The sequence below is a fragment of the Streptomyces sp. H51 genome (assembly GCF_035656535.1).
GTDB lineage: Bacteria > Actinomycetota > Actinomycetes > Streptomycetales > Streptomycetaceae > Streptomyces.
The window spans coordinates 287,414-336,325 of the sequence record NZ_JAYMHD010000066.1; the positions used below are offsets into that span (position 1 = coordinate 287,414).

44 protein-coding genes and 3 pseudogenes (1 of these 47 running past the window's edge) are annotated in these 48,912 nt (G+C 74.3%); 26 read left to right on the top strand and 21 right to left on the bottom strand.

Features of this window, described 5'->3' with window-relative positions:
* Both VKA29_RS23210 and VKA29_RS23215 read right to left on the bottom strand, forming a co-directional pair.
* A protein-coding gene (locus tag VKA29_RS23210; protein ID WP_324787874.1) for an ROK family protein crosses the window boundary here: on the bottom strand, window positions 1-843 show its 5' portion. 399 nt of this gene lie to the left of the window's left edge; only the first 843 of its 1,242 coding nucleotides appear in the window; it begins with the start codon at window positions 841-843; the stop codon falls past the left edge of the window.
* Window positions 844-879: 36 nt separating this feature from the next.
* Window positions 880-1,521, bottom strand: coding sequence for an alpha-ketoglutarate-dependent dioxygenase AlkB (locus VKA29_RS23215; RefSeq protein ID WP_324787875.1), 642 nt, complete (start codon window positions 1,519-1,521; stop codon window positions 880-882).
* Window positions 1,522-2,148: 627 nt separating this feature from the next.
* Here VKA29_RS23215 and VKA29_RS23220 point away from each other — a divergent pair.
* A complete protein-coding gene (locus tag VKA29_RS23220) occupies window positions 2,149-3,282 on the top strand; it encodes a methyltransferase (protein ID WP_324787926.1) in 1,134 nt (377 codons plus the stop codon).
* Here VKA29_RS23220 and VKA29_RS23225 read toward each other — a convergent pair whose 3' ends face one another.
* A complete protein-coding gene (locus tag VKA29_RS23225) occupies window positions 3,283-4,137 on the bottom strand; it encodes a ketose-bisphosphate aldolase (protein WP_324787876.1) in 855 nt (284 codons plus the stop codon). It lies immediately after the preceding gene.
* A gap of 201 nt (window positions 4,138-4,338) precedes the next feature.
* Complete coding sequence (locus tag VKA29_RS23230; protein WP_324787877.1) at window positions 4,339-5,220, bottom strand: SIS domain-containing protein; 882 nt, start codon at window positions 5,218-5,220, stop codon at window positions 4,339-4,341.
* A gap of 131 nt (window positions 5,221-5,351) precedes the next feature.
* On the opposite strand from VKA29_RS23230, the gene VKA29_RS23235 reads away from it, so the two are divergent.
* The 4 genes from VKA29_RS23235 (at window position 5,352) to VKA29_RS23250 (ending at window position 10,468) form a co-directional block, all read left to right on the top strand.
* Window positions 5,352-6,131 carry a DeoR/GlpR family DNA-binding transcription regulator gene (locus VKA29_RS23235; RefSeq protein WP_324787878.1) on the top strand — a complete coding sequence of 260 codons (780 nt, stop codon included), beginning with the start codon at window positions 5,352-5,354 and terminating at the stop codon, window positions 6,129-6,131.
* 145 nt (window positions 6,132-6,276) lie between these two features.
* Window positions 6,277-8,115 carry a glycoside hydrolase family 15 protein gene (locus VKA29_RS23240; RefSeq protein WP_324787879.1) on the top strand — a complete coding sequence of 613 codons (1,839 nt, stop codon included), beginning with the start codon at window positions 6,277-6,279 and terminating at the stop codon, window positions 8,113-8,115.
* Window positions 8,116-8,264: 149 nt separating this feature from the next.
* Window positions 8,265-9,827, top strand: coding sequence for an amidohydrolase (locus tag VKA29_RS23245; protein ID WP_324787880.1), 1,563 nt, complete (start codon window positions 8,265-8,267; stop codon window positions 9,825-9,827).
* Between the two features lie 335 nt (window positions 9,828-10,162).
* The gene (locus VKA29_RS23250) at window positions 10,163-10,468 is read left to right on the top strand and encodes a hypothetical protein (protein ID WP_324787881.1); all 306 of its coding nucleotides are present in this window, start codon (window positions 10,163-10,165) and stop codon (window positions 10,466-10,468) included.
* 329 nt (window positions 10,469-10,797) lie between these two features.
* Here the strand turns inward: VKA29_RS23250 and VKA29_RS23255 are convergent, their stop codons facing one another.
* Complete coding sequence (locus VKA29_RS23255) at window positions 10,798-11,610, bottom strand: SAM-dependent methyltransferase (RefSeq protein WP_324787882.1); 813 nt, start codon at window positions 11,608-11,610, stop codon at window positions 10,798-10,800.
* Between the two features lie 233 nt (window positions 11,611-11,843).
* On the opposite strand from VKA29_RS23255, the gene VKA29_RS23260 reads away from it, so the two are divergent.
* The gene (locus VKA29_RS23260) at window positions 11,844-13,097 is read left to right on the top strand and encodes a PP2C family protein-serine/threonine phosphatase (RefSeq protein ID WP_324787883.1); all 1,254 of its coding nucleotides are present in this window, start codon (window positions 11,844-11,846) and stop codon (window positions 13,095-13,097) included.
* 24 nt (window positions 13,098-13,121) lie between these two features.
* Here the strand turns inward: VKA29_RS23260 and VKA29_RS23265 are convergent, their stop codons facing one another.
* The gene (locus VKA29_RS23265; RefSeq protein ID WP_324787884.1) at window positions 13,122-13,562 is read right to left on the bottom strand and encodes an ATP-binding protein; all 441 of its coding nucleotides are present in this window, start codon (window positions 13,560-13,562) and stop codon (window positions 13,122-13,124) included.
* Between the two features lie 270 nt (window positions 13,563-13,832).
* Here VKA29_RS23265 and VKA29_RS23270 point away from each other — a divergent pair, with 270 nt between their 5' ends.
* The 3 genes from VKA29_RS23270 (at window position 13,833) to VKA29_RS23280 (ending at window position 15,848) form a co-directional block, all read left to right on the top strand.
* Window positions 13,833-14,711, top strand: coding sequence for a helix-turn-helix domain-containing protein (locus VKA29_RS23270; RefSeq protein ID WP_324787885.1), 879 nt, complete (start codon window positions 13,833-13,835; stop codon window positions 14,709-14,711).
* Entirely contained in the window at window positions 14,708-14,959 is a 252-nt protein-coding gene (locus VKA29_RS23275) for a DUF397 domain-containing protein (RefSeq protein WP_324787886.1), read from the top strand. Before VKA29_RS23270 ends, VKA29_RS23275 begins: the two co-directional genes overlap by 4 nt.
* A gap of 82 nt (window positions 14,960-15,041) precedes the next feature.
* Window positions 15,042-15,848 carry an SAM-dependent methyltransferase gene (locus VKA29_RS23280; RefSeq protein ID WP_324787887.1) on the top strand — a complete coding sequence of 269 codons (807 nt, stop codon included), beginning with the start codon at window positions 15,042-15,044 and terminating at the stop codon, window positions 15,846-15,848.
* Here the strand turns inward: VKA29_RS23280 and VKA29_RS23285 are convergent.
* From VKA29_RS23285 to VKA29_RS23295, 3 genes and pseudogenes are all read right to left on the bottom strand, one after another.
* Entirely contained in the window at window positions 15,838-16,623 is a 786-nt protein-coding gene (locus VKA29_RS23285; protein WP_324787888.1) for a cupin, read from the bottom strand. The two genes, VKA29_RS23280 and VKA29_RS23285, sit on opposite strands and share 11 nt — an antisense overlap.
* Window positions 16,617-17,541: pseudogene (locus tag VKA29_RS23290) on the bottom strand (PmoA family protein). Before VKA29_RS23290 ends, VKA29_RS23285 begins: the two are co-directional and overlap by 7 nt.
* Window positions 17,538-18,655: pseudogene (locus tag VKA29_RS23295) on the bottom strand (Gfo/Idh/MocA family protein). The pseudogenes VKA29_RS23290 and VKA29_RS23295 overlap by 4 nt, the downstream one beginning before the upstream one ends.
* Window positions 18,656-18,919: 264 nt before the next feature.
* Here VKA29_RS23295 and VKA29_RS23300 point away from each other — a divergent pair.
* A complete protein-coding gene (locus VKA29_RS23300) occupies window positions 18,920-20,710 on the top strand; it encodes a serine/threonine-protein kinase (RefSeq protein WP_324787889.1) in 1,791 nt (596 codons plus the stop codon).
* A 16-nt stretch (window positions 20,711-20,726) separates the two neighbouring features.
* On the opposite strand, the gene VKA29_RS23305 is transcribed toward VKA29_RS23300, so the two are convergent.
* Entirely contained in the window at window positions 20,727-22,355 is a 1,629-nt protein-coding gene (locus tag VKA29_RS23305) for a cellulase family glycosylhydrolase (RefSeq protein WP_324787890.1), read from the bottom strand.
* A gap of 374 nt (window positions 22,356-22,729) precedes the next feature.
* On the opposite strand from VKA29_RS23305, the gene VKA29_RS23310 reads away from it, so the two are divergent.
* The 10 genes from VKA29_RS23310 (at window position 22,730) to VKA29_RS23355 (ending at window position 31,615) form a co-directional block, all read left to right on the top strand.
* Window positions 22,730-24,415: an FAD-dependent monooxygenase gene (locus VKA29_RS23310; RefSeq protein ID WP_324787891.1), complete on the top strand. Its 1,686-nt coding sequence runs from the start codon at window positions 22,730-22,732 to the stop codon at window positions 24,413-24,415.
* 150 nt (window positions 24,416-24,565) lie between these two features.
* Window positions 24,566-25,330, top strand: coding sequence for a hypothetical protein (locus tag VKA29_RS23315; protein WP_324787892.1), 765 nt, complete (start codon window positions 24,566-24,568; stop codon window positions 25,328-25,330).
* A gap of 253 nt (window positions 25,331-25,583) precedes the next feature.
* Window positions 25,584-26,219: a class F sortase gene (locus tag VKA29_RS23320; RefSeq protein ID WP_324787893.1), complete on the top strand. Its 636-nt coding sequence runs from the start codon at window positions 25,584-25,586 to the stop codon at window positions 26,217-26,219.
* A gap of 138 nt (window positions 26,220-26,357) precedes the next feature.
* The gene (locus VKA29_RS23325; protein WP_324787894.1) at window positions 26,358-27,479 is read left to right on the top strand and encodes a SchA/CurD-like domain-containing protein; all 1,122 of its coding nucleotides are present in this window, start codon (window positions 26,358-26,360) and stop codon (window positions 27,477-27,479) included.
* Between the two features lie 67 nt (window positions 27,480-27,546).
* On the top strand, window positions 27,547-27,981 hold the full coding sequence (locus VKA29_RS23330; protein ID WP_324787895.1) for a cupin domain-containing protein: 435 nt from the start codon (window positions 27,547-27,549) through the stop codon (window positions 27,979-27,981).
* Complete coding sequence (locus tag VKA29_RS23335) at window positions 27,978-29,246, top strand: beta-ketoacyl-[acyl-carrier-protein] synthase family protein (RefSeq protein ID WP_324787896.1); 1,269 nt, start codon at window positions 27,978-27,980, stop codon at window positions 29,244-29,246. Before VKA29_RS23330 ends, VKA29_RS23335 begins: the two co-directional genes overlap by 4 nt.
* The gene (locus VKA29_RS23340) at window positions 29,243-30,496 is read left to right on the top strand and encodes a ketosynthase chain-length factor (RefSeq protein ID WP_324787897.1); all 1,254 of its coding nucleotides are present in this window, start codon (window positions 29,243-29,245) and stop codon (window positions 30,494-30,496) included. The genes VKA29_RS23335 and VKA29_RS23340 overlap by 4 nt, the downstream gene beginning before the upstream one ends.
* A 29-nt stretch (window positions 30,497-30,525) precedes the next feature.
* Window positions 30,526-30,783 carry an acyl carrier protein gene (locus VKA29_RS23345; protein ID WP_324787898.1) on the top strand — a complete coding sequence of 86 codons (258 nt, stop codon included), beginning with the start codon at window positions 30,526-30,528 and terminating at the stop codon, window positions 30,781-30,783.
* Window position 30,784: 1 nt separating this feature from the next.
* Window positions 30,785-31,264, top strand: a complete 480-nt coding sequence (locus VKA29_RS23350; protein ID WP_324787899.1) for an SRPBCC family protein — start codon at window positions 30,785-30,787, stop codon at window positions 31,262-31,264.
* Window positions 31,265-31,282: 18 nt separating this feature from the next.
* Window positions 31,283-31,615, top strand: a complete 333-nt coding sequence (locus VKA29_RS23355; RefSeq protein WP_324787900.1) for a TcmI family type II polyketide cyclase — start codon at window positions 31,283-31,285, stop codon at window positions 31,613-31,615.
* 82 nt (window positions 31,616-31,697) lie between these two features.
* Here VKA29_RS23355 and VKA29_RS23360 read toward each other — a convergent pair whose 3' ends face one another.
* Complete coding sequence (locus VKA29_RS23360; RefSeq protein ID WP_324787901.1) at window positions 31,698-32,726, bottom strand: methyltransferase; 1,029 nt, start codon at window positions 32,724-32,726, stop codon at window positions 31,698-31,700.
* A 49-nt stretch (window positions 32,727-32,775) separates the two neighbouring features.
* Window positions 32,776-33,918 carry a right-handed parallel beta-helix repeat-containing protein gene (locus VKA29_RS23365; protein WP_324787902.1) on the bottom strand — a complete coding sequence of 381 codons (1,143 nt, stop codon included), beginning with the start codon at window positions 33,916-33,918 and terminating at the stop codon, window positions 32,776-32,778.
* A 148-nt stretch (window positions 33,919-34,066) separates the two neighbouring features.
* Here VKA29_RS23365 and VKA29_RS23370 point away from each other — a divergent pair, with 148 nt between their 5' ends.
* The gene (locus tag VKA29_RS23370; RefSeq protein WP_324787903.1) at window positions 34,067-34,801 is read left to right on the top strand and encodes a maleylpyruvate isomerase family mycothiol-dependent enzyme; all 735 of its coding nucleotides are present in this window, start codon (window positions 34,067-34,069) and stop codon (window positions 34,799-34,801) included.
* Between the two features lie 99 nt (window positions 34,802-34,900).
* Complete coding sequence (locus VKA29_RS23375) at window positions 34,901-35,185, top strand: DUF6332 family protein (RefSeq protein WP_324787904.1); 285 nt, start codon at window positions 34,901-34,903, stop codon at window positions 35,183-35,185.
* Here the strand turns inward: VKA29_RS23375 and VKA29_RS23380 are convergent.
* From VKA29_RS23380 to VKA29_RS23390, 3 genes are all read right to left on the bottom strand, one after another.
* Entirely contained in the window at window positions 35,146-35,811 is a 666-nt protein-coding gene (locus VKA29_RS23380; protein WP_324787905.1) for a response regulator transcription factor, read from the bottom strand. The two genes, VKA29_RS23375 and VKA29_RS23380, sit on opposite strands and share 40 nt — an antisense overlap.
* The gene (locus VKA29_RS23385; protein ID WP_324787906.1) at window positions 35,808-37,040 is read right to left on the bottom strand and encodes a sensor histidine kinase; all 1,233 of its coding nucleotides are present in this window, start codon (window positions 37,038-37,040) and stop codon (window positions 35,808-35,810) included. Before VKA29_RS23385 ends, VKA29_RS23380 begins: the two co-directional genes overlap by 4 nt.
* Window positions 37,041-37,227: 187 nt before the next feature.
* The gene (locus VKA29_RS23390) at window positions 37,228-37,917 is read right to left on the bottom strand and encodes a TetR/AcrR family transcriptional regulator (protein WP_324787907.1); all 690 of its coding nucleotides are present in this window, start codon (window positions 37,915-37,917) and stop codon (window positions 37,228-37,230) included.
* A gap of 165 nt (window positions 37,918-38,082) precedes the next feature.
* Here VKA29_RS23390 and VKA29_RS23395 point away from each other — a divergent pair, with 165 nt between their 5' ends.
* A complete protein-coding gene (locus VKA29_RS23395; RefSeq protein ID WP_324787927.1) occupies window positions 38,083-38,532 on the top strand; it encodes a nitroreductase family deazaflavin-dependent oxidoreductase in 450 nt (149 codons plus the stop codon).
* Here VKA29_RS23395 and VKA29_RS23400 read toward each other — a convergent pair.
* A complete protein-coding gene (locus VKA29_RS23400) occupies window positions 38,522-39,754 on the bottom strand; it encodes a geranylgeranyl reductase family protein (protein ID WP_324787908.1) in 1,233 nt (410 codons plus the stop codon). The genes VKA29_RS23395 and VKA29_RS23400 overlap by 11 nt on opposite strands.
* 132 nt (window positions 39,755-39,886) lie before the next feature.
* Between VKA29_RS23400 and VKA29_RS23405 the strand changes: the two genes are divergently transcribed.
* Together VKA29_RS23405 and VKA29_RS23410 are read left to right on the top strand one after the other, a co-directional pair.
* The gene (locus VKA29_RS23405; protein WP_324787909.1) at window positions 39,887-41,242 is read left to right on the top strand and encodes a dipeptidase; all 1,356 of its coding nucleotides are present in this window, start codon (window positions 39,887-39,889) and stop codon (window positions 41,240-41,242) included.
* A gap of 60 nt (window positions 41,243-41,302) precedes the next feature.
* Window positions 41,303-42,007 carry an MBL fold metallo-hydrolase gene (locus VKA29_RS23410; RefSeq protein ID WP_324787910.1) on the top strand — a complete coding sequence of 235 codons (705 nt, stop codon included), beginning with the start codon at window positions 41,303-41,305 and terminating at the stop codon, window positions 42,005-42,007.
* Between the two features lie 71 nt (window positions 42,008-42,078).
* On the opposite strand, the gene VKA29_RS23415 is transcribed toward VKA29_RS23410, so the two are convergent.
* The 4 genes and pseudogenes from VKA29_RS23415 to VKA29_RS23430 all read right to left on the bottom strand — a co-directional run.
* On the bottom strand, window positions 42,079-43,119 hold the full coding sequence (locus VKA29_RS23415; RefSeq protein ID WP_324787911.1) for an NUDIX hydrolase: 1,041 nt from the start codon (window positions 43,117-43,119) through the stop codon (window positions 42,079-42,081).
* Window positions 43,120-43,264: 145 nt separating this feature from the next.
* Window positions 43,265-43,459: a hypothetical protein gene (locus tag VKA29_RS23420; RefSeq protein WP_324787912.1), complete on the bottom strand. Its 195-nt coding sequence runs from the start codon at window positions 43,457-43,459 to the stop codon at window positions 43,265-43,267.
* A 44-nt stretch (window positions 43,460-43,503) separates the two neighbouring features.
* Complete coding sequence (locus VKA29_RS23425; RefSeq protein WP_324787913.1) at window positions 43,504-43,953, bottom strand: DUF6098 family protein; 450 nt, start codon at window positions 43,951-43,953, stop codon at window positions 43,504-43,506.
* A gap of 900 nt (window positions 43,954-44,853) precedes the next feature.
* Window positions 44,854-45,792: pseudogene (locus VKA29_RS23430) on the bottom strand (ROK family protein); the annotation flags it as partial.
* A gap of 257 nt (window positions 45,793-46,049) precedes the next feature.
* On the opposite strand from VKA29_RS23430, the gene VKA29_RS23435 reads away from it, so the two are divergent.
* Window positions 46,050-47,099 (top strand): LacI family DNA-binding transcriptional regulator, encoded by a 1,050-nt coding sequence (locus VKA29_RS23435; RefSeq protein WP_420718545.1) that lies wholly within the window; start codon window positions 46,050-46,052, stop codon window positions 47,097-47,099.
* Window positions 47,100-47,323: 224 nt separating this feature from the next.
* On the opposite strand, the gene VKA29_RS23440 is transcribed toward VKA29_RS23435, so the two are convergent.
* On the bottom strand, window positions 47,324-48,643 hold the full coding sequence (locus VKA29_RS23440; RefSeq protein ID WP_324787914.1) for a DUF6986 family protein: 1,320 nt from the start codon (window positions 48,641-48,643) through the stop codon (window positions 47,324-47,326).
* Window positions 48,644-48,912: the final 269 nt, after the last annotated feature.

Below are 48,912 nucleotides of genomic sequence, written 5' to 3' on the forward strand. Positions count from 1 at the left end.
GTCGAGACAGCCGCGGCTGCCGCAGTGGCAGGGGCGGCCCGCGGGGTTGACGGTGAGGTGGCCGACCTCCAGCGCCAGGCCCGAACTCCCGGTGTGCAGGCGCCCGTCCAGCACCAGCGCGCCGCCCACGCCGCGGTGCCCGGTGGCCACGCACAGCAGGTCCCGCGCGCCGCGGCCCGCCCCGTGCCGGTGCTCGGCGAGCGCGGCGAGGTTGACGTCGTTGCCCGCGAAGGCCGGTCCGGTGATCCCGGCCTCGCGCACCCGCTCCGCGAAGATCCGCCGCACCGGCGCGCCCACGGGCCAGGCGAGATGCAGCGGGTTCAGGGCGAGGCCCTCCGGCTCGGCGACCGCGGACGGCACGGCCAGTCCGGCGCCGACGCAGCGCAGGCCGGTCTCCCGCAGCAGCCGCGCGCCGGCGTCGACGACCGAGCCGAGCACCTTCGCCGGATCGGCGTCGACGGTCTCGCAGCCGGGCGCGGTGGCGACGATCCGGCCGCCGAGGCCGACCAGCGCGGCCCGGAACCCGTCGGTGTGCACCTGCGCGGCGAGGGCGACCGGACCCTCCTCGGCGATCTCCAGCCGGTGCGAGGGCCTGCCCTGCGAGCCGGCCGCCGCGCCGGGCCGGGCGTCGACCCGGATCAGCCCGAGCGCCTCCAGCTCGGCGGCGACCGCGCCGGCCGTGGCCCGCGTCACCCCGAGTTCGGCGGTGAGCACGGCCCGGGTGGGCGCCCGTCCGGTGTGCACGAGCTCCAACGCGGGGCCGAGCGCGCCGCGCCCCCGGTCCAGCCGCGTCCTCGAGGTGGTCCCTTCCCCCGCCGGCCGGGGGTCCGCCTTGCCGCTCATGAGGGCGAGTCTCCCATGATCCGCGGGCGCGCCGGGCTACGGGCCGCCGACCCGGAGCGTGACGTTCAGCCGTCCGGCCAGCCCCAACTCCGGTGGCCCGGTGCCCGGATGGACCCGGGGCACGCCGTGATGGGCGAGCCGGGACGGGCCGCCGAAGACGAACAGGTCGCCGCTGCGCAGTTCGACGTCCGTCCAGGGCCTGGTGCGGGTCTCGGCGTTGCCGAAGCGGAAGACGCAACTGTCGCCCAGGCTGAGCGAGACGACCGGCGCGTCGGACCTCTCGTCGCTGTCGCGGTGCATGCCCATGCGGGCGTCGGCGTCGTAGTGGTTGATCAGCGCGATGTCGTAGGGGGGTGTCGTCGTCCCCAGCGTGTCCGCGACGGCGCGGCGGGCCAGGTCGCCGAGCCATGCCGGGAACGGCTTCACCGGGGCGCCGTCGCCGTCGACGGCCGTGGCGGCGTAACCGTACGGGTACCAGTGCCGGCCGAGGCAGACCTGGCGGGCGGACATCGTGCCGCCGCCGGGCGTGCGGACGGTGCGCAGGCCGGCGGGCGGGCGGGCCCACGCGCGGCACGCCCGCAGCAGCTCCCGCTGACCCGCCGCGTCCAGCCAGTCCGGTACGTGCACCGCGCCGGGCGCGACCTCGGCGCGGAACCGGGGGAACAGTCCGGCATCCATGTCTTCCATCGTGCCCCGTCCCGCTGCGTGCCCTCGCCGGGCGGGGCGGGCCGGGGCCGGACGGGCCGAGGCCCCACGGGCCGGGACCAAGCGAGCCAGGGCCGGACGGGCCGAGGCCCCACGGGCCGGGACCAAGCGAGCCAGGGCCGGACGGGTCGAGGCCCCACGGGCCGGGACCGGGCGAGCCAGGGCCGGACAGGCCGAGGCCCCACGGGCCGGGACCGGGCGAGCCAGGGCCGGACAGGCCGAGGCCCCACGGGCCGGGACCGGGCGAGCCAGGGCCGGACAGGCCGAGGCCCCACGGGCCGGGACCGGGCGGGCCGGGACCGGACAGGCCGAGGCCCCACGGGCCGGGACCGGGCGGGCAGGGACCGGACAGGCCGAGGCCCCACGGGCCGGGACCGGGCGGGCCGGGGCCGGACAGGCCAAGGCCCCACGGGCCGAGGCCCCACGGGCCGAGGCCCCACGGGCCGGGGGCCCGGCGGGCCGGGGCCAGACGGGCCGAGGCCCCACGGGCCGGGACCGGGCGGGCCGGGGCCGGACGGGCCGCGGCGGCGCGGTTCCTCCCGGGCGACGCCGGACGGCCCTCTCCGCAGGCCTTAGCCTTGGGGCACGATGAACGACCGGATGACCACGCCCTGGGGCGAGCTCGCGCTGACCCGTTTCCCGCACGACCCGCGCGAGAGGCTGCGTGCCTGGGACGCCGCCGATGCCTATCTGCTGCGGCATCTGGCCGACGAGGAGGTGCCGCTGTCGGGCACCGTGGTGGTGGTCGGGGACCGGTGGGGCGCCCTGGTCACCGCCCTCGCGGCGCACCGGCCCGTGCAGATCACCGACTCCTTCCTGGCGCAGCGGGCGACCCGGGCGAACCTGGCGCGGGCCGGGGCCGAACCGGGCACCGTGCAGCTGCTGACCACCCAGGACCCGCCGCCCGAGCGGGTCGACGTGCTGCTGGTGCGGGTGCCCAAGAGCCTGGCGCTGCTCGAGGACCAGCTGCTGCGGCTGGCGCCCGCCGTCCATGCGGGCACGGTCGTCGTGGGCGCCGGGATGGTGAAGGAGATCCACACCTCGACGCTGCGGCTGTTCGAGCGGATCCTCGGCCCGACCCGCACCTCGCTCGCGGAGCAGAAGGCCCGCCTGATCCTCTGCACGCCCGACCCGGCGCTTCCCCGGCCCGTCAACCCGTGGCCGTACAGCTACGCCCTGCCCGACGGGATCGGCCCGCTGTCGGGGCGGACCGTCGTCAACCACGCGGGGGTGTTCTGCGCCGACCGGCTCGACATCGGCACCCGTTTCTTCCTGCGGCACCTGCCGGCCGGGCGGGGTGCCCGCCGGGTGGTGGACCTGGGCTGCGGCAACGGTGTCGTCGGCGCGGCGGTGGCGGCCGCCGATCCGGCGGCCGAGGTGCTGTTCGTGGACGAGTCGTTCCAGGCCGTCGCCTCGGCGGAGGCCACGTGGAAGGCCGGCGGGCTGCCGGGACAGGCCGAGTTCCGGGTCGGGGACGGGCTGGCGGGGGTGCCGGACGGCAGCGTCGACCTGGTGCTCAACAACCCGCCGTTCCACTCGCACCAGGCGACGACCGACGCCACCGCGTGGCGGATGTTCACCGGCGCCCGGCGTGCGCTGCGGCCCGGTGGCGAGCTGTGGGTGGTCGGCAACCGGCACCTGGGGTACCACGTCAAGCTGCGGCGGCTGTTCGGCAACAGCGAACTCGTCGCCGGCGACCGGAAGTTCGTGGTGCTGAAGGCCGTGAAGAGGTGATCAGGCGCCGGCGAGCACGCGGGTGATCCGCTCCACCGTACGGGCCATCGCCTCCCGTCCCACGCTCAGGTAGGCGCGGGAGTCCGCCGCCTCGGGATGGGCGGCCAGGAAGGTGCGGATGGCGCCCGTCATGGCGAGGTTGAGGGCCGTGCCGACGTTCACCTTGGCGATGCCGCCCGCGACGGCGGCTACGAGTTCGCCGTCCGGGAGCCCGGAGGAGCCGTGCAGCACGAGGGGCACCTCCAGGGTGGCGAACAGGCGTCCGAGGAGGTCGTGGTCGAGGGTGGCGGTGCGCGTGGTCATCGCGTGCACGCTGCCGACGGCGACGGCGAGGGCGTCCACGCCCGAATCGGCGACGAAGGCGCGGGCCTGGTCGGGGTCGGTGCGGGCGCCGGGGGCGTGGGCGTCCAGCGGCGGCTGGTCGTCCTTGCCCGCGACCTGCCCCAGCTCGGCCTCGATCCAGAGCCCCTGGGCATGCGCCCAGCTCGCCGCCGCGCCGGTCGCGGCGAGGTTGTCCGGGTAGGGCAGGTGGGACGCGTCGTACATCACCGAGCTGAAGCCGGCGTCCGGCGCCTGCCGCAGCAGGCCGTCGCTCCGGACGTGGTCGAGGTGCAGGGCGACCGGTACGGCGGCGCGTTCGGCGGCGGCGACGGCGGCGCGGGCGAGCGGCAGCAGCCGCCCGTAGCGGAACTTGACGGCGTTCTCGCTGACCTGGAGGACGACGGGGGCCCGCGCGGACTCGGCGCCGGCGATGACGGCCTCGACGTGTTCCAGCGTGATGACGTTGAAGGAGGGGACGGCGGAGCGGGCCGCCGCGGCGCGGGCGACGAGCTCGCCGGTGGTCACGAGGGGCACGGCCGGTCCTTTCCGGGACTCCGGGGCTTCAGGGCTCAGGGGTTCAGGGGTTCAGGGGCTCGCGGGCTGAGTGCTCCGGGGTTCAGGGCACTGGGGCTCAGGGCACTGGGGTTCAGGGCACTGGGGCTCAGGGCACTGGGGTTCAGGGCACTGGGGCTCAGGGCACTGGGGCTGAAGGCACTGGTGCTCAGGGCTCAGGGCTCAGGGCGTGAGGATCACCGAGCGGGTGAGGTGGCGCGGGCTGTCCGGGTCGAGGCCGCGGGCGGCGGCCACCGCGACGGCGAGGCGCTGGACGCGGACCAGCCCGGCGAGCGGGTCGAGGTCGTCCGCCACCCACGTCCCGCCGGTGGCGCGCACCTGTCCGGCCAGCCCCTCCGGCGGCTCGCCGAGCATCCAGGTGGCGGTGGAGCGGGTGGTGATGCTGATGGGGCCGTGCCGGTACTCCATCGCCGGGTAGGCCTCGGTCCAGGCGAGCGCGGCCTCGCGCATCTTCAGCCCCGCCTCGTTGGCCAGGCCGACCGTCCAGCCCCGGCCCAGGAAGGTGAACTGCGCGCAGTCGACGAGCCCTTCGGGCAGCGGGGTGGCGAGCGCGGTGCGGGCGTCGGCGACGACGGCGTCGGTGTGCAGGCCGAGGTGGGCACGCAGCAGGGTCAGCGCGCTGGTCGCGAACCGGGTCTGGACGACGGAGCGTTCGTCGGCGAAGCGGAGTACGACGGTGTCGTCGGCGGCGTCCATGACGGGCGTGTCCGGGTCGGCGGTGACGGCGACGGTCCGGGTGCGCCCCTTCAGCCTGCCGAGCAGCTCCAGTACTTCGGTGGTGGTGCCGGAGCGGGTGAGGGCGACGACGCGGTCGTAGGACCGCCCGTGGGGGAACTCGGAGGCGGCGAAGGCGTCCGTCTCGCCCTGGCCCGCGGCCTCGCGCAGGGCCGCGGCCGCCTGCGCCATGAAGTACGACGTGCCGCATCCGGTGAGCGCGACCCGCTCCCCCGGCGCCGGAAGCAGGCCGGCGTGCCGGCCGGCCTCCGCGGCCGCGCGCGTCCAGCACTCGGGCTGGCTGGCCAGTTCGTCCTCGACGTACGTCATGGCGTCCCCTCCTCGTCACCGCACCCCTGATTTTTCCTGCAAGATACAGAGCACTTTCGAGCAACTTCAAGCATCTGGACGCGATCGTGGTGCGCTAGGGTCGCCGGGAGGCCGAGGGACGGAGGGTGCGCATGTCGCGGGACGCCCGCTGGAAGGCGCTGCTGGAACTGCTCGTCGAGCGCGGCCGGCTCGACGTGGAGGAGGCGGCCGCCGATCTGCGGGTGTCGGCCGCGACGATCCGGCGCGACTTCGACCAGCTCGCCGAGCAGCAGATGCTGGTGCGGACCCGGGGCGGCGCGGTCGTGCACGGGGTGTCGTACGAACTGCCGCTGCGGTACAAGACGGCGCGGCACGCCTCCGAGAAGCAGCGCATCGCGAAGGCCGTCGCCGCTCTGGTGTCCCCCGGCGACGCGGTGGGGCTCACCGGCGGCACGACCACCACCGAGGTGGCGCGCGCCCTGGCCGTGCGCGGCGATCTCTCCTCCGGTCCGCCCGCGCTCACCGTGGTCACGAACGCGCTGAACATCGCCAACGAGCTCGCCGTGCGCCCCCAGTTCAAGATCGTGGTGACCGGCGGGGTCGCGCGCCCGCAGTCGTACGAACTCGTCGGGCCGCTCGCCGACGAGGTGCTGGGCCGGCTCACCCTCGATGTGGCGGTGCTCGGCGTGGTCGCCTTCGACGTCACCCACGGCGCCGCCGCGCACGACGAGGCGGAGGCCGCGGTCAACCGGCTGCTGTGCGAACGGGCCGAGCGCGTGGTGGTCGCGGCCGACTCCAGCAAGCTGGGCCGGCGCGCGTTCGCCCGCATCTGCGCGGCCGACGCGGTGGACACCCTCGTCACGGACACGGCGGCGAGCCCGGACGCGGTGCGGCGGTTCGAGGAGGCCGGGGTGCGGGTCGTCGCCGTCTGACCCGACGCCACCCGCGCCTCGACGATTCCCACGGTCGCGCCCTCTCGAACCCCGCGCCCGCGCCCTCGCCTTCATGAACCCCGCGCTCGGGGCGGCGATCCGACCTAAGCTGGAGCGGGGATCCGGTCGGGGCAGGGAGGCTGCGATGGGCGGTAGCGCGACCGACGAGGAGAGGCCGGGGTCCGCCCCGCGCTGTCTGCCGATCGCGGAGCACGGTCTCATCGGTGATCTGCGCAGCGTGGCCCTGGTGGGCACCGACGGCACCATCGACTGGTACTGCTGTCCGTCCTTCGACGCGCCGAGCGTCTTCGCGTCGATCCTCGACGCGAAGCGCGGCGGATGCTTCGAGCTGGCGGCGGCCGTCCCCGCGACGACGAAGCAGTTCTACTTCCCCGACACCAACGTCCTGATCACCCGCTTCTTCACCGAGGACGGTGTCGGCGAGGTGCAGGATTTCATGCCCATCAGCGGCGAGAAGGTCGAGGCCGACCGGCACCGGCTGATCCGGCGCGTGGTGTGCGTGCGCGGCTCGATCCCGTTCAGCGTCCGGGTCGCCCCGCGGTTCGAGTACGGCGCCCGGCCGCACACCCTGCGCATGATCAGTGGGGTGGCGCTGTTCCAGACCGCCGCGCTGTCGCTGGCGCTGACCGCGACCGTGCCGATGGAGGCCGACGGCCCCGACGCGCGGGCCGACTTCAAACTCGCCGAGGGCGAGTCGGCGGTGTTCGCGCTCGACCAGGTCGGCGGGGAGGTGCAGCCGCGCGGGTGCGCGCGGCTGGAGGCCGAGGAGCAGTTCACCACCACGGTGGCGTACTGGCGGCGCTGGCTGTCCGCCTCCAAGTACCGGGGCCGCTGGCGGGAGATGGTGCACCGCTCCGCGCTCACCCTGAAGCTGCTCACCTACGCACCCACCGGCGCGATGGTTGCCGCGCCGACCACGAGCCTGCCCGAGGAACTGGGCGGCGTGCGCAACTGGGACTACCGGTACATGTGGGTGCGCGACGCGGCGTTCTGCGTCTACGCGCTGCTGCGCCTCGGCTTCACCGGGGAGGCCGAGGCGTTCATGGAGTTCGTGACGCGGCACGTCAGTCCCGGCGACGGCAAGCCGTCCGGCCCGCTGCAGATCATGTACGGCATCGACGGCCGCACCGACCTCCCCGAGGCCGAACTCGACCACCTGGAGGGGCATCGAGGGTCGGCGCCGGTGCGGGTCGGCAACGGCGCCGCCGAGCAGTTGCAGCTCGACATCTACGGCGCGCTCATCGACTCGATCTACCTCTACGACAAGTGGGCCAAGCCGATCTCCAGCGACCAGTGGGACGACCTGTGCGCGCTGGTGGACTGGGTGTGCGAGCACTGGGACCAGCCCGACGAGGGGATCTGGGAGACCCGCGGCGGCCGGAAGAACTTCCTGTACTCCCGGCTGATGTGCTGGGTGGCGATCGAGCGGGCCATCCGCATGGCCAACCGGCGCGGCCTGCCCGCCGACCTGCCGCGCTGGCGGCAGTGCCGGGACACCATCTACCGGCGGATCATGAGCCGGGGCTGGTCGGAGTCCCGGCAGGCCTTCGTCCAGCACGAGGACGGCGACGTGCTGGACGCGGCCGTGCTGATGATGCCGCTGACCAAGTTCATCGCCCCGACCGATCCCAAGTGGCTGTCCACGCTCGACGCCCTCACCCACGACCTGGTGTCCGACTCGCTGGTCTACCGCTACGACCCGACGGCGAGCCCCGACGGGCTGCGCGGCGACGAGGGCACCTTCTCCATCTGCTCGTTCTGGTACGTCGAGGCCATGGTGCACGCCGGACGGATCGACGAAGCCCGCCTCGCCTTCGAGAAGATGCTGACCTACGCCAACCATCTCGGCCTGTACGCCGAGGAGATCAGCCACACCGGGGAGCAGCAGGGCAACTTCCCGCAGGCGTTCACCCATCTCTCGCTCATCAGCGCCGCCTTCAACCTGGACCGGGCCCTCGGCTGAGACCGGCGGCCGCCTGCGGTGGGGGGCCGTGTCACCGGTCGGTCACCGGCGCGTAGCCTCGGAGCCGGATCAGCCGGATCAGCCGGCGGGCAGGGCGGCATGTCGCGCGTCCCGGCCCGCGGCATGTCGCGCCGACGACGGGAGCCCTCATGACGAGCCTCGACGGGATGCCCGGTCTCCGGGCCGGTGAACCGGGCGACCCGCCCGCGGTGACGCTCGCCCGCGTGCGGATCGGGCCGGGCGGACCGCTGGGCAGCGTGCGGATCGCCGGCGGGAGGATCGTCGCCGTGGTGGCGGAGGACGGGCGCGAGGACGTCGCGGAGGACACCGCGGGGGAATCCGCACGGGATGCCGCGGGGGACGCGGTGGTCGACCTGGGCGGGCGGACCGTCCTGCCCGGACTGTGGGACGGCCACGTGCACATGGCCCAGTGGGCCGGCAACCGGCACCGGCTCGACCTGTCCGGCCTCGGCTCGGCGCGGGCGGTGGCCGAGGCCGTGCGACGGCACGCGGCCGGCCTGCCCGCCGGGGAGATGCTGACAGGTCACAGTTTCCGGGACGGGCTGTGGTCCGACACGCCGCACCTGTCGCTGCTCGACGCCGTGTGCCCGGACCGGCCGGTCGCGCTGGTCGCCGCGGACCTGCACGCCGCGTGGCTGAACTCGGCGGGACTGGCGCGGGTCGGACGGGGCGGCCATCCGACGGGCCTGCTGCGGGAGCACGAGTGCTTCGAGGTGCTCGACGCGCTGACCGAGGCGCCCGCCGAGGCCCTCGACCGGTGGGTGGCCGAGGCGTGCCGGGACGCGGCCGCGCGGGGCGTCACGGGCATCGTCGACTTCCACTTCGCCGACAACGTCACCGACTGGAGCCGGCGCGCCGCGGCGGCGCCGCTCGCGGTGCGGGTGCGGGCCGCCGTGTATCCGGCGCAACTGGAAGAGGTGATCGAGCGCGGGCTCCGCACCGGCGACGTCCTGCCGGGGACCGGCGGAATGGTCCGGGTCGGCCCGCTCAAGTTGTTCACGGACGGCTCCCTCAACACGCGCACCGCGCTGTGCAGCGACCCCTACCCGGGTCTGGAGGGCACTCCGGAGGCGTACGGGGTGCAGGAGACGCCGCGGGAGGAACTGCTCCGGCTGATGCGGCGGGCCGCCGCGCACGGTCTGGAACCCGCCGTCCACGCGATCGGCGACCGCGCCAACACGCTCGCCCTCGACGCGTTCGAGGCCGTCGGCTGCCGGGGCCGCATCGAGCACGCCCAGTTGCTGACGGCGGCGGACGTGCCGCGGTTCGCGGAGCTGGGCGTCACGGCGAGCGTGCAGCCCGCGCACGCCCCCGACGACCGTGACGTCGCCGACCGGCACTGGGCCGGACGCACCGGACGGGCCTTCGCCTACGCCGACCTGCTGGCGGCCGGCGTACGCCTGGAGTTCGGCTCCGACGCCCCCGTCTCCGCCCTCGACCCGTGGCTGGGCATCGCGGCGGCCGTCAGCCGCACGGCCGACGAGCGGCCCGCCTGGCACCCGGAACAACGCCTGCCGGTACGGGCGGCGCTCTCGGCGTCGGCACTGGGCCGTTCCCGCCCCCGCGCGGGCGCCCCGGCCGACCTGGTGATCGTCGACGTGGACCCGCTGGAGGCGGACGCCCCTGCGCTGCGCGACATGCCGGTGCACGCCACCATGACCGCCGGCCGCTGGACGCACGGCCCCTGCTGAGAACACGCCGCGGCGGTCACGGTCGACGGCCGTCCCGGCGCGCGGCGCCGTAGCCGCCGGGCGGCCCGGCCGCCAGGGCCGGACGGCCCCCGCCCGACCCCGGTGGCCCCTGCGCGCACGGCACCGGCCGCGTTGCACTGGAAACGGAAGCGGCGTCGGCGACCGGGAGGCGAGGACATGGCAGGGGCAACGCCGAAGACCGCCACCGCACGTCCCGTCGGCGCCCCGCATCCCGGCCCACCGTGTCCGGGGGCACACCGGCCGGACGGCCCGTCCGCCTCTCCGGCCGTCGGGCGCCCGGTCCGGGCCGGCCCGCCCTGCTCGGAGCCAGTGTCATGATCGCCGTAGCCGTTCTGCTGCAACTGCTCATCCTCGCCGGTGCGTTGTACGACACCGCCCGTCTGCTGAACCCGGCCACGGGCCACCACACCGTGCGGGTACGACGGCACCGCGCCGCCCTGGAGGCGGCCGAGCGACGACTGGTGGGACAGCGGCTGCGCGGCCGGATCGACGCGGCCGCCTACCGGGAGAGGATGCGGTCGCTCGCCGAGGACCGGCCCCGCCCGGCCGCCGCGTGGCATCGGAGCCGGGAGGCGGGGCCCGGGTCCGCCGACGACGCGACGGGGACGCCCGGTCCCTGACCGCCGCCCGCCGCACGGTCCCTGACCGCCGCCCGCCGCACGGTCCCTGACCGCCGCCCGCCGCACGGGATGACCCGCCCCTGCCGGAGCGGCGCCCGCGCCGGGGGACGGCCGCCCGGAGGGAGGCTCGGTCGCACGCGGGTGGTCCACCGCGCCCCGACCGGCCCGGCCGCCCCGGTTCGTGCGCGGCCCGGTCCTCCGGCCCGCACCGGCGCCCCTGGCCGGGCCCGGGACGCCGGATCCGGGCGGCCATCGCCCCCGCCGCGGGTCCGGTCGCCGCCGGGCCCGTCGCCGCGGGCCCCGTCGCCGCCGTCCGGGCCGCCCCCCCGTCAGCCGCTCTTGCGGCCCACCCCCGCGTACACCCAGTACTCCGACGGGTTGTCGGGGACGCTGTCGTGCGGGTCCGGGCGCCACACGGGGACGTGCACCAGGCCCGGGTCCACCAGGTCGAAGCCCGTGAAGAGGCCGAGGATCTCCTCGTGGGAGCGGGCGGTCACCGGCGACGTGGCCCTGGACCGGTACAGCCGGCCCACCGCGGCGGCCGTGTCCGGGCGGTCCTGGTTGGTGGCGTGGGACAGGGCCAGCCAGCTGTCGCCGGGCAGGGCGTCCCGGAAGCCGGCGACGATGCCGGCCGGGTCCTCCTCCGGCGTGATGAAGTGCAGGATCGCCACCATCAGCACCGCGACCGGCTGCTCGAAGTCGATCAGTTTGCGCAGCTGCGGGGAGGACAGGACCTCGTCCGGGCGCCGGATGTCGGCGTCGACGATGTCCGCGTCCGGATTGTCCGCGAGCAGCGACGCGCTGTGGGCGACGGCGACGGGGTCCTTGTCGACGTAGACCACCCGGGCGCCGGGGCTCGCCGACTGCGCCACCTCGTGCACGTTGCCCTGCGTGGGGATGCCCGAGCCGAGGTCGACGAACTGCCGCACCCCGCTGTCGACCAGGAAACGCACGGCCCGGCCGAGGAAGGCGCGGTTGGCCCGGGCGAGCAAGCGCACCTGGGGGTCGATGGCGGTGAACGCCGCCACCGCCTCCCGGTCGATGGCGAAGTTGTGCTCTCCGCCGAGCATCGCGTCGTACATCCGGGCGACGCTCGCCTTGTCGGGATCGGCTCCCGGCGGCAGAGTTCCACTGTCGGTCACCAGAACTTCCTTCCAGCACAAGGCACTTGACACCTCATCATATAGTTGCCGACGACCCGCGGCGATATCGTTGTCGTCGCCGCGCGCCCCGGTCCCCCACCCGGAAAGGCACCACGACCCTGCGGAACGAACCGCGCAGCCGCACCGAGGACACCCCCACCGCACTGCCCTCCCCCCGCCGTTCGGCCTTCTCCCCCGCGGCCGACGTCATCGGCTCGGAACTCGACCTGCGGATGACCGGCAGCCACGTCGCGCACGCGCTGGCGCCGGGCTTCTGCGACGCGGCGTCCGTCTACCTGCTGGAGCGCTGGCGCCGCGAGGAGACCGCGTACGTCACCGCGGACCCGCCCCAGATAGAGGCGCGCCGCCTGGCCCTGCGGGTGGGCACGGACGCGCCGGAGGCGTGGGAGGGCGTGCTGCCGGTCGGCGAAGTGATCGTCTTCCCCCGCGAGACGCCGTACGCCCGCGCGCTCGCCGACGGACAGGCCCAGCTGCACGACTCCGTCGACGCGCACACGGCCGAACGGCTCACCGCCTCCGGCCCCGGCGACATCCGGATCGGCATGCTGCTGCAGGCGGCGTCCTTCCTGGTGGTGCCGCTGCGGCTGCGGAACACCGCGATCGGCTTCATCGCCTGCACGCGCGGGCCGGACCGGGGGCGGTTCGTGACCGGGGAGGTGGCCGCGGTGGAGTCGCTGGCCGCGCGGGCCTCCATCGCGCTGGACAACGCGCGCCGCTACGAACGCGAGCGGCGCACCGCCCTGGCCATCCGCAACAGCCTGCTTCCCGGCACCGTCCGGGAGGCCGAGGGCTGCCGCATCGCCCACGGCTGCCTGCCGGCCGGGCAGGGCACCGTCATCGGCGGCGACTGGTTCGACGTGCTCAACCGGCCGGGCGGCCGGGTCAGCCTGATCGTCGGGGACGCCATGGGGCACGGTCCGGAGTCCGCCGTCGCGATGATCCAGCTGCGCACCGCGGTCCGTACCCTGGCCGGACTCGACATGCCCGCCGTGGACCTCGTGCGGCAGTTGGACGCGCTCGCCAGCGACACCCCGGACGCCTCCTTCGCGACCTGCATCTACGCCGAGTGGGATCCGCGGCAGGGCACCTGCACCCTGGTCGGGGCGGGGCACCCGCCCCCGCTGCTGCGCGGTCCGGACGGCCGGACCGCCCCGGTGCCGCTCGCCGGGGCCGGCCTGCCCCTCGGCCTGGGCACGGGCGGCTACGAGGCGACCGTGCTGAAGGTGCCGGAACCGGCCCTGCTCGTGCTCTACAGCGACGGACTCGTCGAGTCCCGCGAACACGACATCGACCAGGAGATCGCCCGCCTCGCCCGCACGCTGGACGAGGCCGCCGCCGACCTCCCCGACCCGGACGCCGGCGGCCCGGACCCGCTGCCGGCGCTGTGCCGGCGGCTGCTGCACAGCACGGCCGTCGCCGACGACCGCACCGTGCTGCTCGCCCGGCTGACGCCCACGCGGGACTGAGCCCACCGCCGTCCCGTCCGGAGCTCAGGCCGTCAGGGTCGCCCACACGGCGTTGCCGCCGGTGAGCCGCGAGCGGTCCACGCCCCAGGCCTGGGCCAGTTGCTCCACCAGCAGCAGACCGCGTCCTCCCTCGTCGTCCGGGCCCGGGTCGCACCGGGGCAGGTCGCGGCCCGTGTAGTCGTGGTCGTGCACCTCCAGGCGCACGCATCCGTCGGCGACCAGCCCGATGCCGCACAGGATCCGCGCGCTCAGCGTGTGGCGCACGGCGTTGGTGGCCAGTTCGGACAGCAGCAGCACCGCGTCCGCGCACACCTCCCCGGGCACGCGCCAGCCGGTCAGCCGCGCACCCATGGAGCGGCGGGCGACCCGGACGCTGGAGCGGTGCGCGGGCAGCTCGAGCCAGTGCGCGCGATCCGGGTCGGGGACGTCTAACAGCTGGGAGTACGAGGTCGTCTGGGAGAACACGGTGTTGGCCTTCCGTGGGGGCGGAGCACAGCCGAGGGGGCGGGGGACGTACACCGAACGACTGAGCGCGCCAACTCCATTGGGACTATGGATTGTTGACAGGGAAGCGCTCGCGTTCTGGCGGCACGGATCACCCAAGTAACTATGCTGGTACTGGAGTTCAGGCTGCAACCAGCTCCCTGATAATTTCACACAGCCGGTGTCGGTCTGGCAGCTTCATCAAGTGCCTGTCAGAATCCGGTGGGTGACGGACCATCAGGAGGTAGGGGCGTGAGCGAAGGCCGTTCTGGTGCGGGCAGCGGCGCCAGCGCACCCACCGTGCTCCGCATGATCCTCGGCCGACGGCTGCAGGAGCGGCGGCAGAACGCCGGCGCATCGCTGGAGGACGCGGCGCGGGCGCTGCGGGTGAAGACCCTGACCATCCGGCGCCTGGAGAAGGCGGAGGTCGCTCTCAAGCCGCTCTACGTGGAGAAGCTGCTGGAGACCTACGGGGCGGACCGGCAGGAGATCGACGAGTTCGTCGCCCTCGCCGAGCGGGCCAACGAGCCCGGCTGGTGGCACACGTACCGGGACGTGCTGCCCACCTGGTTCAGCGCGTACGTCAGCCTGGAGACCGGCGCCAAGACCCTGCGCACCTACGAGCCCCACTACGTCACGGGCCTGCTGCAGACCCCCGCGTACGCGCGCGGCGTCCTCGGCGGCGGCTTCCCGAACGACAGCGACGAGGACCTCGAACGGCGCGTGGACCTGCGGCTGCGCCGCGCCGGCCTGCTGGACCGAGCCGACGCGCCCACGCTGTGGGTGGTGATGGAGGAGGCCGTGCTGCACCGGGTGGTCGGCGGTCCCGAGGTCATGCGGGAACAGATCGAACGGCTCCTGGAGGTCTCGGAGCTGGAGCACGTCAGCGTCGACGTCGTGCCGTTCACGGCCGGCGCCCACGTCGGCGCCTGCGCGCCGTTCACGTACTTCCGCTTCGAGGAGCCGGAACTGCCCGACATCGTCTACAGCGAGATCCTCTCCGGCGCGATGTACCTGGACCAGCGTTCGGACGTGGTGGCTCATCTCGAGGCGCACAACCGCATGTCCCTGCTGACCTCGGACGCGGAGAGCAGGGCGCTCCTGGACCGCATGCGCAAGGAGTACTCATGACCACCATCGACGATGACGTCTACAACGGGATGCCCGCCTCGGACCTAGGTGAACACGGCTGGGAGTCTCCGTGGAGCGGCCCGAACGGCGGCCAGTGCGTGCAGACCAAGCAGCTCGCCGACGGCCGGGTGGCCCTGCGGCAGTCGACGGATCCCGCCGGGCCCGCGCTGATCTACACCTCCGAGGAGATCGCCGCGTTCGTCGCGGGGGTCAAACGGGGCCTCGCCGACCACCTGGCGGCCGGCTGAGCCGCCCACCGAACCCGAGCGGGAGCCGGCCCCGGCCCGCGACCTGCCCGAAACCCCCACGAGAACCATTGAGAGGGACAGGATGACCAACTCGCACGCCGCGCGGGACATCGACACCAGCAGGCCCCACTCCGCGCGGATGTACGACTACTACCTCGGCGGCAAGGACCACTTCGACGTCGACACGAAGGCGGCGGAGACCGTGGCGGCGGCCTACCCGGGGATCTTCACCTGCGCCCGCGAGAACCGCGCCTTCATGCACCGGGCCACCCGGGTGCTCGCCCGGGAGCACGGCATCCGCCAGTGGCTGGACATCGGCACCGGCATCCCGACCGAGCCCAACCTGCACCAGGTGGCGCAGTCGGTGGTCCCGGAGGCACGCGTCGTCTACGCCGACAACGACCCCCTCGTCCTGAAGTACGCCGAGCGTCTGATGCGCAGCACGCGGCAGGGCCGCACCACGTACATAGAGGCGGACGTCAACGACCCGGACACGCTGCTGAACGCGCCGGAACTGGCCGAGGTCCTGGACCTCACCCGGCCCGTGGCGCTGTCCCTGAACGCCCTGATGCACTTCGTCACGGACGCGCAGGACCCGTACGGCATCGTCAGCCGTCTGCTGGCGGTGCTCCCGTCGGGCAGCGCGCTGGCGCTGAGCCACTGCACGCCCGACTTCGACCCGGCCACCTGGCAGAAGGTGACCGACATCTACACCGGCGCCGGCACGCCGGTGCAGTTCCGCTCCAAGGACGCGGTGGCCCGCTTCTTCGACGGGCTGGAACTGCTCGAACCGGGCATCGCCGTCGGCCACCGCTGGCGCCCGGACGGCGAGCCCGCCGCGCCGGACGCCGAGGTCAGCCTGTGGACCGGGGTGGGCATCAAGCCGTAGCACGGCCGGGGGCGTCCTCGCCGCCCTGCGGCACGGTCGTCCCGGGCAGCGCGTACTCGTCGCGCCGGCCGCACATGCCGTAGCCGCCGCGCCGGGTGGGCGTCGCCGCGTACGCGGTCGCCCCGGCCAGGTACGCCGGTTCCCCGGCGGCCGGCGCGTCGAGCCGGCCGCCGGTGCGTCCGGCGGCGGCCAGGGCGCCGGCCCGCCACGGCTCGCGCCAGGCCGGGACGTTCCGGCGCACCAGCCGGGCGGCGGCGCGCTGGAACTCCCGGAACGGTCCGTCGTCGCCGGCGGCGAGGGCCTCCCGCAGCGGCAGGCAGCCCCGCACGGCGAGGTCCCGGCGGCGCCGGGCGGCCGCCGCCGCGCCGGGTCCGGTGCCCGGCGGGAGCGTCGCCGCGGCCCGGTACCCCTCGGGGTCGGCGAGCACCTCGGGCGGGAAGGTGAAGACGGCGTCCCCGGCCTCGGGCAGCCCGCTGTTCTGCATCAGGACGGTGACGCGCAGGCCCTCGCGCTGCACCGTGCGGTGCACGGTGCCCGGCGTGAACCAGGCGACGGACCCGGGCTCGAGCGGGATGTCCCGGCAGCCGTCGGGGCTCAGGGTCTGCACGGCGCCCCGGCCGCCGGTGACCACGTACGCCTCCGCGCACACCAGGTGCAGGTGCGGGCTGCCGCCGCACACCCCGTCGGCGGCCGGCCAGTCGTAGGCGCTGAGGTGGGACAGGCCGACGGCGCCGGGCAGCGGGTGCGGCAGGGCGGGTCCGGGCGGGGTCACCACGGCAGGCCCTTCAGGTGCCCGGTGACGCGGTCGCGGTCCCGGGCTCCGTCGGCGACGACGACCCGGTAGCGGCAGGCGAAGGACGCGCCCGGCGGCAGCTCGAACGTCTCGAAGAACGCCCAGGAGAAAGCGACCGTGGGGATCGGCTCGGCGCGCACGAACCAGTGCGACGGGTGGATCGCCGACGTCTCGTCGAGGTTCTCCGGCGCGTGGGCGAAGACGACCGTGGAGTACGCGTCGACCTCGTCGTGCTCGGCGGTGTACGCGAGCCAAGGACCCCGGGTGCCCATCAGTGCCCCGGCGTCGGCGGCGCCTTCCGGTCCGAAGACGGTGCCGCCGGTGACGTCGCGGGGGCCGCGCCACTGCATGCCGGTGTATCCGGCCATTTCGCGGCCCTCGGTGGTGGGCGAGCCGAAGACGAGGGGCACGGCGCGGGCGTTGGTGAGCCGGATCGACCAGTCCAGCGCCCAGGCGCCGGCCTCCTCGTCGACCGAGTGCACGGTCGGCCCGCGTGCCTCGCCCGCCCGCTCCTCGCCGCCGTGCGCGACCCAGGTGAGCCGCTCGGTGAGGGCGAGGCGGCCGTCCTCGACGGTCAGGGCGGTGAAGCCGTCGTGCCGCATGGAGCCGACGCGTCCGGGCAGGACCTGGTAGCGCTGGCCGCGGACGTAGGAGTCGCCGCCCCAGAAGTTCTGCCCGGACAGGTGACTCGCCGTCATCTGCAGGCCCTCGTGGCGACGGTGGTCGCTGGGGCGGTAGCCGGTGACCGTGCGCCCGGCGAGGGTGCGCCGGGTGGGCGTAGGGCTTGCGCGACCCGTACGCCTGCGGGCCGGGCCGGTGGACGTAGCGCGGGATCTCGGTGCCCGCGGCCCTCGTGACCGCGATGTGCTCGCCGTGGACGTGACGGACGCGGATGCTCATGCGCGCCCCCCAGGGGCCCACTGCGGACGGTTCCCGTGCATCGCCGCGTAGTACGGATCGCCGGGGCCGATCTCGCCCGCGTGCACCGGGCGCCCGGTGAAGGCCGACTTGTAGAGGGCGGCGGCGAATTCCAGGGTGGCGCGGGCGTCGGGGCCGCTGCCCGGCGGCCGGGTGCCGGTGTCCCGGGCGTCCAGCAGGGCGCCCGGTTGCGCGGTGCGCGAACTGGGCACGTCCGCCGCGGGGGTGCGCCAGGCGGCGGCACGTCCGGCATCGGCGTGCGGCGCCGGGGTGTAGACCCAGTCCTCGTTGCGGTGCCCGTACAGGTGGGTGAGTTCGACGGTGGCGTCCGCGCAGTCGACGCGGATCCGGCTGACCTCCTGCGGGGGACAACACGCTGTTGACGACCGTGGCGACGGCGCCGTTCGCGAAGCGCACCAGGGCCGTGGAGAGGTCCTCGCTCTCGGTGTCGTGGACCAGGCGCGCCGCCATGCCGCGCACCTCCTGCCACGGGCCGAGCAGGTGCAGCAGCAGGTCGTACTGGTGGATCCCGTGGCCCGTCGTCGGCCCGCCGCCCTCGCTCGCCCAGGTTCCTCGCCACGGCACGGCGTGGTGGGCGGCGTCGCGGCTACCAGGTGGTCTGGCAGTGCGCCACCAGGGGCGCGCCCGGCTCCCCGCTCGCGATCAGCTCCCGGACGTGCGCGGCCCCGGAGCCGTGACGGTGCCGGAAGATCACGGACCCGTACGCCCCCGACGCCTCCTCGGCCGCCGCGATCTCGTCGTACTCGGCCGGCGACGGGCACAGCGGCTTCTCGCACAGCACCCACGCGCCCGCCTTCAGCGCGGCCACCGTCCGCTCGCGGTGCGGGGAGGGCGGTGTGCCGATGAGGACCAGGCCGGGCCGTACGGCGTCCAGCATGGCGCTCGTCGACGTGTATCCGGCGACGTGCTCGCCGGCGAGTTCCCGGAAGGCGTCGAGCCTGCCGCGGTCCACGTCGACGGCGGCGACCAGTTCCACCCGGCCGGCCTGGGCGCGGAGCGCGGGCAGATGGCTGCCCGCGACGATCGCGCCGGTGCCGACGACGGCGACGCGGCGGGGAGCGGGACGTGGGGACATGCGGGTCCTCCTAGGGATGCCGACGACCGATGACGGACAGAAAGCGCTTGCCCCGCGGGGCGACCCTCGGCGCCGGGAGATTGCCAGGACAACCCCTCGCGCGGCGACGGAGCCCGCGTCTCAGGGGCCGGAACAAGCCATCCCGCGCGACGCGCGGCAGCGGAAGACGGGAGAAACCCTCGGCACGCACCGCGGCTGGGCTAGCCTCGTCTTCCCCTCCTGGACAGCGAACTGGCATACGTCGAAGAGAATTTCGGGGGACCCGTGTCACAACAGCGGCCGGTACCGGACCCGGCGGCGGACGAGGCCGCCGTGCTGCGGCAGGCCGGCGCCTCTCCCTTGCGCGCCGGCGACCCGGACGGCATCGGTCCGTACGTGCCGTTGGCCCTGCTCGGCAGCGGCGGCATGGGCCGGGTCTTCCTCGCCCGCCCCGCGGACGGCAGTCCCGTCCTGGCCGCGGTGAAGGTGATCAGGCCCGAGTACGCCGAAGACCCCGGCTTCCGGCGCCGGTTCGAGCGCGAGGCGGCGGTGCACCACCGTGTCCGCACCCCGCACACGCCGAGGCTGTGCGGTACCGGCTTCGGGGACGAGTTGCTGTGGATGGCCACCGAGTACGTGCCGGGGCTCGACCTGGCGGCGGCCGTGCGGGAGGGCGGCGCCCTGGAGACCGCGGCCGTCTGGCGGCTCGTGGCGGACGTCGGACAGGCGCTCGCGGCGCTCGCCGCCGCGGAGATCGTGCACCGCGACCTGAAACCGTCCAACGTCCTGCTCTCCCCCTGGGGCGCGTACGTGATCGACTTCGGCCTGTCGAAGGCGGTGGACTCCAGCGCGCTCACCGGCACCGGCAACCGGGTCGGCACCCCGGCCTACATGTCGCCGGAACACCTGAGGACCGGTCGCTGCGACACGGCGTCGGACGTGTTCTCGCTGGCCGGGACGCTGGCCTACGCGGCCACCGGCCGTGCCCCGTTCGGCGACGGCACCGGAGTCGACGTGATGCACCGGGTGGCGTTCGAGGAGCCGGACCACGACCTGCTCGACGAGGTCCGCGCCCGTGACGCGGACCTCGCCTCCCTGCTGTCCGTGTGCCTGGTGAAGGAACCCGGGCTGCGGCCCGCTCCGCACGAGCTGATCGAGGCGGCCGAGGAGCACATCGGCACGTCGTCCGTGTGGCCCGAGTCGCTGGAGAGCCGGGTGCTGGCCCGGCACCGGGCGTACGAGGTGCTGCGCCGCCTCCCGGCCGGGCGGCCGGCCCGCTCGGAGCCGTCGAGGGCACGGGCGGGCGCGGTGGAGGCACGGGCGGGCGCGGCGGAGGCGCGGGCGGGCGCGGCGGAGGCGCGGGCGGGCGCGGCGGAGGCGCGGGCGGGCGCGGCGGAGGCGCGGGCGGGGGCGGCGGAGGCACCGGCTCCGCCGGCGGCCGAAGCCCGCCCGCGGGTGCGGCGCAGGCCGGTGCCGGCCGTCGCCGCGGGCCTGGCCCTGTGCGCCGTCGCGGGCGGCTTCGTCCTCGCCCATCACCACTCCCCCGCGACCGCGACCGCCCCCTGGACCCGTGCCACGGCGGGCGTGGGCGGCGGCTCGGGCGGCTCCGGCCTGCTGCCGGTGCCCGGCGGCCCGGAGCGCACGCCGGGTGTGTCCGGCAAGAGTGCCGACGGCGCCGCGCTCGCCCACGACGCCGGCCGGCCCCGGGTGTCGGGCTCCGCGACGGCCACCCGCTCGAACGCCGCCCCGGCCGCCGAGACGCCGGCCGCCGAGACGCCGTCGCCGGGCGACTCGCCCACCGCCTCGCCCTCGGGGTCCGCGGACGCGCCGGGGCCCTCGGAGTGCGCGTACTACTCCGGCAGCGGCCGCACCCGCCGGGGGGACAGCGGCCGGCGGGTCCAGGAGGTCCAGTGCCTGCTGGCCGGACGCGGCTACACCGGGGCGGGTGCGGACGCCGAGGGCGAGTTCGGCGCCGGTACGGAGTCCGCCGTGCGCGCCTTCCAGAGCGACCAGGGGCTCCGGCCCGACGGTGAGGTGGGACGCGAGACCTGGGCCGCCCTGCGCGGCGCCGGGTGACGCCGCGCGGAGCGGGTCAGCTCGCGGAGCAGGCGGCGCCGTTCAGCGTGAACGCCGCCGGGGCGGTGTTGGCGGTGCCCTTGGCGGCGGTGAAGCCGACGGTGACCTTGCCGCCGACGGGGACGGTGCTGGTGTAGGAGGCGGCCGCGACGCTGACCGTGCCGCCGCTCCGGGTGGGCGTGCCGCCCCACATGTTGGAGATCGTCTGACCGTCGGCGAAGGCGAAGCCGAGCGTCCAGCCGTCGATGGCGGCGCCGGTGTTGCCGATGGTGATCTCGCCCTGGAAGCCGCCCGGCCACTCCCCCACCACACGGTAGCCGACGGAGCACGACGTCTTGGCGCCCTCGGTCGTGGTGAGGTCCACCGTCGCCGAGCGGGGCGAGCGGTTCCCGGCCGCGTCGCGGGCGCGGACGGCGAAGGTGTACGCGGTGGCGGCGGTCAGGCCGGTCACGGTGGCGGTCCCGGTGGTGGAGGTGGCGACCCTGGTCTCGGCGCCGTCGCCGCCGACGCGCACCACGTCGTAGCCGGCGACGCCGACGTCGTCGGTGGCGGCGGCCCAGGTGAGGGTGACCGACGTGGCCGTCGCCGAGGAGGCGCTCGGGGTGCCGGGGGCGGTCGGCGCCCGGGTGTCGCCGGAGCTCTGCCCGGCGTAGACGCTGGCCTCCTTCGCGGTCCGCGCGATGCCGTCGGGGCCGTTGAAGACCCGCACGCCCCAGGAACTGAGCCGGGTGGCGTCGAAGCCGGTCGCCAGGTCCAGGACCGGGTCGGTGTTGCCGCTCCAGGACCAGGCCAGGTAGCCGAGGTTCAGCCGCTCGGCGGCGGCCATCATCGTGTCCTCGTCCGGATCGCCCCACTGGTCGGCGGGGCCGCCGAACTCGCCTATGAGAATGGGCAGTTCGGCGTCGACGAAGGCGTTCAGGTAGTCGGTGATCTCCTGGGCGGTGTCGAAGACGCTGTACATGTGGATCGAGAAGATCAGGTTGCCGGTGGAGTCGGCGTCGTGGACCGACCGGGCCTGGGCGCGCATGACGCCCTGCCAGTCCTGCCCCCAGTTGGGCGCGTCCACCATGAGGGTGTGCGCGAGTCCGGCGGCCCGCAGCTTCTTGACGGCGGCGACGGTCGGCGCGGTCCAGCCCGCGGGGTCGGTGTTGCCCCAGGGCTCGTTGCCGATGTTGACGACGATGTAGTCCTCCTGGCCGGCGAGCACGTCCTTCAGGCCGATCCAGTAGTCCGCGGCCTGGTCCAGCGTGCCGGCCGCGCTGTCCTCGCCGTAGCCGGTGGTGTCGTGCACCTCCAGGACGCAGATGAGGCGGTTGGCCTTGCACTGCGCGACGACGTCGGCCACGTCCGCGGCGCTGTTCGCGCTCCAGCGGTGGCCGTCGGCCAGGACGACCCGCACCGTGTTGGCGCCCAGCGCCTTGATGTCGGCCAGCGACTGCCGCGTCCGGCCCGGGTACCAGGTGTGGGCGTGGTTGACGCCCCGCATGACGAAGTCGTTGCCGTTGCCCTCGACCAGGCGGCCGTCGCTGATGTGCAGGCCGGCCGCGCGGAGACCGGGCGGCTCGGCGTGCGCGGCGGCGGGGAAGGCCGCGGTGACCAGGACGAGCCCGAGCAGGCTCGCCAGCGCGGTCAGCAGGCCCTCCACAGGGCGCTTCCGAACCGTGCTCCGCGGTGCGGTCGTGGCTCTCGCTGTTCTCGCTGTTCTCGCTGTTCTCGCTGTTCTCGCTGTTCTCACTGCGGCTCCAGGGAGTGAGCGCCGGATGACCCAGGCGTCGGAAGAGGAAGGGGGCTGACGGGGGACTGACGGGGACCGACAGGGACCGACAGGGATGTGGGAGCGCTCCCATGAAGCCATCTTCGCCGAGTACACGTCAACCCTGCGGTGCCGGTTCCGGGCCCGGGCCGACCCGTGTCACGTAAGCGGGTGAAGCCTGAGCCGCCCTCCGCGCCGCGGGGCATTGATGAAGATCCCCGCCGTATCCGGCCGGGACGGCGGACACGACACGCTGGAGGCACGTGATGAACGCAAGAGCCGAACGGGCGGACGGGACGGACCGGCGCGTCCCGGTCCTCATCGTCGGCGGTTCCCTGGTCGGCCTGTCGACCTCGTTGTTCCTCGGCAGGCTGGGGGTGCGGCACACGCTGGTCGAACGGCACGCGGGCACGTCCATCCACCCCCGCGGGCGGGGCAACAACGTGCGCACGATGGAGCTGTACCGGGTGGCCGGGGTCGAACCCGCGATCCACGCGGCCGCGGTCACCCTCGCCGACAACCACGGCATTCTGCAGACCCCCGCGCTCGTCGGCGAGGCGGGCGAGTGGCTGTTCAAGGAGATCGACCCGGGCGGCGGGCTGGCCCGCTTCAGCCCGACCTCCTGGTGCCTGTGCAGCCAGAACGACCTGGAACCGGTCCTGCTCGACCACGCCACGGAGCTCGGCGGCGATCTGCGCTACTCCACCGAACTGATGTCGTTCGACGCCGACTCCGCGGGTGTCACCGCGGTGGTCAAGAGCCGGCGCACGGGCGAGCACACCACGATCCGCGCCGACTACCTGGTCGCCGCCGACGGCCCGCGCAGCCCCGTCCGGGAGCAGCTGGGCATCGGCCACAGCGGACCGGGCGACCTGTTCCACAACGTCAGCGTCACCTTCCGCTCCCGCCGCCTCGCCGAGGTCGTCGGCGACCGGCGGTTCATCGTCTGCTACCTCACCCGTCCGGACGCCGACGGCGCGCTGCTGCCGGTGGACAACCGCGAGAACTGGGTCTTCCACGCCCCCTGGCACCCCGAACACGGCGAGACGCTGGAGGAGTTCACCGACGAGCGGTGCGCCGACCACATCCGCCGGGCGGTCGGCGTCCCGGACCTCGACGTGGAGATCACCGGCCGGGCCCCCTGGCACGCCGCTCAGCGCGTGGCGCGCAGCTACCGGACCGGACGCGTGTTCCTGGCCGGCGACTCGGCCCACGAGATGTCCCCCACGGGCGCCTTCGGTTCCAACACCGGGATCCAGGACGCGCACAACCTCGCCTGGAAGCTGGCCGCGGTGCTCGACGGCTGGGCGGGTGAAGGGCTGCTGGACTCCTACGACGCCGAGCGGCGTCCGGTGGCGGAGGCGACCAGCGCCCGGGCGGCCGCCCGGTCCGCCGAGCACAGCCACCCCGGCTTCGCCCCACCGCCCGGCACCGGCGGCGGGCCCCAGCGCGGACTGCTGAACGTCGCCCTCGGCTACCGCTATCCGCGCGGCGCCGTCGTCGGCGCCGACCCCGCTGCCCCGGTCGTGCCGGAGCGACTGGAGCTGACGGGGGAACCCGGCAGCCGGGCACCCCACCTGTGGGTGGCGCGCCGGGGCCGCCGGATCTCCACCCTCGACCTCTACGAACGCTCCCTCGTCCTGCTCAGCGACGCCGATGTGCCGAACGGATGGCACGAGGCCGCTCTCCGGCTCGCCGAGCGGCTGTCCGTCCCGCTGGCCTCCTACCAGGTGGGGACCGGGCCGGACGCCGACCTGGTGCCCGAGGAGGGCGCGGGCTGGACGGAGCGCCACGGCACGGCGGCCGGGGGCGCCGTACTCGTCCGCCCCGACGGGTTCGTGGCCTGGCGGTCGGCGGGTCCGGCGGCGGATGCCGAAGCGGCGCTGCGCGAGGTACTGACCACGCTGCTGGCTCTCCCCCGATCCGGCCGGGACGATGGGCCGGGCCGGTGAACGCGGAGCCGGAGACGTGCCGGTCGTCACCCGGGTGAGCGCCCCGAGTGGTGAGCGGCGGCCGACTGCCTGACGGTGGTTCATATCGGGGCCGGGTCATTCCAGCTGACGAAGCACCAGCTGCCCGGCCCGCGACGGAAGGAACATCAGATGCGTTCTGCTCGCATGCTCCTGGCCACCGGGGCGGCCTCGGCCGTCCTCGCCCTCGGCGCCCCGGGCGCCTATGCGTACGCCTATGGAGGTGACAGCGGCCACGGGGACTCCGGCCACAGCAGGGAGGACTCGAGCGGCAAGAAGGAGGACGGCGGCAAGGAGGACTTCGACTTCGGCAAGAAGGAGCACGGCAAGGACGGCGGATTCGGCAAGCCGCACGGCGGAATGCACACCGGCGGCGGCGCGCTGACCGCGGTCGGCGGCGACTGGGGCGGCAAGGACGACTCCGGCCACGGCAAGAAGGAGGACGGCGGCAAGGAGGACGGCTTCGGCAAGCCCCACGGCGGAATGCACACCGGCGGCGGCGCGCTGACCGCGGTCAACGGCGACTGGGGCGGCAAGGAGGACGGCGGCAAGGAAGACGACTTCGGCAAGAAGGAGCACGGCAAGGAGGACGGCTTCGGCAAGCCCCACGGCGGAATGCACACCGGTGGCGGCGCGCTGACCGCGGTCAACGGCGACTGGGGCTCGGGCGGCGACCCCAAGTACGACCCGGAGACCTACAAGGACAAGGGCAAGGAGAAGGACTGGGGCGGCGAGAAGTCGTGGGGCGGCGAGAAGAAGCCGCACGGCGGAATGCACACCGGTGGCGGCGCCCTCGCCAACCCGGGTGTGACGGCGGGCGGCCTGGCCGTCCTGGCGGTCGCCGGTGCCGGTCTGTACACGGCGCGGCGTAAGAAGAGCGCCGCAGGCCTGGCCTGATCCATGCCGGATGCGATAGCCGCCGTGGCCGCCACCCGCGTGCCCGGTGGCGGCCCGGCCGGCCCTTTCGTACCCTCGCGCCCCGCTGCCGCGTCCAAGTGAGGTGGTCTCTTCCATGGCAGCCCCCGCTCCGCCCGCCCCCCACGACAAGCCCGCTACCCCCGCTACCCCCGGCGCCCCCGGTGCCCCCGGCGCTCCCAGCGCCCCCGGTGCCCCCAGCGCTCCCGGACCGAAGTCCGCATCGAATCTGACCATGCTGTGCGCCGCCGGCCTGCTGGTCCTCGCGGTGAGCCTGCTCGGCAGTCAGGAGAAGACGTCCGAGGCGCCCCGCGTGCCGGCCGCCGCCGCCTCGCAGGCCGCCCCGGAGGTCTCCTCGGAGGTCCCTTCGCAGGAGACCGCGCCGGCCTCGTCCGGCGCGCAGGGGGCGGACAGACACCTGCCCCGGTCCCGGCCGGTGCGCCTGCTCATCCCCAAGATCTCGGTCGACGCCCCCTTCACGGACCTCGACATCGGCCCCACCGGTCAGCTCGAACCCCCGCCCGCGCACGACACCAACCTCGTCGGCTGGTACGCCAAGGGCGCCTCCCCCGGCGAAGCGGGCACCGCGATCATCGCGGGCCACGTCGACACGACGACGTCCGCGGCCGTGTTCGCCGGACTCGGTGAACTGAGGAAGGGCGACCGGTTCTCCGTCGTGCGCGCCGACGGGCGCAAGGCCACCTTCGTCGTCGACGACGCGGAGACCTTCCGCAAGGACGCCTTCCCCAGCGAGCGCGTCTACGCCGACACGCCCCAGGCCCAGGTCCGGCTGATCACCTGCGCGGGCGACTACGACCGCACGGTCCGGGACTACACGGACAACCTGGTGGTCTTCGCCCATCTCGTGTGAACCCCGGCGGGCCGGGAGCGGGTCACCCGCATAGTTCATCCGAGTCGCGGCCTTCCAGGGACGGGCACAGGATCGAGGCACGCTGACGTCGCGTCACCGCGGCGGACGCCCCACAGCCCCCGAAGGAGATTTGCGCACATGACCACCACGTCCACGACTGCCGCAGAATCACTGGCACGTCAGATGTCGAACCGGGTCTCCCAGTCCGTGTTCGACGGCTCCAGGCTCCGTGTCGTCCTGCTGGTGGACGTCCACGAGGGAGCCCAGCAGCAGTTCCTCGAGGCCTACGAGCAGTTGTGCAACCAGGTGGCGTCCGTACCCGGGCACGTCAGCGACCAGTTGTGCCAGTCGGTCGAGAACCCCTCCCAGTGGCTGATCACCAGCGAGTGGGAGAGCGCCCCGCCGTTTCTCACCTGGGTCAACAGCGAGGAGCACGTCCGGATGGTGGAGCCGCTGCACAGCTGTGTCCGGGACACCAGGTCGCTGCGCTTCCACGTCGTCCGCGAGACCGGGGGTCCGTCGCAGGCAGGCCCCGGTGAGCGCCGGCTGCAGGCCTCGCCGCGGATCGGTGACGGCCTCATCCGCCACGCGCTGACCTTCACCGTCAAGCCGGGCAGCGAGGCGGCGGTGGCGGCGATCCTGTCCGACTACGACCCGCCCGAGGCGCGGGTCGACGACACCACTCGGCTGTGCCGCACCTCGCTGTTCATGCACGGCAACCGCGTGGTCCGGGCCATCGAGGTGCGGGGCGACCTGATGGCGGCGCTGCGGCACGTGGCCCGGCAGCCGGAGGTGCGGGCCGTCGAGGAGGCCATCAACCCGTACCTGGAGCAGGACCGTGACCTCGACGACCCCGAGTCGGCGCGGGTCTTCTTCACCCGGGCGGCGCTGCCCGCCGTGCACCACGTGACGGCGGGAGAGCCGGACCCGGAGACGGAGCGGCACGCCCTGTACTACCCGGCCCGGCCCGGCTGCGGCCTGCGGCTGGCGGAGCTGCTGGCCCGGCAGGACGAGGCGGTGGCGGACGACCCGCGCAGTCCCGTGGTACGCAGCACCCTCTTCGAGCGCGACCAGGTCGTGGTGCGGCTCATCGACGTGCGTGGCGGACTCGACGCCGCCGACCCCGCACTGGTCCTCGGCATCCCGGACCCCGGCCCGCTGGCCGAGCTGACGACGTTGCCGGGCGACGGCGATCTGACGCGCCTGCTGAAGCTCGCCCGCATGCAGCTCGTCACCGACCGCCGCTCCGCCGAGGCCTGAACCGTCCGGCCCACGGATCGCGGCGGCCACGGCCATCGTCGAAACAGCACATGATCGGAGCAACGTCGTGACCAAACCCCGCCCAAGAATCGTGAATCTCGGCGACGTCGAGCCCAACACCCGGCGCGGCGGCGACCTGCGCGCCATGCTCACCCCCACCACGGTCGGCTCCACCAGCGGTTTCATGGGAGTGGCCATCGTGCAGCCCGGGGACAGCGTCGCCGAGCACTACCACCCGTACTCCGAGGAGTTCATCTACGTCGTGTGCGGGCGGCTGGAGGTGGACCTGGACGGCGAGCCCCAGCCGCTGCGGGCCGAGCAGGGGCTCATGATCCCGGCCCACATGCGGCACCGCTTCCGCAACGTCGGCGACGTGGAGGCCCGTGTCGTCTTCCACCTCGGCCCGCTGGCGCCGCGTCCGGAACTCGGTCACGTGGACACGGAGAAGCCCGCGGCCGCGGCGGAGGGACGGACGGCCGAGCGACGTCAGGTCCCGTCATGAGCAGGCGCGTGGCGGTCACCGGCATAGGCGTCGTCGCACCCGGCGGTATCGGCGTGCCGGCGTTCTGGGACCTGCTGTCCCACGGTCGCACCGCGACCCGGGGCATCACGTTCTTCGATCCGGCCGGCCTGCGTTCGCGCATCGCCGCCGAGTGCGACTTCGACCCGGCGGCCCACGGGCTCGGCCCGGAGGAGATCGCGCGCAGCGACCGGTACATCCAGTTCGCCCTGGTGGCGGGCCGGGAGGCGGTCCTGGACGCGGGCCTCGACCTCGAACGGGAGAACCCCTGGCGGGTCGGGGTGTCGCTGGGCACGGCGGTCGGCGGCACCACCAGGCTGGAGCACGACTACGTCCTGGTCTCCCACCGCGGACAGCGGTGGGACGCGGACCACCAGCGGGCCGAACCGCACCTGCACCGGGCGTTCTCGCCCAGCACCCTCGCCTCGGCGGTGGCCGAGCGGTTCGGGGCGCACGGGCCGGTGCAGACCGTGTCCACGGGCTGCACCTCGGGCCTGGACGCGGTCGGCTACGCGTTCCACACGATCGAGGAGGGCCGGGCCGACGTCTGTCTGGCCGGCGCCTCGGACTCCCCGATCTCCCCGATCACGATGGCCTGCTTCGACGCGATCAAGGCCACCTCCCCGAACAACGACGACGCCGCTCACGCCTCGCGTCCCTTCGACGCCGACCGGGACGGATTCGTCATGGGCGAGGGCGGCGCCGTCCTCGTCCTGGAGGAGCTGGAGCACGCCCTGGCCCGCGGCGCGCCCGTCTACTGCGAGATCGGCGGCTACGCCAGCTTCGGCAACGCCTACCACATGACCGGTCTGACCCGGGAGGGCGTGGAGATGGCCCGGGCGATCGAGACGGCCCTGGACCACGCCCGGCTCGGCCCCACGGCGATCGACTACGTCAACGCCCACGGGTCGGGCACCCAGCAGAACGACCGGCACGAGACCGCGGCGGTGAAGCGGGCCCTGGGGCAGCACGCCTACGACACGCCCATGAGCTCCATCAAGTCCATGGTGGGCCACTCCCTCGGTGCGATCGGCGCCATCGAGGTCGTCGCCTGCGTGCTGGCCCTGGCCCACCAGGTGGTGCCGCCCACCGCGAACTACGAGACGCCGGACCCGGAGTGCGACCTGGACTACGTCCCCCGCGTCGCCCGTGAGCGGAAGCTGGACAGCGTCCTGTCCGTGGGCAGCGGGTTCGGCGGCTTCCAGTCGGCGGTGGTCCTGACCCGGCCGAGGGAGAGGACACGATGAGCCAACCGCGACCACGGCGCGCCGCCGTCACCGGCATCGGTGTGATGGCGCCGAACGGAACCAGCACCGGAACCTTCTGGAAGGCCACCCAGGAGGGCCTCAGCGTCCTGGACCGCGTCAGCCGCGAGGGCTGTACGCACCTGCCGCTGCGGGTGGCCGGCGAGATCCGGGGCTTCGAGCCGTCCTCGGCGGTCGAGGAGCGCTACCTCGTCCAGACCGACCGGTTCACGCACTTCGCGATGGCCGCGGCCGACCGCGCGCTGGACGACGCCGGTCTCGGCCCGGCGGACCCGGGCGAGGCGTCGTTCTCCGTCGGGGTGGTCACCGCGGCGGGCTCCGGCGGCGGCGAGTTCGGGCAGCGCGAGCTGCAGGCGCTGTGGGGAAAGGGCAGCAAGTTCGTCGGCCCGTACCAGTCCATCGCCTGGTTCTACGCCGCCAGCACCGGCCAGATCTCCATCCGCAACGGTTTCCGGGGACCGTGCTCGGTGGTGGCCGCCGACGAGGCCGGCGGCCTGGACGCGCTGGCCCACGCGGCACGGGTGGTGCGGAACGGCACCGACACGGTCGTCGTCGGTTCGACCGAGGCGCCGTTGGCCCCGTGCTCGGTCGTGTGCCAGCTCGGCTATCCCGAGCTGAGCACCGCGGAGGACCCGGAGCGGGCCTACCGTCCGTTCACCGCGGGAGCCTGCGGTTTCGTGCCCGCCGAGGGCGGCGCCATGCTCGTCGTGGAGGACGAGGACGCGGCCCGCGACCGGGGGGCGGCCGTGCGGGCGCTGATCGCGGGGCACGCGGCGACGTTCACCGGTTCCTCCCGCTGGGAGGAGTCCCGGCAGGGGCTCGCCCACGCCGTCCGCGGCGCGCTGGCCGAGGCCGGCTGCGCCCCGGAGGAGATCGACGTGGTCTTCGCCGACGCGCTCGGCGTGCCGGAGGCCGACCGGGCGGAGGCCCTGGCGATCGCGGACGCGCTCGGGGCGCACGGCACCCGGGTGCCCGTGACCGCGCCCAAGACCGGCATCGGCCGCAGTTACTGCGCGGCCCCGGTGCTGGACACCGCCGCGGCGGTGCTCGCGATGGAGCACGGCCTGGTCCCGCCCACCCCGAACGTCTTCGACGTCTGCCACGACCTCGACCTCGTGACCGGGCGGGCCCGTCCCGCCGAGTTGCGCACGGCGCTGGTCCTCAGCCGGGGACTGATGGGGTCGAACTCGGCGCTCGTGCTGCGGCGCGGCGCCGCCGACGCCTCCCAGTGAGGCACCGACAAGCCAAGGAGAACAACCACATGAGTGACCGCATCACGGTGGAGGAGCTGGCCGAGCTGATGAAGAAGGCCGCCGGCGTCACCGTCGCTCCGGAGGAACTGCAGCAGCGCTACGACACCGGGTTCGACGTCATCGGCATCGACTCGCTCGGACTGCTCGGCGTCGTGGGCGAGCTGGAGAATCGTTACGGCGCGCCGCTGCCCCCCGACGCGGAGCGCTGCAAGACGCCCCGGGAGTTCCTCGACCTCGTCAACAGCGCCCTCGTGGCAGGAGCGTGACATGGCCGGACACACGCAGAACGAGATCGTCATCGCCGCACCGCTGGAGCTGGTGTGGGACATGACCAACGACCTGGAGGGCTGGCCCCGGCTGTTCAGCGAGTACGCCTCCGTGGAGATCCTGTCCCGGGACGGCGGCCGGACCCGGTTCCGGCTGACCATGCACCCCGACGAGAACGGCACCGTGTGGAGCTGGGTCTCGGAGCGGGAGCCGGACCGCGAGTCGCTGACCGTGCGCGCCCGCCGGGTCGAGACCGGCCCCTTCTCCTACATGAACATCCTCTGGGAGTACGAGGAGACGGCCGAGGGCGTGCGGATGGTGTGGACGCAGGACTTCGAGATGAAGCCGGACGCGCCCGTCGACGACGCCTGGATGACGGACAACATCAACCGCAACTCCCAGGTGCAGATGGCGTTGATCCGGGACCGCATCGAGAAGACCGCCGCCGAGCGCGGGTCCGCGCCGGGCCTGGACCGCTGAACCGAACGGAGACAGCCCATGCACCAGACAGTGATCGTCGCCCGGATGAAGCCGGGCTCGGCCCCGGACATCGCCGAGCTGTTCGCGGAGTCCGACCGGGGGGAGCTGCCGCACCTGGTCGGCGTCTCCCGGCGCAGCCTCTTCCAGTTCAACGACGTGTATCTGCACATCATCGAGACCGAGCACGACCCGCGGCCCGTCATCGCGGAGGTGGCCGGTCACCCCGAGTTCCGGGACCTCAGCGAGCGGCTCCAGGCGCATGTCTCCGCCTACGACCCGGCGACCTGGCGCAAGCCGGAGGACGCCATGGCGCGCCGCTTCTACCTCTGGGAGCGCGACTCGGTCCGGTGACCCCGGTCCGGCACGACCGGCCGCCGGGTCCGTGGCGCTGCGGACCCGGCGGCCGGTGGTCTGTGCGGTCGGGTCTGCCCGGTCAGGCGGGGACGTGGCAGTCGAACGCGTGCAGGTAGGGGTTGACCGGGCGGATGTCGTCGATGACGAGGCCCGCGCCGGTCAGCCGGCCGACCATGCTCTCGGTGGTGTGCTTGGCACCGCCGACGTTGAGGAGCAGCAGCAGGTCCATGCCGGTGCTGAACCGCATCGAGGGGGTGTCGTCCACCAGGTTCTCGATGACGACGACCCGGGTGCCGGGGCCGCCCGTCTCGATGACGTTGCGCAGGGTGCGGGCGGTGCTGTCGTCGTCCCACTCCAGGATGTTCTTGATGATGTACACGTCGGCCCGGACGGGGACGGCCTCACGGCAGTCGCCGGGGACGATGTTCACCCGGCCGGCGAGATCTCCCGAGCCGCGCAGCCGCGGGTCGGCCCGCTCCACCACCTGCGGCAGGTCGAGCAGGGTGCCGTGCATCGAGGGGTACTTGTCGAGCAGGCTCGCCACGACGTGGCCCTGCCCGCCGCCGATGTCCACGACCGACGTGCTCCCCGACAGGTCGAGGACCCCGGCGACCTCCTGGGCGGACTGCATGCTGGAGGTCGTCATGGCGCGGTTGAAGACCTCGGCCGATTCGGGGGCGTCCTCGTTGAGGTAGACGAAGAACTCCTTGCCGTACAGGTCCTCCACGACGTTGCGGCCGGTGCGCACCGCCTCGTCCAGTTTCGGCCAGGCGTCCCAGGTCCACGGCTCGGTGCACCACAGGGAGATGTAGCGCAGGCTGTGCGGGTCGTTCTCCCGCAGCAGCCGGGACATGTCCGTGTGCTCGAACGTCCCGTCCTGCCGCTCGGCGAAGACGCCGTAGCAGGACAGGGCGCGCAACAGCCTTCGCAGCGGCCGCGGTTCGGCCTTCACCGCGGCGGCCAGGTCCTCCACGCTCGTGGGGCCGTCGCCGAGGGCGTCGGCCACGCCGAGCCGGGCCGCCGCGCGCAGGGCGGCGGCGCACGCCGCCCCGAACGCGAGTTCCCTGAGCCGCATGGACGGCGGTGGTGCGGTCTGTTCGGTCGTCATGTGCCGCCTTTCCTCCTCGTGTGGTTCACGGCCGGCCGCGGGCGGCCGGTCAGCACAGTCCGGCCGGCTTGGACACCCGGCACGTGTTGTCGGTGAAGGTGTTGTCCTTGCCGGTGTCCGCGTCGACGAGGTCGGCCGGCGAGTTGCGCCGCAGCACGTTGTCGCTGATGCGGTTGTGGTCGTTGGTGGCGCCGACGAAGCTCTTGAACAGCACGATGCCGCCCGACAGCGGGGAGGTGCCGGCGTGGTCCGTGATCCAGTTGTCCCGCACCGCGTTCTGCTCGGCGCCGGTGAGGACGACACCGGAGCCCTGCAGGGCGGGCAGCCGCGCGGTCTTCGGGCAGGACTTGTTGTTGCGGACGATGCGGTTGTACGCGATGACCAGGTCGCCGGCCTTCGGCTTGTTCTCGTCGCCGACGACGAAGGCGCCCACGCAGTTGCCGGTGATGTCGTTGCGCACCACGTCGACGTCGCGCAGGCGCCGGACGGTGACGCCGGTGCGGTTGCCCTGCAGCCGGTTGTACTCCACCACCGTGCCCCGGGTGTCCACGGAGCCTTCCTCGGCCTTGACGGTGTTGGCGATGAACAGGCCCGCGTCACCGTTGTCCCGCACGGTGTTGCCCTGGAACACGCCGTGGATCGACCGCTCCTGGGCGATGCCCCAGACGGTGTTCCGGACCGCGGCCACGTCGCGGACGGTGAGGTCGGTGGTGTACGTGCTGTACACGCCGGCCCTGGCGAAGCCGGTCACCGTCAGGGAGGCCACGGTGACGCCCTTCACCTCGTGGCCCTTGGTGCCCACCACGCAGATGCCGTTGCCGCCCGCGGCGCAGCCGGCGGCGGACTTCGCGGCGGCCTCGCGCCTGCCCTTGACCGGGCCCGCCTCCTTGCCATGGGCCTCGGCCGGGCCGTCGGCCGTGCCCTTCCCCGCGTTCGCGCCCGGTTCCAGCACGGTCCTGGGGCCGCTGCCGCGCAGGGTGAGCCCGGGCTTGGTCACCTCGACGCTCTCGTGGTAGACGCCCGGTCGAACGAGGACGGTGTCTCCGGGTGCGGCGGCGTCCACCGCCTTCTGGATCGACTGCCCCGGACGGACCGTGTGGACCTTGTGACCGGCTCCCGGCGGGGCCGCGCCGAGGGCGGTCGCGAAGACCGCCGCGGTACACGCCAGGCAGGTGATATGGATTTTCGCCATGCCGAGCAAGATATGACCCATTCGTCCCGATTCCAGCCGGTTGAGCCGTTCGGTGGCGTGTCCGCCGGCGACCGGCGTCGCGTCACGGCGTGCGGGCCGACCGGACCCGTCTTGCGTTCGACCGCGCTCCATCCGGCACACTCCCCCCATGGAGACAGCCGAGTTCGTACGGATCCTCGACCGGGAGGGCCGCCTGCTGGCCGCGGCGGCGGAGACGGCGGGAAGCGACGCAGAGATCCCCACCTGCCCGGGCTGGCAGGTGCGGGACCTGCTGCGGCACACGGGGGTGGCGCACCGGTGGGCGGCGGCGTTCGTCGCCGAGCGGCAGACCTCTCCCCGGCCCATGCCGGACCAGCCCGGCGAGGACGGCGCCGAACTGGTGGCCTGGTACCGCGACGAACATCGGCGCCTGGTCGGCACGCTGGCCTCCGCCGCGCCCGGCGTCGAGTGCTGGCAGTTCCTGCCCGCCCCGTCACCGCTCGCCTTCTGGGCGCGCCGCCAGGCGCACGAGACGACCGTGCACCGCGTCGACGCGGAGCTGGCGGGAGGCGGCACGCCCACCGCGATCTCCCCCGCCTTCGCGGCGGACGGCGTCGACGAGTTGCTGCGCGGCTTCCACGCCCGCGCCAGGAGCCGGGTCCGCAGTGAGCAGCCCAGGGTGCTGCGGGTGCGGGCGACGGACGTGGACGGCGCGGTGTGGACCGTACGGCTGTCGCCGGAGGCGCCGGTGACCGGGCGGGGCGGTGAGGAGCCCGCCGACTGCGAAGTGGCCGGGCCCGCCGCGCGGTTGTACCTCGCGCTGTGGAACCGGGCGCCGTTCCCGGACGTGAGCGGCGACGCGTCGGTCGCCGAGCTGTGGCGGGAGCGGTCCGCCGTGGGCTGAGCCGGTGCGCCTCACCGCACGCGGCTCGGGGCCCGCCTCCCCCGCGGGTGTCCGGCACAGCCGGTTGCCTCGCCGGGCGCCCGGCTGTCGACTCGTCCCGTGGAGCATCACGGGGGACGACGCGGTCAGGCCGGGCGGGACGCGGTCACCGTCGAGGTCGGGCACGCGCTGTGCAGCGCGGCGTTCGCGGCGGCGGTGGTCCTCGGGGCGGTGGCCTGCCCGGCCCTGCTCTCCGACCTGCCGCCGGCCTTCTCGGCGCCGCTGGTGCGCGCGGGGCTCGCGATCGCGGGCGTGCTGTTCGCCGTCCGGGTGGTGAGCGTGCTGCTGCGTTTCCAGCGGGCCGGTCAGCCCAGCCAGCCGGGGCGTACCAGGCCCGACTCGTAGGCGAGGACGACCAGTTGCGCCCGGTCCCGGGCGCCGAGCTTGACCATCGTGCGGCTGACGTGGGTCTTGGCGGTGAGCGGGCTGACGACCAGGCGGCGGGCGATCTCGTCGTTGGACAGGCCCAGGCCGACCAGGGCCATCACCTCGCGCTCCCGCTCGGTGAGTCCGGCGAGGGCGCTCTCGGCCGCGGGCTCCTTGGAGCGGGCCGCGAACTCGGCGATCAGACGGCGCGTGACGCCGGGCGACAGCAGCGCGTCGCCGGCGACCACCGCCCGCACGGCGCGCAGGAGTTCGTCCGGCTCGGTGTCCTTCACCAGGAAGCCGGACGCCCCGGCGCGGATCGCCTCGAAGACGTACTCGTCGAGTTCGAAGGTGGTCAGCATGACCACCCTGACGTCCCGTGACCAGGCGTCCTCGGTGATGCGGCGGGTGGCGGCCAGACCGTCCAGCAACGGCATGCGGATGTCCATCAGCACGACGTCCGGGCGCAGTTCGCGCACCTCGCGCAGCGCCTCCTCGCCGTCGGCGGCCTCGCCCGCGACCTCGATGTCCGGCTGGACGTCGAGCAGCGCCCGGAAACCGGCGCGCACCAGGGACTGGTCGTCGGCGAGCAGTACGCGGATCACCGGTCGTCCTCCTCGGCCTTCCCCCGCAACGGCAGTACGGCGAGCACCCGGAACCCCCCGTCGGGGCGCGGCCCCGCCTCGATCGTGCCACCCAGCGCGGCCGCCCGCTCCCGCATTCCCGCCAGTCCGTTGCCGCTGCCGCCCGCGTCGGCGCCGGTCGCCGGACCGTCGTCGTCGACGCGCAGCCGCAGCGCCCGGCCGTCGCGCTCCACGCGCACGCGCGCGCCGCGCGAGCCCGAGTGCCGTAGGACATTGGTGAGCGCCTCCTGGACGATGCGGAAGGCGGCGAGGTCCGTGCCCGGCGCGAGCCGGGGAGGCTCGCCCTGGACGGTCACGGTGAGTCCGGCGCTCGCCGCCTGCCGTACCAGCTCGGGCAGCCGCGCCAGGCCGGGCGCCGGAGCGCGCGGCGCGTCGCCGGGCGTGCGGAGCGTGTCGAGCACCTGGCGCACCTCGCCGAGCGCCTCCTTGCTCGCGGACCTGATGGTGCTGAGCGCGGTACGGGCCTGCTCCGGGTCGGTGTCGAGGAGGGCCAGTCCGACGCCCGCCTGGACATGGATCACGGAGATGCTGTGGGCGAGGACGTCGTGCAGTTCGCGGGCGATCCGCAACCGCTCCTCGTCGGCCCGGCGCCGCGCCGCCTGCGCCCGCTCGGCCTGTTGGCGCGCCCACTGCTCACGCCGCGTCCGGGCCAGTTCGGCCGCCGCGACGATCGCGGCCACCCATGCGGCGATCGCGGCCTCCTGCCCCCAGGAGGCCGGCGCGTCCCCGGCCGGCGGCAGCCACCGGTAGAGCAGATGGGCCACCAGCACGTGACCGGCCCACAGCATCCCCACCGCGGTCCAGGCGGCCCGGCGGTGGCCGGAGACCACGGCACCGAAGCAGGCCACCACGACGGTGAGGAAGACCGGGCCGTAGGGGTACCCGGCGCCCAGGTAGAGCACGGCGGCCCCGGCCGTGCCGAACACGACGGCCACCGGGTGCCGTCGCCGCCACAGCAGCAGGCCCGAGCCCACGATCAGCAGGACCCGCGCGAAGACGTCGAGCGAGGCCCGATCGGGCTGTTGGTGGGCCGCGTAGGAGGAGCCGACCAGCACGAAGGCGGTGAGCAGCAGGGTCGAGCGCCACGGCCGTCGGTCCGTCCGCTCCCCCTCGCCCCGGCGGTCCGGCCACGGCGGCCCGTGCCGCCACCACGGCGGCGGCCCGGCGCCGGGCCCACGCTGCTTCGCCATGACCGCCACGCTAGACGGCGCGGGGCGCGGCGGGCGTCGGCCGGACGAGGTGATCACACGTACTCCCCCGGAAGTACACCCGTCGGTACGTGCGTCCCGGAGCACGTCCGTCGGCGCACGGAGCGTCCGGGAAGCGGACCGTCGGCGCACGGAGCGTCCCGCAGGACGCCCGTCGGCGCCACGGGGCCTATGCCAGGCCCACCGCGCGGCCCAGCCGCTCCACGGCGTACCGGAAGAACGGCTCCCGGTCCTCGACGACCCGGTTGAACTGGCCGAAGAGTTCGAACCCGACGAGCCCGTACAGCTCGGCCCAGGCCGCGACGAGGGCCGTCGCCACGGCCGGCGGGAGGTCCGGGGCGACGTCTGCGGTCATCCGCTCGGCCTCGGTGCGCAGTTCGGCGGGCAGTGGGGGCCCGCTCACGCCGGTGTCCCGGTGCGCGTCGCGCACGACGCCGATCAGCAGGAGGGGGACGCGGGCGGCGGCCGGGACGGTGGTGTCGGGGGCGGCGTAGCCGGGGACCGGCGTGCCGTAGATCAGCGCGTACTCGTGCGGGTTGGCGAGCGCCCAGTCGCGTACCGCCCCGCACACGGCGGTCCAGCGGCGCAGGGGGCCGGCGTCATCGGGGAGTGTCCGGTGCGCCGCTTCGGCGGCATCGCCGAGGGAGTCGTAGGCGTCGATGATGAGGGCGGTCAGCAGGTCGTCGCGGCTGGGGAAGTACCGGTAGAGCGCCGAGGAGACCATGCCGAGCTCGCGGGCCACGGCCCGCAGCGAGAGCTTGGCGGCGCCGTCGGCCGCGAGCTGTCTGCGGGCCGCCTCCTTGATGGCCGCGGTGACCTCGATCCGGGCGCGGGCGCGGGCGCTGTGTGCGGTGCTCATGGAAGCAGTCTCGCACGGAACGAGAGCAGTGCACACAGAAAAGAGCAGTGAACACAAAAGAGAGCACCGCTCTTGTCAAGTGTCACCGACGCGTGCAGACTGTCCCATGAGCGAGAGCAGTGCTCACAAAAGAGAGCGACGCTCTGAAAGCAGATGGGGATCACCATGTCCACGCACGTCCAGAAGCCCGGCTGGTTCACCGTCAACGTCATGAACCGTTTCGTCGCGTGGATGACCCGCCGGGGCGTCAGCGTCTGGGGCTCCAGGGTGCTGGCGGTCCGCGGCCGCAAGAGCGGCCAGTGGCGGACCACCCCGGTGAACCTGCTGACCGTGGACGGGCAGCAGTACCTGCTCGCGCCGCGCGGCCACGTGCAGTGGACCCACAACATGCGCGCGGCCGGCGGGGGCGAGCTGCGTCTCGGCAAGCACGTGGACGTGTTCACCGCCGTCGAGGTCGCCGACGACGACAAGGTGCCGCTGCTGCGCGCCTACCTCAAGCGCTGGAAGGCCGAGGTCGGGGTGTTCTTCAAGGGCGTCGGCCCCGACTCCCCCGACGCCGACCTGCGCCGCATCGCCCCCGACCACCCCGTCTTCCGCATCACCGTCACGGGTTGACCTCACCCTCGGCGGGACGGCGGTCCAGCACGCCCAGGGCCCGCTGCGCCATGGGATGGCTGCGGATGAGCTCGCCGAGCGAGGTCGAGCCCTGGGTGATGTCCTTGAACGCCTTCCACGCGGGACGGAAGCCGGTCAGCGCCGCGTGGAACAGCCCCGGACGGCGCTCGAAGGCCGCCAGCATCCGCTTGCCGACGCTCATCTCGACGCCGAGGCCCGCCTTGATCGCGAACGCGTAGTTCAGGGCCTGGCGCCGGGCGTCCACCGCGTCGTGCGCCTCGGCGATCCGCACCGCCCACTCCCCCGCGAGCCGCCCGGAGCGCAGCGCGAAGGAGATCCCCTCCCGGGTCCACGGTTCCAGCAGCCCCGCCGCGTCGCCGCACACCAGCACCCGCCCCCGCGACAGCGGCGAGTCGTCGGCCCGGCAGCGCGTCAGATGGCCGGAGGAGATGCTCGGTTCGAAGCCGGCGAGGCCGAGCCGGCCGATGAACTCCTCCAGGTACCGCTTGGTGGCGGCGCCCTCGCCGCGCCGGGAGATCACACCGACCGTCAGCGTGTCTCCCTTGGGGAACACCCAGCCGTAACTGCCGGGCATCGGGCCCCAGTCGATGAGCACCCGCCCGGTCCAGTCCTCCGCGACGGTCTCGGGCACCGGGATCTCGGCCTCCAGACCGAGGTCCACCTGGTCGAGCTTGACGCCGACGTGCGCCCCTATCCGGCCGGCGCTGCCGTCCGCGCCGACGACCGCCCGCGCCAGCACCGTCTCGCCGCCCTGGAGGACCACCGCGACCGTGCGCCGGTCGGGCACCGCCGAACCGTGCTGCTCGACGCGCAGCACGGTGACGCCCGTCCGCAGTTCGGCGCCCGCCTTCTCGGCGTGCTCGACCAACTGCTGGTCGAACTCGGGCCGGTTGATCAGCCCGAACAGCATCTGCTTCGAGCGGCGGGTACGGGTGAAGCGGCCGTTGTTGGAGAACGTCACCGCGTGCACCCGGTCGCGCAGCGGCAATTCGAACCCGGGCGGCAGGCAGTCGCGGGAGGGGCCGATGATGCCTCCGCCGCACGTCTTGTAGCGCGGCAGTTCGGCCTTCTCCAGCAACAGCACGCGCCGCCCCGCGACCGCCGCCGCGTAGGCGGCCGAGGCCCCCGCGGGTCCCGCGCCCACCACGACGACGTCCCACACCCGCTGCACGTCGTCCGCCGAAGAGTTCTCGCCGCTCACGATGGTCTACTGCTCCGATCAAGCCGCTGCCGCACCTGTCCCGTGCATCCTACGGCGGACGTCGTCGCAGGCCGCTGTGGGAGGATCGCAGCACTTCACTCGTACAACGTCGCACCCACAAGGAGCGTGCCCATGTCGTCGAATCCGGTCGCCGAGACCGTCGCCTCGCTGATGCCGAGGGCGAGGACGGAGCTCGCCGAACTGGTGGCCTTCAAGTCGGTGGCGGACTTCGACCAGTTCCCCAGGAGCGAGAGCGAGGGCGCCGCCCGCTGGGTCGCCGACGCGCTCGCCGCCGAGGGCTTCCAGGACGTCGCCCTGCTCGACACGCCGGACGGCACCCAGTCGGTCTACGGCTTCCTGCCCGGCCCCGAAGGCGCCAGGACGGTGCTGCTGTACGCCCACTACGACGTGCAGCCCCCGCTGGACGAGTCCGCCTGGGCCACCCCGCCCTTCGAGCTGACCGAGCGCGACGGCCGCTGGTACGGGCGCGGCGCCGCCGACTGCAAGGGCGGGGTGATCATGCACCTGCTCGCGCTGCGCGCCCTCAAGGCCGACGGGGGCATACCCGTGCACGTCAAGTTCATCGCCGAGGGCTCGGAGGAGCAGGGCACGGGCGGCCTGGAGCGGTATGCCGAGGAGCACCCGGACCTCCTCGCGGCCGACACCATCGTCATCGGCGACGCGGGCAACTTCCGGGTGGGCCTGCCGACGGTCACCTCGACCCTGCGCGGCATGACCATGGTCCGCGTGCAGGTCGACACCCTCGAAGGCAACCTGCACTCCGGGCAGTTCGGCGGTGCCGCGCCGGACGCGCTGGCCGCCCTGATCCGCGTCCTCGACTCGCTGCGCGCCGAGGACGGCTCGACGACGGTCGACGGTCTGGCCCCCACCACGCCGTGGGAGGGGCTGACTTACGACGAGGAGCAGTTCCGCCAGGACGCCAAGGTGCTCGACGGCGTGCGGCTGATCGGCTCCGGCTCGGTCGCCGACCGGATCTGGGCGCGTCCGGCCGTCACGGTGCTCGGCATCGACTGCCCGCCGGTCGTCGGCGCCACCCCGTCCGTGCAGGCGAGCGCCCGCGCGCTGATCAGCCTGCGGGTGCCGCCGGGCGTGGACGCGGCCGAGGCGACCAAGCTGCTGCAGGCCCACCTCCAGGCGCACACGCCGTGGGGCGCGCGGGTGAGCACCGAGCAGATCGGCCAGGGCCAGCCCTTCCGCGCGGACACCTCCAGCCCGGCCTACCAGGCCATGGCGGATGCGATGGCGGTCGCCTACCCCGGCCGGGAGATGCAGTACGCCGGCCAGGGCGGCTCCATCCCGCTGTGCAACACCCTCGCGTCCCTCTACCCCCGTGCGGAGATCCTGCTGATCGGGCTGAGCGAGCCGGAGGCCCAGATCCACGCCGTGAACGAGAGCGTGTCGCCCGCGGAACTGGAGCATCTGTCGGTCGCCGAGGCGCTGTTCCTGCGCAACTACGCGGCGAACTGACCGCTCTGCCGACAGCAGAGGGCGCCCCGCCGCGCGGTGGGGCGCCCTTACCTTCCCGTCATGGACGTCATCGAGATCCTCCCCCGGCTGCACCTGCTGCGCTTCGCCGTCGGACAGGCATACCTGTGGCGGGACGGCGACGCCGTGACGCTCGTCGACGCGGGCCCGCCCGGCGCCGCGGCGCGGATCGCCGCCGCGGCCCGGTCCCTCGGGACCCTGCGGCGGATCGTGCTCACCCACTTCCACGTCGACCACGCGGGCGGGGCGGGCGACCTGTCCGCGCTGACCGGCGCGGAGGTGCTGGCCCACCGCCTGGACGCCGCCGCGGTCCGGGGCGAGGTGCCGGGCCCGCCCCCGGCGTTCGAGGACTGGGAGCGCCCCCTGCACGCGAAGGCCGCCGGTCTCCTGCCGGACGGGGACTTCGCCCGCCCCGAGCGGCTGACCGAGCTGTCCGACGGCGACGTCCTCGACTTCGGCGGCGGGGCCCGGGTCGTCCACGTCCCCGGTCACACGGACGGCAGCATCGCCCTCCATCTCCCCCGGTACGGCGTGCTGTTCACCGGGGACACGGTCGCGGCGTCGCCGGTGGACGGCAGCGTGATCCCGGGCGTGTTCAACCTCGACCGGGCCCGCCTGCTCGACTCGTTCCGCCGACTGGCGGCGCTCGACCCGGACGTCGCGTGCTTCGGCCACGGCGACCCGGTGAACGGCGGGGCGTCCACGGTGCTCCGGCAGGCGGCGGACCGGCGGACGGACGCCCGCTGAACCGACGCCCGCCGAACCCACCGGGTCTCACGCCCGCCGAACGGCACGCCGGGGCGGCCGGCGTCGCCCGCTCAGCCGCAGGGGACGCCCGCCTCCAGGTACAGCGCCGCTCCGCGCTCCCGCGCCCGCAGGGCCCAGCGCAGCCGCTCGTAGCGGACCGGCGGGAGCATGTCGGCGGCCTCCTGCTCGGTGACGAAGCGCCAGTCGCGCAGTTCGGGACCGGGCAGCAGGAGCCGGGCCGCCTCCGTGGAGTCGAGGAGGCCGCCGTCGAAGAGCAGGCGCAGCCCGCCGTAGCCGGGCGGCGCGGGCGCCTCCCAGTCGACGACGAGCAGGCGCGGTACGTCGTCGAGCTGGATGCCGGTCTCCTCGGCGACCTCGCGCATACCGGCCCGTGCGGGGGCCTCGCCGGGCTCGACGACGCCTCCGGGGAACTCCCAACCCGCCTTGTAGGTGGGGTCGACCAGCAGCACACGGTCCTGCTCGTCGAAGAGGAGGACGCCGGCGGCGAGGGTCTCGGCGGTGGGCTCGGGCGTCTGCACGATGTCGCACACCGGCACGTCGCCGCTGCTCACGGCCCCCGCTATGCGCACCGCCGTCTCGAAGGGATTCAGGCCGCTGGTGTCGACGAGGTGGGCGTCGGCCGTGAGCCAGGAGGCGAGGGCGGCCCGGTAGGGATCGATGTGGTCGTACGCCCGCTGCCGGAGCCGGATGTCCGCGTCGGGGAGGTCGTCGGGAACCTCCCGGTTCGCTATGCGCTCACGCAGGATCGTTTCGGCCGGGGCGAGCAGGACGTGCCGCACGGTGATGCGGCGTGCGGCCAGACCGCCGAATATCTCGTCGCGGTACTCCTGGCGCAGCAGGGTCATGGGCACCACGAGGGTCCCGCCCAGCTCGGCGAGCATCGCGGCCGCGGTGTCGATCACGAGCCGCCGCCAGATCGGCAGGTCCTGGAAGTCACCGACCTCGGCGAGGTGTTTGGGCGGCAGCAGGTGCGTGAGCGCCGCGCCGATGACCTCGGGGTCGAAGAGCGTGCTGTTCGGGATCAGTTCGATCAGTTCCCGTGCGGTGGTGGTCTTCCCCGCACCGAACGCTCCGTTGATCCACACGATCACGGACGGGTCCCCCTCTTCTGTTGGCCCCCTGTGGCTTGCCCGCTCCACCCTGCCACGGAAACCAGCCCCAGTTGAGGGCGTACGGAGCCGGCGCCGGTGTCCCCGTCCCGGGACACCGGCGCCGGCTCGCGGCCGTCCGGCCGAGTCAGCCGTCCTTCCCCGCGGCCAGGTCGTCGGGGGCCGGGCTGTCGAGGGCGACGGTGTGGTCGACGCCGCCGACGGTGTCCGGCACGTTCAGGTCCGCGACGCCGTGCGTCGCGTCGGCGTGGGACGGGGTGACGGCCGCGACGACGAATCCGGTGACGAGGGAGGCGATGGCGAGCATGCTGCGCTTCTTCATGACCGTTCCAACTGCGCGGACGGCATCCGGGTCACGCTCCGTGCTCAGCCCTCGTCGCGTCGCATGGGACCCCACGGCGCCCGCTGGTCGACGACCGCGGCCACCGCTTCCCGGATGACCGTCTCGTCGACCCAGCCGACCGGTTCGACGTTCGTGACCAGCGGCTCGTTGTCGGGGCCCCGCCCCTCGACCCGGCCGCGCAGGACCCACGGCCGCACTCCCCCGCCCTTCTCCCGCGGCAGGTGGGAGTAGTCGTAGAGCCGGCGGGCCACCCACAGCTCGACCGGCCGGTCCTCCCACCACGGCTCGACGTCGAGCGGGTTGGCGGACAGCCCGGACATGCGCACCCCCGTCAGGGCGTCCCGGCTCTCCCTGTGGTTCTCGTCGGCCTCAGGGCCGTGCGACCAGCGCACATAGAGGTGGGGGGTGCTGTCCACCAGGCGGGCCAGCTCACGGAGGTCCCGCAGAACGGGCAGCTCGTCGGAGGTGCTCATGGGGTCGCTGCTCCTTTCCGGGCGTTGCGGGGCCCGTCGTCCGGCAGATCAGGTCGGCCCGCCTCCCGACCGCGGGCGTCGCCCTCCGCGGCGGACGGCTCCGCCGGTGAGGAGTGCGGGCACCCCGGGGACCGGCGAGGCGCTCTTCCGGCGTCCTCACCACGGCACCTCCACGACCAGCGGCCCCGGAAGCCGACGGGTACCCGGCCGACAGGGGGGAACTCCCGCGTGATCGCCGGTCGTCGCCACGGCGGTCGCTTCGCCGACCGCCGGAGCCGAACAGGCCGCCGCGCCCTGCCTCGCCGCTCGTCCGCGTCACCGGTTGGTGCGCCGCCCGACGCAGCCGCCGTGATGGCCGCCGCCCCGCGTGCGGGGGGGGCTACGACGACTGCCCCGCGGTGTCCGGCATACGCGCCGCCACCCGCGCCGAGCCGGGCGCCTGGCACCCCGGACTCGGCACAGGGCCCAGGCACGGAGCCAGGACACGGTGCCTGGGCAGGCAGCCCGGGCACGGGACCTGGGGCCGGAGTCCAGGGGCCGGAGCACAGCGCGCAGCGCCAGGGCACCGGACCTAAGACACCAGACACCGGGCACGGGGCGGGCCAGGACTCAACACCCGACCGACACCGCTCGGCACCGGCCCCCCACACCCGGCACCACCCCCGGAGCCCGCGCACAGCACTCGACCCCGGCCCCCGCCCCGCACGCCCGGACAAGACATGGAGCACGGGACCGGCCAGGACTCAACACCCGGCAGACACCGCTCGGCACCGGCCCCGACACCCGGGCACTGGGCACGGAGCCGGGACGCAGGGCTCAGCGCGCGCGGCGGGGCGGCGCGGCGCGGCGCGGTTCGCGGGGGAACGTTGCTGCCCGTCTGTCGGGATCCGGGCGGACCGGCGCGGTGTCCGGGCGTCCGGCGAGGGCCGCCGCGGCCGCTCCCACCAGGCCCGCGTCCGTGCCCATCCGGGCCGGCACGATGGTCAGGTCCCGCACGAACGACAGGGTGGCGTAGTCGCCGAGGGCCTTGCGCAGCGGCGTGAACAGCACCTCGCCCGCCTCGCCCACCCCGCCGCCGATCACGGCGATGTCGATCTCGACCAGGGTGGCGGTGGCCGCGATACCGGCGGCCAGCGCCTGGGCGGCACGTTCGAAGGAGGCGAGGGCGACCGGGTCGCCTGCGCGGGCGGCCGCGGCCACCGCGGCGGCGGAGGCGTCGCCGTCGGTGCCTGGCCGCCAGCCGCCGGCCAGGGCGCGGCGGGCGATGTTGGGCCCGCTGGCGATGCGCTCGACGCAGCCCCGCGAGCCGCACGGGCAGGCGTCCCCGTCGAGGTCCACGCTGATGTGGCCGATGTGGCCCGCGTTGCCGGTCGGGCCCGGGTGCAGCCGGCCGCCCAGCACCAGACCGCCCCCGACGCCCGTGGAGACCACCATGCACAGCGCGTTGTCGTGTCCGCGTGCGGCGCCCTGCCAGTGCTCGGCCGCCGTGATCGCCACGCCGTCGCCTATCAGCGCCACGGGCAGTCCGCCGGCCGCCTCCCGCACCCGCCGCACCAGCGGGTAGGCACGCCACCCCGGCACGTTCACCGGGCTCACCGTGCCGGCCGAGGCGTCCACCGGGCCGGCGCTGCCTATGCCGAGGGCCGTGGCCCTCGGCCACAGGGGCGAGCCGGCCAGTTCGCGGAGCACCTCCTCCACCGCTCCCATGACGGTCTCGCCGTCCTCCCGAGCGGGCGTCGCGCGCTGCGCTCGCACCAGGATCCGGCCGAGGCCGTCCACCAGGGCGCCGGCGATCTTGGTGCCGCCGATGTCGAGCGCGGCCACGAGGTCGGTCTGCATCAGTGTCTGATCTCCCCGTCAACCATCGAATCTCCCGTCCGCCAGGGGGAAGTTCCCCCGTCAGCCATCGCTGTACAGTGAACCGGTCTCGCGGTGGGGGCGCGGGTCCGAAGTTTGCGGTGGACAGTCTCTCGCGTCCATGACAACGTTGTCCAGGCTCTATGCTCGACGCCACATCCTCATACAGGCCCATGCTTCGAGTCGGCCCCGCGCCTCGATGCAGCCCCGTGGGCGAGACAGGACAAGGACAGCGCATCGTGCCCGAGACCGCACGCCGAACAGACCGTCCCACCGGGATGCGTTACGGCAACCGCCCGACCATGAAGGACGTCGCCGCGCGCGCCGGTGTCGGCCTGAAGACCGTCTCCCGCGTGGTCAACGGCGAGCCCGGCGTCACCCCGGAGACGGAGCGCCGCGTCCAGGACGCCATCGACGCCCTCGGTTTCCGCCGCAACGACAGCGCGCGCGTGCTGCGCAAGGGCCGCACGGCGAGCATCGGCCTGATACTCGAGGACCTCGCCGACCCGTTCTACGGGCCGCTCAGCCGCGCGGTCGAGGAGGTGGCCCGCGCCCACGGGGCACTGCTGATCAACGGCTCCAGCGCGGAGGACCCGGACCGTGAGCAGGAACTGGCCCTCGCGCTGTGCGCGCGGCGGGTCGACGGGCTGGTGGTGATCCCGGCCGGTGACGACCACCGCTACCTGGAGCCCGAGATCAAGGCGGGCGTCGCCGTGGTCTTCGTCGACCGTCCGGCCGGGAAGATCGACGCCGACGTGGTCCTGTCGGACAACTACGGCGGTGCCCGCGACGGCGTCGCCCACCTGATCGCCCACGGCCACCGCCGGATCGGCTTCATCGGCGACATGCCCCGCATCCACACGGCCGCCGAGCGGCTGCGCGGCTACCGGGCCGCGATGGAGGACGCCGGCATACCGGTGGCGGACTCCTGGATGTCGCTGGGCGTCACCGACCCGCAGCGGGTGCGCCGGGCGGCCGAGCAGATGCTGTCCGGCCCCGACCCGGTCACGGCGGTCTTCACGGGCAACAACCGGGTGACGGTCACCGTGATCCGCGTCCTCGCCGAGCGGTCCCGCCCGGTCGCCCTCGTGGGCTTCGACGACATCGAGCTCGCCGACCTGCTGCGGCCCGGCGTCACCGTGATCGCCCAGGACCCGGCGACCATCGGCCGTACCGCGGCCGAGCGCCTGTTCCGCCAGCTCGACGGCACCCTGGTGGTCCCGGAACGCATCGACGTGCCGACCCGGCTCATCGCCCGCGGCTCGGGCGAGCTCCCGCCTGCGGACTGAGCGGACCGAGCGTCCCGTGCCGGTGCGGGACCGCACTCCCGAGGCGCCCGGCCCGGCCGGGACACCGCGCGGCGATCCGCCGCGCCGTCCCCGGCACCCGGGCCACGGGGCCGTGTCACCGGCCGGATCCCCGGGCACGGTAGGGAGTTGTTCGCCCTCCGGCCGGACGCCGAGCAGTCGGCGGTTCTCGACGTGGGCGAGGGCGCGCCGGTGCCGTACGGCGACTACCGGCGCGCGTCCGGCCCGGCGCCGGGTCCCCGCGGCGGCCTGCGTGGGGCCGCGAAGCCTTCCAGGTCGGCGGTGGTCAGACCGGTCGCCGCGGCGACCTCGGCGTCGTCGAGCGCGCCGCAGTGCAGTCCGCGCAGCAGGTAGCCGCCGAGTGCCTTGGCGGTGGCGGGCTCGTCCATCACATCGCCGCCGGTCCGGGCGACGTAGCGGGCGAGGCGGTCGGCGGCCTGCCGGAAGCCCTCGCGGTAGAAGGCGAAGACGGCGGCGTACCGGGTCGGCAGGTGGCCGGGGTGCATGTCCCAGCCCTGGTAGAAGGCGCGGGCCAGGGCGCGACGGGTGAGGCGGTAGTGCAGCCGCCATGCCTCGTGGACCTGCTCGGTGGGGCCGACGGGCAGCACGTTGGTCGACCCGTCCGACACCCGTACGCCGGTGCCCGCGGCCGCGACCTGCATGACCGCCTTGGCGTGGTCGGCGGCCGGATGGTCGGGGGCCTGGTGGGCGGCGGACACACCGAGGGCCGCGCTGTAGTCGAAGGTGCCGTAGTGCAGGCCGGTGGCGCGGCCCTCGGACGCCTGGATCAGACGGGCGACCGTCGCGGTGCCGTCGGCGGCGAGGACCGCCTGGCCGGTCTCGATCTGGATCTCGAAGCCGATCCGGCCGGGCGGCAGTCCCCGCGCCGACTCGAAGGCCTCCAGGAGCCGGACCATGGCGGTGACCTGCTGCGGGTAGGTCACCTTCGGCAGCGTCAGCAGCAGCCCGTCGGGCAGGCCGCCGGCCTCCGTCAGGCCGGTGAGGAAGACGTCGAGGGTGCGGATGCCCCGGTCGCGCACCGGCGCCTCCAGACACTTCATGCGGATGCCCGTCCAGGGGGCCGCGGTGCCCGTCGCGTACGCCTGCGCGACCAGCCGGGCCGCCCGGGCCACCGCCGCGTCCTCCTCGGCGTCCGGGCGCGTGCCGTAGCCGTCCTCGAAGTCGATGCGCAGGTCTTCCACCGGCTCACGCTCCAGCTTGGCGCGCACTCGGGTGTGGACGGCCTCGGCGAGGTCGCCGGACAGGCCGAGAACGGCGGCGAACGAGGCGGCGTCCGGGGCATGCTCGTCGAGGGCGGCGAGGGCCTGGTCGCCCCAGGAGCGGACGGTGTCGGCGGCGAACACGTCACCGGGGACGTAGACCGTGTGGACGGGCTGACGGGTGCCCGGGTCGCCGGGGTAGCGGCGCTCCAGTTCGGCGTCGACCGGCGCGAGGAAGGCGCCGATCTCCTCGCTGACGACGCCCGCGAGGCTCGTCGGCACCTCCGACCGCCGGTCCTGTGCCATGCCGCGTCTCCCGCCTGCCGCTTTCCGCCGAGCGGAATCAACAATCCGTTGAACGACGGTATCCGCGCCTCTTCCCGCCGGTCAACAGCCGTTTCGCCGCGGTCCGCGGTCGCTCGCGCCGGGGTCGAACGGGTCGAGGCCCCCGCGACCGTTCGCGCGGTCGCGGGAGCCTCGAGCCGTGATCGGAGCTGATCAGCCCTTGCGGGTGTTGATCTCCTCGGTGAGCTGGGGGACGACGTCGAAGAGGTCGCCGACGACGCCGTAGTCGA

Bases quoted from the DNA above. Each gene is read 5' to 3' on its own strand.
- VKA29_RS23240 (WP_324787879.1), top strand. From the start codon at position 6,277: ATGGGCGGTAGCGCGACCGACGAGGAGAGGCCGGGGTCCGCCCCGCGC.
- VKA29_RS23315 (WP_324787892.1), top strand. From the start codon at position 24,566: ATGCGTTCTGCTCGCATGCTCCTGGCCACCGGGGCGGCCTCGGCCGTC.
- VKA29_RS23405 (WP_324787909.1), top strand. From the start codon at position 39,887: ATGTCGTCGAATCCGGTCGCCGAGACCGTCGCCTCGCTGATGCCGAGG.
- VKA29_RS23345 (WP_324787898.1), top strand. From the start codon at position 30,526: ATGAGTGACCGCATCACGGTGGAGGAGCTGGCCGAGCTGATGAAGAAG.
- VKA29_RS23355 (WP_324787900.1), top strand. From the start codon at position 31,283: ATGCACCAGACAGTGATCGTCGCCCGGATGAAGCCGGGCTCGGCCCCG.
- VKA29_RS23235 (WP_324787878.1), top strand. From the start codon at position 5,352: ATGTCGCGGGACGCCCGCTGGAAGGCGCTGCTGGAACTGCTCGTCGAG.
- VKA29_RS23320 (WP_324787893.1), top strand. From the start codon at position 25,584: ATGCTGTGCGCCGCCGGCCTGCTGGTCCTCGCGGTGAGCCTGCTCGGC.
- VKA29_RS23370 (WP_324787903.1), top strand. From the start codon at position 34,067: ATGGAGACAGCCGAGTTCGTACGGATCCTCGACCGGGAGGGCCGCCTG.
- VKA29_RS23395 (WP_324787927.1), top strand. From the start codon at position 38,083: ATGTCCACGCACGTCCAGAAGCCCGGCTGGTTCACCGTCAACGTCATG.
- VKA29_RS23260 (WP_324787883.1), top strand. From the start codon at position 11,844: ATGACCGGCAGCCACGTCGCGCACGCGCTGGCGCCGGGCTTCTGCGAC.
- VKA29_RS23230 (WP_324787877.1), bottom strand. From the start codon at position 5,220: ATGACGTACGTCGAGGACGAACTGGCCAGCCAGCCCGAGTGCTGGACG.
- VKA29_RS23360 (WP_324787901.1), bottom strand. From the start codon at position 32,726: ATGACGACCGAACAGACCGCACCACCGCCGTCCATGCGGCTCAGGGAA.
- VKA29_RS23420 (WP_324787912.1), bottom strand. From the start codon at position 43,459: ATGAAGAAGCGCAGCATGCTCGCCATCGCCTCCCTCGTCACCGGATTC.
- VKA29_RS23220 (WP_324787926.1), top strand. From the start codon at position 2,149: ATGACCACGCCCTGGGGCGAGCTCGCGCTGACCCGTTTCCCGCACGAC.
- VKA29_RS23350 (WP_324787899.1), top strand. From the start codon at position 30,785: ATGGCCGGACACACGCAGAACGAGATCGTCATCGCCGCACCGCTGGAG.
- VKA29_RS23250 (WP_324787881.1), top strand. From the start codon at position 10,163: ATGATCGCCGTAGCCGTTCTGCTGCAACTGCTCATCCTCGCCGGTGCG.
- VKA29_RS23440 (WP_324787914.1), bottom strand. From the start codon at position 48,643: ATGGCACAGGACCGGCGGTCGGAGGTGCCGACGAGCCTCGCGGGCGTC.
- VKA29_RS23245 (WP_324787880.1), top strand. From the start codon at position 8,265: ATGACGAGCCTCGACGGGATGCCCGGTCTCCGGGCCGGTGAACCGGGC.
- VKA29_RS23310 (WP_324787891.1), top strand. From the start codon at position 22,730: ATGAACGCAAGAGCCGAACGGGCGGACGGGACGGACCGGCGCGTCCCG.
- VKA29_RS23280 (WP_324787887.1), top strand. From the start codon at position 15,042: ATGACCAACTCGCACGCCGCGCGGGACATCGACACCAGCAGGCCCCAC.
- VKA29_RS23340 (WP_324787897.1), top strand. From the start codon at position 29,243: ATGAGCCAACCGCGACCACGGCGCGCCGCCGTCACCGGCATCGGTGTG.
- VKA29_RS23325 (WP_324787894.1), top strand. From the start codon at position 26,358: ATGACCACCACGTCCACGACTGCCGCAGAATCACTGGCACGTCAGATG.
- VKA29_RS23425 (WP_324787913.1), bottom strand. From the start codon at position 43,953: ATGAGCACCTCCGACGAGCTGCCCGTTCTGCGGGACCTCCGTGAGCTG.
- VKA29_RS23390 (WP_324787907.1), bottom strand. From the start codon at position 37,917: ATGAGCACCGCACACAGCGCCCGCGCCCGCGCCCGGATCGAGGTCACC.
- VKA29_RS23365 (WP_324787902.1), bottom strand. From the start codon at position 33,918: ATGGCGAAAATCCATATCACCTGCCTGGCGTGTACCGCGGCGGTCTTC.
- VKA29_RS23335 (WP_324787896.1), top strand. From the start codon at position 27,978: ATGAGCAGGCGCGTGGCGGTCACCGGCATAGGCGTCGTCGCACCCGGC.
- VKA29_RS23275 (WP_324787886.1), top strand. From the start codon at position 14,708: ATGACCACCATCGACGATGACGTCTACAACGGGATGCCCGCCTCGGAC.
- VKA29_RS23410 (WP_324787910.1), top strand. From the start codon at position 41,303: ATGGACGTCATCGAGATCCTCCCCCGGCTGCACCTGCTGCGCTTCGCC.
- VKA29_RS23215 (WP_324787875.1), bottom strand. From the start codon at position 1,521: ATGGATGCCGGACTGTTCCCCCGGTTCCGCGCCGAGGTCGCGCCCGGC.
- VKA29_RS23385 (WP_324787906.1), bottom strand. From the start codon at position 37,040: ATGGCGAAGCAGCGTGGGCCCGGCGCCGGGCCGCCGCCGTGGTGGCGG.